Below are 56,666 nucleotides of genomic sequence, written 5' to 3'. Positions count from 1 at the left end.
TCCAGCAGGGAATGAAAATCCACGCCGGACGGACAAGTGGTTTCGCAGTTGCGGCAGCTTAGGCAGCGGTCCAGGTGCGACTGCGTCTTCTCGGTTGCGTGCTCTCCCTCCAGAAAACTTTTGATCAGGTAGATCCGGCCGCGCGGACCGTCGAGCTCGTCGCCCAGGATTTGATAGGTGGGACAGGTGGCATTGCAAAAGCCGCAATGTACGCAAGAGCGCAGGATGGCTTCGGCCTCTTTGCCGCGCGCCAGTGCCTTGACCGTGTCCGTAAGATTGGTTTGCATTACTTTCCCTTAAAGATCGGCATACATGCGCCCAGGATTGAATATCCCGCACGGATCCATCTTGGCTTTCAATTGCTGATGAAAGCGCAGCAAGGCCGGGCCAAGCGGGTGCAACGACTCCACTCCCGGTACGGGCGTGAAACAGCTGGCATGACCGCCTGCCTTCTCGGCCATTTCCCGCAGCGCCGACGCCGGTTCGTCGCTCTTGACCCATCGCTGGGCGCCGCCCCAGTCGAACAGGGTGTCTTGCGGCCAGCCTTGGACCGTGGCCAGGGCGGGCACTGACAGCCGCCACAACGGCCGCTCGCCGCCGAAGAAGTCAAGGCGCTGCTCTCTAAGTTCTTCCCAAATGGACGGGTCGGCCTCTTCGCCGCCCGCCAGGGCCAGCGCCTCGCGCACCGAACCCTCTCCGCCTTCGAAGCGTATATATAGCCTTCCCTGAGTATGGAAGGCGCCTGTCACGGGCACCGCCGCACGGCGCCATGCCGAAAGCTTAAGCAGCGCCTCGGCGGCCGAGAGTTCCAGGCTGACGCTATGGCTGGCGCGCGGCCTGGGCAGGACCTTGAGCGAAACTTCGGTCAGTATGCCCAGGCAGCCGAAGCTGCCCGCCATAAGCCGCGACACATCATAGCCGGCAACGTTCTTCATGACCTCGCCGCCAAAGCGCAAAGATTTGGCCTGCCCGGTGATAAGCCGGCAGCCCAGGACGAAGTCGCGCACGGAGCCCGCCCAAGGCCGCCGCGGGCCCGCCAATCCGCTTGCGACCATGCCGCCGACCGTAGCCGCGCCGTTGAAGACGGGGGGCTCGCAAGGCAGCATCTGGTTCTGGGCCGCCAGCAGCGCGTTGAGGTCGGTGACCGGCGTACCGGACCGGACCGTGATGGCCAACTCGGTTGGGTCATAGCTGACCACGCCCCGGTGCGACCGCAGGTCGATCTCTTCACCAGTGATGCGCCTGCCCAGAAAGGCCTTGCTGTCGCCGCCGCGGATTCGCAGAGGGACTCGATTCCGCAGCGCCGCCGCAACTTGTTCGATCAGGCTGCCGCTATCGTCCATGGACGCGATCGTAGTATTCATCAGAACCGCTCCAGCTCTGGAAAAGGAAGTTGCCCTGCATGAATATGCATAGCCCCGAACTCAGCGCAGCGCTGCAGGGTCGGAATGTTCTTGCCCGGATTCAGCAGCCGCTTGGGGTCGAACGCCGCCTTGATTGCGTGGAAAAACTCCAGCTCGTCGCTATTGAATTGCGTGCACATCTGGTTGATTTTCTCGCGCCCAACGCCATGTTCGCCTGTAATTGTGCCGCCCACCTCGACGCACAACTCCAGGATCTTTGCGCCGATAGCTTCGGCCTTTTCGAGCTCGCCCGGTGTATTGGCATCGAACAGGATCAAGGGATGCATATTGCCGTCGCCGGCATGGAACACGTTGGCCACCCGCAGCCCAAAAGACGCGGACAATTCGGCAATGCGCTTCAGCACTCGCGGCAATTCGCGGCGCGGTATCGTGCCGTCCATGCAGTAGTAGTCGGGCGAGATGCGCCCCACGGCCGGAAAGGCATTCTTGCGCCCCAGCCAGAAACGCTGGCGCTCGGCTTCGTCCTTGGCCACCCGGACCTGCGTGGCCCCCGCCGCCAATAGAATCGCTTCGACGCGCTGGGAATCTTCGGCAACATCAAGCTGGGCGCCATCCAGCTCGCACAGCAGGATGGCCGCGGCCTCCACCGGATAGCCAGCGTGAATGAAGTCTTCCGCCGCACGAATGGCCAGGTTGTCCATCATCTCCAGGCCAGCCGGAATTATTCCCGCGCCCAGAATTTGCGCCACGGCCCCACCGGCCTTTTCGACATCGTCGAAACTGGCCAACATGACTTTTGCGCTATGGGGACTTGCCAGCAATCGCACGGTAATCTCGACGACAATGCCCAGCATCCCTTCGGACCCGGTAAACAGCGCCAGCAGATCGAAGCCCTGACAGTCCAGGGCTTCAGAGCCCAAGGTCAGGAGTTCGCCGTCGATAGTCAGGACCTTGATCTGAAGTATGTTGTGCAGAGTCAGGCCGTACTTCAGGCAATGTACGCCGCCGGCGTTCTCGGCAACATTGCCGCCAATGGAACAAGCGATCTGCGAGGATGGGTCGGGAGCGTAGTACAGCCCATGGGGCGCGGCCGCCTGCGAAATCGCCAAGTTGCGCACACCGGGCTGCACCGTCGCAGTGCCGGCATCCGCGTCCAAGGCCAAAATCCGATTGAAGCGCGCCATCACCAGCAAAATTCCCTTCTCCAGTGGAAGCGCGCCCCCCGATAATCCTGTTCCCGCCCCGCGGGCCACTATCGGAATACCTTGGTCCCAGGCAAACTTCAATAGCGTCCGGACCTGCTCGACGGTGTCGGGAAGAACAACCAGCATCGGCGTTGTTCGATACATGGACAGACCGTCGCACTCATAGGGCCGCAACTCTTCGGCCTCGTGCAGAATTCGCACGCCGGGCAGCAATTCGCGCAATTGCGACAGTGCGCCAGCACGATCGACTGCCGGCAATACGCCGTCAACGCGTTCATCATAAAGAATGCTCATGGGTGTTCCCTGTTGCGCCGCCAATTCCGCCACGGCGGCATGTATGCATGGCCTGCAGCAACGCGATATTCCATCATCGGGCCGGGCTTGTCCATACGCCGATAAACTGGTCAGGCCAGTTTATTGCCAAGGCAGTGAAACACCGCGTAGAATTCGAAGGCTTTATATAGCCATACATCGCCTACCTTTGCTCGCATGAATATCATTGAAACTACTGGTCATACCAGTAATATGACGGCATGAAAAACAACACCGAAGCGCAAAAGCGGCAAGTGGCCGACGTCGTGGCTGAACGCATAGAGCGCCTGATTATCGACAATGTCCTGAAGGCGGGCCAATCGCTTCCGTCCGAACGGCGCCTGACCGAAAAATTCGGCGTGTCGCGGTCCGCCGTGCGCGAAGGGCTCAAGCTTTTGCGGGCACGCGGCCTGATCGAAACATCGCAAGGCAAAGGATCGATCGTCGCCAACCTGATGGCCAGGCCCATGCAGGCGCCCATGATGCACTTGTTAAGCTCGCAGCCCCGCGCCTTGTACGACCTGCTGGAAGTACGCGAACTGCTGGAAGGCGAGTCCGCCAGGCTGGCCGCTCAGCGGGGCACCAAGGCGGACTTCATCCTGATTACCCGCCGCTATGAAGAGCTGGTGGCCGCGCATGGCCAAGAAACCAGCGCCCTGGCGCTTGCCCGGCTGGATCATGCGTTTCATCTGGCCATATGCGAAGCGTCGCACAACCCGGTGCTGGTGCACACATTGAACTCGCTCAACGACCTGCTGCTAAGCTCCGTCTTCGCCTCGGTCAACAATCTCTATCACCGCAAGGCGCAAAAGCAGCAGATCGACCGCCAGCATGCGCGGCTGTTCAATGCGGTCATAGGCCAGCTTCCCGACCAGGCCCACAAAGCGGCCGTCAACCATATTCGCAGCGTACGCGCCAACCTCAAAGAGATCGAGCAGGAAGAACAACGGCTAGTCCGCGCCACGCTGCGGCTTGACGGCTGGGATTGAGCCGGTGCTTTCCGTGGACGCAAGCGACATCGTTAAAGCGCCATCACGCGGAACGAGAGTTCCAAAGCATAAACCTATCTGCCACGCGGCACTTCGCCACAATCCATACTATATAGGTATGAATTTGCCTCCATATAGCATTAGACGCCACAAAACTTCGCCACCATAATTTCAACACAAGAAAAAACCACTGCTTAAAGTATAGATAGCGTCTTAGGAGACAAATATGAGCTACCTGAAAAATGCCTGGTACGTTGCCGCCCTGGCGAACGAGGTCGATGCTACGGAATTCTTCCATAGAAAAATTCTAGACACCTCAATCCTCATTTACAGAAAGGAAGATGGGCAAGCCGTAGCGTTACATGACCGCTGCCCTCACCGATTCGCACCTTTGCACCTAGGCAAGCGCCTGGGCGATGACGTGGTCTGTCTGTACCACGCTTTGCGTTTCGATTGCAGTGGAAAGTGCACCCACAACCCACATGGACAAGGCCATATTCCAAAAGCCGCCCAGGTCAAAAGCTTTCCACTAGTAGAACGATTCGGGTTCCTGTGGATATGGATGGGTGACGAAGCAGCCGACCTCGACATGCTGCCCGATTTCGGCGAACTCGAAACAGGTCACCCCAATAGCGTTGGCTATACCTATATGCACATGAACGCCAACTACGAGCTCATCATCGATAATGTCATGGACTTGAGTCATATCGACCATGTTCATGGAGAAATCATCACTACCCGCGGCCAACTATCGCCACAAGTTCCGCAGATCAAAGAAAAAGAAAAAGCAATCTCTGCCCGCTGGGAGTGGAAGCAGACCCCGGCCATGATGATATTCGCCAATTTCTTGCCCGAGCCAAAAGAAGAGGCTCGCCACTATTTCGACATTACGTGGACGCCTCCAGCCAACATCCAGTTATCGGTGGGCGCGGTTCAGGGCGATAAGAGCCTCGACGAATGTATCGGGCAATACGACCTGCACACCACAACTCCGGAAACAGAGAACAGCACGCATTATTTCTTTGCGACAAGACGCAACCATAACGTCGAAGACGCCGAATACAACGCCATGAAGATCAAGGCGATGCATGAAGCCTTCATCACAGAAGACGGACCCATTATTCAAGCAGTTCAGGATGAAATGGGCACGAACGACTTCTTCGGCCTGAACCCTGTGCTTATGTCGAATGACGTAGCCCCCGTCAAAGTGCGCAGGCTCTTGAAGAAATTAATAGACGAAGAAGCAACAAGGAAAGATGACACCCGAGCCCCAAGGGTAGTCAACGGCTAATACATTACCGAGAAAATTTTCCCATAACCTATGAGTGAGAACGCGCGCCAACGGCGCGCGTTCTCATTTGGAATACATCATACGGGTAGAACATAGGGGCCGGAATTACCTACTAAACGCTCTGCTTGCGCTGAAAACAGCATTGCTCCATAAGCATAAACTCTCGCACAATATGCATTTCTTTGCATATTCACTTAAAAGCATATATCATTCAGCCTCTGAAGACGATGCGCGCGCTATAGGTTGCCGGCATCGACGTTACGACGCAAAGGATTCACCATGCCCCAAAAGCCCAAGAAGGCCAAAACGGCGCCCGTTGGCGACAAGCCGCGACGAAAAGGTGCCAGTAGCGCGCCGATCGAGATCAACGCCATCCAGGTGGAAACACTGAAAGACCTGCGCAAAGCAACCCGGCACACGCAGGAAGACCTGGCTATTGCGCTGGGCGTGGGCCAGGGCACTATTTCACGGATCGAAAAGCGGAACGACATGCTGGTTTCAACTTTGCAGCACTACATCGAAAGCGTCGGCGGCACCCTGCACATCCTTGCCACGTTTCCAAACCGCTCGCCGCTTATCGTCGAGCACTTGGGTGAAAAAGCTGTTTCGCAGCCCAAGAACCACTTTGCAAAATCCATCGGCTCCAGCCGTCAGCCAGTTTCCTGATTCACGATGCACACCATACCGACACCCTATTACCTCATCAACAAGTCCGCGCTGCTGCGTAATCTTGAAACCATCAGCTATATCCGCCGGCACTCCGGCGCCAAAGTCCTGCTGGCGCTGAAGTGCTTCGCCGCCTGGTCGGTGTTCGACCTGATGCGCGAGCATATGGACGGCACTACCTCTTCTTCGCTGTACGAAGTCAAGCTGGGCTGCCAAAAGTTCGGCGGCGAAACCCACGCCTACAGCGTCGCCTATGCCGACCACGAAATCGAAGAAGTCGTGGCGCACTGCGACAAAATCATTTTCAATTCGGTCAGCCAGCTCGAACGATTCGCATCGTTTGCCCAGGGCAAACCCGTGGGCTTACGCCTAAACCCCGGCGTCAGTTGCGCCGGCTTCGACCTGGCCGATCCTGCCCGAGCCTACAGCAGGCTGGGCGAAGGCGACCCCGAGCGCATTCTGTCGGTAATCGACCGGCTGGATGGCGTCATGATCCACAACAACTGCGAAAACAACGAATTCGAGCGCTTCGACGACCTGCTCGAACAAGTAGAACAGCGCTACGGCCATATCCTGAAGCAGCTGAAGTGGGTCAGCCTGGGCGGCGGCATCAGCTTTACCAAGCAGGGCTATCCCGTAGACGCCTTGTGCGAGCGCCTGCGCCGATTTGCACAAGACTACGGCGTGCAGGTCTACCTTGAGCCGGGCGAGGCCGCCGTGCGCCACAGCACCACGCTGGAAGTCAGCGTCCTGGACGTTGGATTCAACGGCAAGCACCTGGCCGTGGTGGACAGCTCGACCGAAGCCCATATGCTGGACCTGCTTATTTACCGCGAAACGGCACCTATCGGCAGCAATACCGGCGAGCATCAATATATGATTTGCGGCAAGACCTGCCTGGCGGGCGACATCTTCGGCGAAGCCCGCTTTGCCAAGCCCCTGGAAGTCGGCGACCGCATTTCAATCGGCGATGCCGCCGGCTACACCATGGTCAAGAAGAATTGGTTCAACGGCGTCCATATGCCGTCCATAGCCGTCAAAGAAACCGATGGCTCCGTGCGCGTCGTGCGCGAATTTTCCTTTGACGATTACGTCAACAGTCTGTCCTGACAGCACTGCTCCTGTTCTAGAATCTTGGGGGGTTATCCAATGAAACGCAATGTTCTGATTATCGGCGCCGGCGGCGTAGCTCATGTCGCGGCGCATAAATGCGCCCAGAACAACATCCTGCTTGGCGACATCCATATTGCATCGCGCACGCTATCAAAATGCCAGGCCATTATTGCCTCCATCAAGCAAAAAGGCAGTCAATGCGGCCCCGGCCGTCTACAGGCCCATGCACTGGACGCCATGGACGTCGAAGCCACCAAGGCCCTCATCCGCGCAACCAAAAGCCAGATCGTCATCAATGTGGGCTCTCCCTTTCTGAACATGTCGGTCCTGGCGGCATGCATCGAAACCGGCGCGGCGTATCTGGATACTGCCATCCATGAAGATCCCGACAAGGTGTGCGAGGCTCCGCCCTGGTATGAAAACCACGAATGGAAGCGCCGCGAGGCCTGCCGCCAAGCCGGCGTAACGGCCATCCTGGGCGTGGGCTTCGACCCAGGAGTCGTCAACGCCTACGGACGCTACGCGCTGGACACGTACTTCGACAGCGTGGACTCGATCGATATCATCGACATCAACGCCGGCGGCCATGGCCGCTACTTCGCCACCAACTTCGACCCCGAAATCAATTTTCGCGAGTTCACCTCAACGGTATGGTCATGGGAGAAAAGCCAGTGGAAAGCCAATGCCATGTTCGAGCGAAGCCAGGACTGGGACATGCCCGTCGTGGGCACCAACACCACTTACCTGACGGGGCATGATGAACTGCACTCCATGTCGAAGAATCTGGGCGTGCCTAACATCCGCTTCTGGATGGGCTTTGGCGACCACTACATCAATGTCTTCACCGTGCTGAAGAACCTGGGCCTGCTGTCCGAAAAGCCCGTTCGCACCGCTGAAGGCCTGGAAGTCGTACCGCTCAAGGTCGTCAAGGCCGTCCTGCCCGATCCCGCCTCGCTCGCCCCCAACTACACCGGTAAAACCTGCATTGGCGACCTGGTCAAGGGCAAGAAAAACGGCAAACCGCATGAAGTCCTTATCTACAATATTTGCGACCACGAACAAAGCTACGCAGAAGTCGGCAGCCAGGCCATTTCGTACACCGCCGGCGTACCCGTTGTTGCTGCGGCCATGCTGATAGCCGATGGCGCCTGGGATATACGCCGCATGGCAAACGTGGAAGAGTTGGATCCGAAGCCCTTCATTGAGCTTATGAATCGCATCGGGCTCGTAACCCGCATTCGCGACTCGCGCGGCGACCGTGTCCTGCAACCGCACGACGAGTCCGCAACAGTCTCCAAAACGCGCAGCATGCCGATCAGCTCAATAGCGCCCACGCCAACCGACCACGAACTACCGCAACAGGTTGACGCCAGCCTCAAAACCCGCCTGGACGCGGACCTGCCGCTTAGACACGCTTGAACAACGGACTGCGCGTCTGGCTGGCATCGGCCGCCGAAAGGAATTTTTCTGTATAGATGTCATTTTCAAACAGGCGGCCCTGCATCAGGGTACTGATGCAGGCCTCGATCATGGCGGGCGGGCCGCACAGATACGCTTTGTTTCCTGCAAAACAGCCGTCGAAATGCGCTTTGGCCGCTTCGTGGGCATAGCCGCGCGCGCCAGCCCAACCATCCTCCGCCTCTGAGTCCGAAATGACCGGGATATAAGTGAAATGCGGGTGTTTTTCCGCCAGTTCGCGAAACTCCTGATCGTAGTACAACTCAGCCTTGCTGCGCTGACCGTAGATCAGGGTAATGGGGTCGCGGCACTCTGAGGCCAGCAACTCAAGAATCATGGAGCGCGGGCTGGACAAGCCCGACCCGCCGGCAATGAACACCATGGGTTTAGCCGCGGAACGGCGCACAAAGAATCGGCCATAAGGCCCGGCTATGGTGATCTCCACACCCACGCTCAACTGCTCGTGCAACCATGTGGTTGCGGCGCCCCCCGGCACCAAACGGACATTAAGCTCGATCTCGCTGGCATCGCCTTGAAGCCCCGGTGGATTGGCAATCGAAAATGCACGGCTTTCGCCCAACCCCGGAATATGCACCTGCACGTACTGACCAGCCTGATAATGTATCGGTGCATCGAGCTTGAAATGCAGCGCTTTGATAGTGGGCGTAAGCTGTTCAATACGCGTGCAAATACCTTTGAAATCACGCACTGGGATAACTTCTGCGTCGGGCTCGTCGTCAATATCCGCCTCGATGGAAACATCCGACATCAAGGTGGCGCAACAAGCCAGCGTCATGCCGTCTTCGCGCTCCATATCCATTAGCGCAAAGGTATTCGCCTGCCCATTATCGACTTCGCCTTCCAGTACCTGAACCTTGCAAGTACCGCATAAGCCGTGGCCACAGGCATGGGGAATATAAATACCCTGTCGCAGCGCCGCGTCAAGCACGGTCTGGCCTTCTTCCACGTCAATTGTCGCGCCCAATGGTTCAAGTGTCAGTTGGTAAGTCATGATGTTTACTCTTAGGGTTCAACCACCCCACCGTTCGCAGCGGACTTCTTTGCCGCGCACGGTGGATGAAACGTAGATCTTGATGTCAGTTCAGCTGCACGAGCCACCGATGCCTGTCAGGCCCGAGGTGCGAAAACGAATCACCGCCTTGTGCCCCAAACCGTTGGCTTCCAGCGATTTAGCCGGATCGGGCATCCACTGTTGCCCCGACTTGAACCATTGAACATGGTCCCAGTCGATTTTGGAGAAATCGGGATGCATTCCATAAACACCCGGCAGGACCTTCTCGACCAAGTCGCCGAACAGCATGTCGGACGGCATAGGCATGGCCACAGGCGAACAAAACAGCAAATGATCTTCCCAGCCCAGGAAAAGCAACGGATGGGGGAAGTTGGCTCGCGCATCGCGAGCCGGAAACTCATAGGGCTTGAGGGCTTTCACACTCATAGGGATTCTCCTTCAGGGGCTGCCGAGCCGGGCAATGGGTCGCCGCGCCAGGTGGCGAAATTCTTCTGGTCCTCCGACCCTTCGAACTCCATATTGTCACGTCCCTTTTCAAGCCGATACCAGTCAAGCACTGCGCCCAGCGGGTCGAAATCGGGCGCAGTCGGATCGACGTCCGGGCTGAAGCAATGGCCCTGGTAGATCTGATGTACAGGCAGCCAGGACTGCATGTATTTTTCAGGCTCGTGATCGAAAATATGCTTGCAGCCATCACTGCAAAAATGATATTTGTCGCCTTTGTAGTCGGACTCGCGATAACAAATCTTGGTTGGGTCTCCAGGCTCGGTAAAGGCCATAGGAATCTGGCAAACGGTGCAAAGCATGGGCAAGGCATTGTTATAGAAGCGCCGGCCTGCCTGCTGCTCTTGACGCAAATACTCCAGGCGCGGGCGGTAGTGCTTGTCGAAACTATCCGGGTACTTTTCTGAAAGCCATTGCATTTCGCTTTCTTCGGGAACCCACGTATGGAAAGCCGCAGCTTGGGTGTAGTTATAGAAAATATTCCAGGCTTGATGGCTGATATGGTCCTTGGCCTCGCAAGCTTGTTTCCAACCTTGCGGCTCACGAATGCCGTAACGGGCCAGATCCCGAAACAGCGCCCCGCCATTCTCTTCCGCATACATTTCCCAAGCTTCCCGCCAGCTCATCACGCGCTTGGGCAGCATGTAATCCTGCATCATGGCCACCAGAGTCAGCACGCGGAACCCCCGCCAGAACCATTTATCTATCCAGCCCTGAACGATAGGCACGTTGGCTGGGTCCTGCTCCAGCATGAACTTGATGCATTCGATACCCAATGTCATGTGGCGCGACTCGTCGCTTTGAGCCGAAAAGCCAAAAGTTACGGTGGACATATCGCCGTTGTGCGCCGCGCCCGACATGAAGGGCACGAAAAGCAGGTTGGTCAGCACGTACTCAAACGAAAAGCTCACTGCGGCAAGGAACTCGAAGGGTCCCGCAGTCAGGCCATCCTCGAAGAACGACTTGGGCACCGACAAATACCAAAGACGATCGAACCAATGGCTGGAGCTATGCAGGCCATTGAAGTACTTGTTGTAGTTGGACAAAGCATGAGTTTCGGTCTGGAAATGCCGCAACTCGTCGATGGCTTGCAACTGCGCCGCAACCCGCGCTCCGGCGCCTGTAAAATGGCGCCCTGCATGGGCGAAACCGCGATGCGCGTAGTACTCCAGCGGCACCACCCCTTGGATGAACAGCTTGAGCGCGTTGATGTAGCGTGCATCGCTTACGCCTAGCTGGCCGTTGTTCTGGGCAAAAGCTTCGATCACGGCGTAAAGCTTCTTTTCCTTTTCTCCTTGATACTTCCAGTAAGCATCCATGGTCAAGCGAAACGGGTCTTCCCATTTGTCCCAATCGTGAATCTTGATACCTTCGTAAGTATCGTAGGGAAACACCTTGTCCATTGGCTGGTAGGTGGTGTCCCAAGCCAAATCACGCGTCATGACGCGGTAGCGATCTTTCAGACCGAGTTTTTTCTTGCGAACGGTAGCGTCCATGCTGTCTCCTTTATGCTTCTATGAATCAAAATCCAGGCAAAAATCTTGGGCAAACCCTAGGCGTGCCAAGTCAATGAAAACTCATCATCGCTTTCATCAACGTTGCCTGATAGCGTTACGAGGTTGATCTGAATTTGCTGCAAGTCGTAGGGCCGTCCAGTTAGCTCTTCAATGCTTGCTCGACGGATCACAAGGCGATGAGGGGAGTCGATCTTTACAAGCCCTGGCGAATAAACAGCCTCGGCTTGCAGGTTATCGGCCAAAATTGCATCCACGACAGCACGCGACTCTTCGTTGTCCTGGAAGGCTATAAAGACCTTGGATACAGGGGTGTTCATCAGCTTGTCTCCTAATATGGCTTTTCGTCGTGAGCGACGGAGTTTTTTTGTGAATCAAAGGGGCAGGCCCAGCTTTTGAGCACGGACATCAAGGTTCTCGCGCAGCTCGGCCAGTATGGACTCGCCTTGCTCGCCCAACGCATACGCGGCCACTGGCGCCAAGGCTTCCCATACCGACGTCAAGTGCGACACATACCAAGCGCCCAGCTGCTCCCGATTGCTTTCGCTTTCGGCTGCGCATACCTTCAGGACGGCATCAATCCAACTTGCCGATTCGGCATGCCACTCTGGCATGAAGGTAGTAAGCATGGCCACTGCCGTGCCTCCTTGCACCGTCAGCCAGTCATCCACAAAGTGCGTGAAGATCAGTGGATAAAGCAGGCCATCCAATACCAAGCCTTGCGCAATGAATAGCTCCATAGGGTCTTGCTTGACCAGCAAACCCTCAACGTAACTGCGCAGCGGTTGCCACTGCGCTTTCTCCATCCAATCGCTCTTGCCGGCCTCAAGCACATCGGGCTCTCCAAGAATCAATCCCAGGCGCGTCAAGAATTGCGCCGCCGCCAGATGATCCAGCGCATGCATAAGCGCCGGAGCCGTCAACGGCGTGCCGTAACCACGCGAGGTGATCTGACAGTTGTTCATGTTTCCTGCCCAGGCCACATGGCGCAAAGGCATCAGCACGTCGCAAGCTTTGGCACGCAACGTATCCGGCATCCTGTCGATCAGCCCGCGCGACTCGACAAACTGGTAATTGGCTTCCATCGCCTCTTGCTGGCGCGCACGGGTCATGGTCCAGGTCGCGTAATAAAACTGACGTGGGTCGCGCAACAGGTTCCAATCGGTCATCGCGATGACCGTTCGGCCTGTGTCGAACAGTTCAAACTCGGGTTCCCAGGTCGGACGGTAGTGAAAATGGTGAGTGGACTGAACGCCCAGCGTCGCTTCCTGATAACGCGAAGCGGGCTTGCTGTCGCCCGTATATGCGGCAACGCGCGTGAAGGTTTGGCGTTGCGGCTGAATTTGGCGTGCCTGTAAATCAATATTCATGGACCTGTCTCCTGATCATGGGCTTATCTATTTATTGCGGACGGCGCTGCGCTGCGAGCGCTGCCGACTAGTACTCGGAAGGTTGAATCGACTGCGCTTTACAAAAATCCAGGAAGTCCTCTTCAGTCATCATGAGCTCCACCGCCAGCTCCGGCCAGCCAATCGAAAATTCAAATTCAATAAAGCCGTTATCGCGCTTGGACAACACTCGCACCTGGCGCCGCGCCATGACTGCCGCAGATGCCGGCTGAGGCTCAAAAATTGGTTTCAGAGGGGACATGAGGCGAACTCCTATTCTTGGCTTTAGTGTCTTCCTACCCACATATATGCAAACACCATGCCAGCTTTTGCATACAGCTTAAAAATAGCGACAAACCTAGGGTTTACCTGAGATTAAATTTGGACTTTCACATCTAGACTACGGGTTAATACCCAACAAAAGTCATCACGGCACTCCGTCATCTTTTGTGTTTTTTTAAGGGCCTTGCTGAAATGATCAAGCCGCTTTTAACCTATTGCTCATATAAGCAACTGTCCCGCTTTATCTAGTGCCAAAATCTGGTTTTTATTCTTGTAAAACCCTCGATAATATTGAAATGCCTGCAACCGTTCCCCCCATACCGTCAGACGCTGATTTGCGTCGACTACTGCATTTTTCCACCGACGACGGCCTGATCTGGCTGGGCGAGCAACGCATGCTGCTGCTGCATCTGGCCTCGCTGCAAGCCATACGTCGCGAGCTGATCTCGTCGGTAGGTGTGGAACACTCACGCAGGTTGCTGATGCGCGCTGGATACGCCGCCGGCATGCGCGACGGCCCCCTCGCGCGCCAAGTGCGTCCCGACGCCTCCTTGTTCGACGCCTTCGCGGTAGGCCCGCAACTTCATATGCTGGAAGGAGCGGTACGGGTTACGCCGCTTACCTTCGAAGTCGATGAAGCCGCCGGCACCCTGAATACACGCATTCGCTGGGACGACAGTTGGGAAGCTCAAGCACATGCACGAGAAAATTCCGGAACAACCGGCGAACCCGTATGCTGGATGTTGCTGGGCTACGCTTCGGGTTACACCAGTGCTTTCTTCCAAAGGCCTACGCTCTACCGCGAAGTCCAATGCGTAGCATGCGGCGCACCACACTGTGAAATCGAAGGCCGCTTTCGCGAACAATGGCCCGACGGCGATGCCATGGCGCATGACTACAGCGAAGACCCCATGCTGGTACGTCTGGAACAGCTGCACTCACAAGTGCAGGCTCTGCGCAGTGAAAGCCAACCCGAAGACGATGAAGGGCCGTTGATAGGTCACAGTAAATCCTTCAAGGAAACCATCAGCCTTCTGCAAAAGGCCGCCCCCACCCAGGTAAGCGTTCTTCTAACCGGCGAAACAGGTGTGGGCAAAGAGCGGTTTGCCCGCGCCCTCCACTCCATGAGCCCGCGCGCCGGCAAGCCCTTCGTCGCCGTCAATTGCGCAGCCCTGCCCTCCGAACTGATCGAAAGCGAACTTTTCGGCGCTGAAAAAGGTGCCTACACCGGCGCCACCGCTACACGTATTGGACGCTTCGAGCGCGCCCACGGCGGCACCTTGATGCTTGACGAACTCGGAGAGCTGCCAATGCCCGCGCAGGCCAAGCTCTTGCGGGTTCTGCAAACAGGAGAAATCGAACGTCTGGGCGGCCACGAAGCCAGGAAGGTGGACGTACGCATCATTGCGGCCACCAACGTAAACCTGGAGCAGGCCATAGAGCAAGGACGCTTTCGAGCCGATCTTCTATATCGGCTCAATGTGTACCCTATCCGCATTCCCGCATTGCGCGAGCGCGTCGACGATATCGAGCCGCTGGCACATCACCTGCTGCAACGCTTCATCGGCTTGCACGGCAAGCAAGTAGCCGGACTAAGCGACCGGGCAATAGCGGCGCTACGCAGCCATCACTGGCCCGGCAATGTCCGGGAACTCGAAAACCTTATCGAACGAGGATTGATACTTACTCCGCACGGCCAGCAGATCGATGCGTCGGTCTTGTTTCCACATCTTGAGACAGAACCGGGCCAATCAACCCAAGTGAACGCAAACGGCCAGTTGCAAACCAAGAGGCATACCGACCCTACCTTGGCAGCCTCCGTACTGGAAAGCATGCAACGCAACGGCTTGTCGTTCGACGATCTGGAAATTGCACTCTTGCGTCAAGCCGTCGAACAAGCCGATGGCAGCCTAGCCGCGGCGGCGCGCAATATAGGGCTGACACGTGCGCAATTAAGCTACCGGCTTACCCAACGGCACCACAAACATGACGAGTAATCAGTCTGTCTCGATGCTCTCCGCTAGTCGCCGAGCCTGCGCTGGACAGGAAGTATTTCGAAGCCCAGCTTGCGGTGCAAATAGCCCCACACACCCTGCCGAAAGAACAGGGTCATGACAATGGCGATAATTCCAAGGCCCATAAGATACCAAGTGCCATAATCGCTGAAGAACTTGTTCAGGGCCCAGAACACCAAAGATCCAATAATAGGCCCTTCGATCCGGCCTATACCGCCGATCATGACAATAAAAATAGCAAAAGCCGTCCAGTTCACATCGAAAGCCGCGTCGGGGCTTATGCGCAGATTACTCACAAAGTAAAGTGCACCCGCCAACCCACAGCCAAAGGCGGCCACCAAATACACCGCCAACTTCATGCGGCCTACAGCTATTCCCTGGCTTTCGGCCGCTGCTTCATTATCCCGAATAGCCAACAATGCCAAACCCTCCTTGCTGCGCAGGAACAAGTAGATAATTGCGATGGAAGCCACTACACATGCTAAAGCCACCCAATACGTCGTGCTTTCACGCACCCATCGGTCCATTCCGCGCATAGCGGTCAGGCTGGTTCCAGAGCCTCCGCCCACGGCAGGAACATTCGCAATGGTCAAACGAATAACTTCGGAAATAACCCAGGTTCCTATCGCGAAATAACCGCCATGCAGGCGAAATGCCAACTGCGAAACCGGCAAGGCAATCAATGCCGTTGCAATAGCGGCCAACGGAATGGTCACGAAGGGATTAATGCCCAGAAAGGTGCTCATGCTTAACATGGCATAACCACCCAGCCCAAAAAACGCCTGCTGTCCTACCGAAACCATACCGCCATAGCCCGCCAACAAGTTCCACATCATTGCGAAGATGAAATAACAAGCGATCTCAACGAATTCGCGCATCCAGGAGGACTCACCCCAAAATGGCAGGCTGGCGGCAATCAAGCACAAGAGTGCGCCAACACCAAGGCTGGCCTGGCTGCCCTTGGTACCGCGGATCACATGAATACTCATTGCTTCAGCCTTTAGTCTTCGGAAAAAGGCCATTTGGCCGTACAAACAGAACGACGAGAAACACCAAATGCCCTAGCCATATCCCCCAAGCCGGATCCACCTTGAAGCCGATTTGCTGCGTCAGGCCAAGCACCATAGCGCCAACGAATGTGCCCCAGAACGAGCCCATTCCGCCAATGATGACGGACTCAAAGGCAAACAACAGCAACTGCGGGCCGTCGGCAGGCGATACCGTAGTACGCAAGCTTTGAAAGAACCCGGCCAAAGCAATCAGGGAAAATGCCAGGCCTGTGGCAATTGCGAAAATTGTCCTTGCATTCAACCCCATAAGCTCTGCGACCTCTTTATCGTCGGAAACAGCACGAAATGCCCGGCCCAGAGATGTTTTATCAAACAGCATCTGCATTCCGAAGGTACAAAGCGCCGCGGCGGCGAAGATTATCAGCGGCAGCGTACCTACCGCAAACTGCTCTCCAAAATGAATGCTTTGAATATTCAACCCGCCCGAAGCCAAAGAACGCGGATCGGCAGAAAACGCCTCTAGAAGCCCATTCTGAATGACAATCGCCAGGCCGAATGTCACAACCAGAGAAGGCAGCGGATCTTTGTCCAACGCCCGGCTTAAAATCCCCCTCTGCACCAGATAACCAACAACAAACGCCAGCGGAATCAATACCGCGCCGGTTGCCAAAATGCTCATGCCCAACATCGGCGCCACCACAATCGCCGTAAAGCCGCCTAGAACAATCAGGTCTCCCTGGGCAATATTGGTCAGGCGCATCACGCCAAACATCAGCGACAAGCCTAGGGCGAAAAGGCAGTACAGCCCTCCCAGCAACAGTCCTTGAACTAGAGTTTCAATCATGAACAGACCCCAAAATACGCATGGCTGATCTGCTCCCGGGTCAGATCCCCACTAGCGCCTTCCAGAGAAACCCGCCCTTCCTGAAAGCAATAAATACGCCGGGAAACTGTTTGCGCCATAACCACATCCTGCTCAACAATGACTACGCTCATCCCCTCGGTAACGACAAGCGGCAATGAGTCGTAGATTTCCTTGATGACGACAGGTGCAAGACCAAGCGATAGCTCGTCGCACAACAAGACTTCTGGATTGCTCATCAGGGCGCGCCCTATTGCCACCAGCTGTTGCTGACCGCCAGAAAGCGAGGTTGACGGATGTTTGGCTTTTTCTGCCAGAATGGGAAATAGCTTGTACAGCCTTTGTAAATTCCAAGGCCCCGATCGGCGCGCAAATGCTCCCATCAAAAGGTTTTCTTCGACAGTCAGGCTGGGAAAGAGCCGGCGTCCTTCAGGAACCAGCGCCAGCCCTTTACGAACGATTTCGCCAGGGGGCAGTCCGCCTATCGGCTTGCCATGCAAGCACACCGAATTGGCCGGAACCTTGACCAGCCCGGTCAGCGCCTTCATGAACGTGCTTTTGCCAGCGCCATTAGCGCCAATAATCGCAACCAGCTCGCCTTTGGCCAACTGGAAATCAATGCCGAACAAAGCTTGCGAATCGCCATAGCTGGCTTGTAGCCCCGAGGTTTCCATGATGTTGCCGCTCATGCGTCTATCCCCATATACACGCGCCGCACTTCGGGATTACTCATGACCTCGGCTGGCACCCCTTCGGCAAGCTTGGCCCCAAAATTAATCACCAGCAAGCGATCGGCTATCGACATCAAGGCATGCACCACATGCTCGATCCAGATCATGGTCGTACCTTCAGCCTTGATGCGCCTTAGCTCGTCGACCAGTTCCATGGCTTCGTGCTCGGTCAACCCGCCGGCAATCTCGTCCAGCAACAACAGCTTTGGCTGAGTGGCCAACGCTCTGGCAAGTTCCAGGCGCTTGCGATTAAGCAAGGTCAGGCCTCCTGCCGGCTTATTGGCATAAACGCGCAAGCCTGTGTCGTCCAGCACCTGGGCAGCCAGATCCCAAGCTTTGCGCTCTGGCAGTCGGGCTCCGAAACATGCGGCAGTGACCAGGTTTTCGAAGACGGTCATATTGCTGAAGGGTTGCGGTATTTGATAACTGCGGCCTATCCCCGCCCGGCATCGTTGATGCGGACGCAAGTGCGCAATCGGCCCACCGTCAAAAAGGATAGTTCCGGAATCCAGCCTGGCATCGCCGGAGATCAAATTGAAAAGCGTCGTTTTGCCGGCCCCGTTCGGCCCCAATATCCCCAGAATTTCGCCTTCTTTCACAGAAAACGAAACCTCTTGCGTTACCCGAAGCGCGCCGTAGCTCTTGCTGACGTTATCCAGCGCAAGCAATATTGGGGTATCGTCCAGCCGTGCTTGCGAGACGTCCTGTTTATCCATTATGGTTTTTTGCTGCATACACCCACCAGGGCGGGCCACAGTCACTGCCGCATGCCCTTACCGCCCATTGACGTTTCCAGAAATTTCGCCAACCTGGTGCCCCGTTTGGTACACCAGGTCATGCTTGGGACACTAAGCGTACTTAATTGCTTCCAGTTCGGCCTGGCGTGCAATATTAGGTGCCAGACTATTCTCGACGATAACGAGATCCAGCCCTTTGCTGCCCTTTTTCCACTGGCCGGAAACCAACGGCGTTTTGCTGATATTGGGAACAGGGCCAGTCTTGAAATCGATAGGACCAACAATAGTGTCCAGATGGGTCGCTACGATAGCGTCGCGAATTGCCTTGGGGTCCTTGCCCCCGGCCCGTTTAAGGGTGTCGATAGCGACCTCGAAGAGAGAATGCTTGAACCCCACAGGCATGGTCCATGGCTTGCCCGTGGCGGCGGTATAGGCGTCCGCAAGCTGGCGTGAAGTCTGCCCGGTAAGACTGGAGTTGAATGGGTGGGCAGGACTCCACCAAACCTCGACTGTCAGGCCGTCGGCGCGGTCGCCAAATGCGGCGACCGCCGCTGGAAACTCGGTGGCCTTGGCCACGGTAACGATTTTGGGACGGAAATCCTTTTGACCGGCCTGATTCCAGAAGTTGGCAAAGTCCGGCGGGGGCAGCACGCCTGTGACGATATCGACGTTGCCATTGCGAAACAGGGAGATGAACGAAGAGAAGTCGTTGATCGGCGTCTGGAAGCGCCCCCTGTCAATGGTTTTGAAACCTTTGGCCGCCAACACCGGGGGGAATCCCATTTTTTCATTACCCCAAGCATTGCCGTCTTCGTCATTGGGCCACAAGGCCCCCACCGCTTTGCTCGTGGGAATCTGCGACCACAGGCTGCTGTACGAACCGATGACGTCTTCCAGGCCCCAGAAAAAATGGTAAGTCCAATCGAAGCCCTTTTTGGGGTCGCCCTTTCTGCCGAAAAAATGCGGCTGCCATGGAGTATCGTTGGTAATGCACGGCACGCCGTTAAGCTCGCACTGATCCGCCACCGGATTGGTTGTAGCTGGCGTGTTTGCAGCCACCACCAGGTCGACCTTGTCGCGCAATATCAGTTCGGCCGCTGCCGAACTGGCACGGTTGGGATTGGACTGCGAATCCTTGTACACGATCTCGACAGCGTATTTTTTTCCGCCTGATACGATCCCACCCGCAACCGCCTTTTTTACTTGCTCGAGGGTGAATTTGTCGGGCTCGGCGAACACGGCCAAGGGCCCCGTTACCGGGCTGACGAAACCGATTTTAAAAGTATCCTTGCCCGCGGCGCGAACCCAAGGGGCTCCAAGAGTGGCAGCCGAGGCGGCCGTGGCAAGCACACCCGTCTTTAGCAACGTGCGTCGCTTTTGATCGACAGTCATTGTTTGTCTCCAGTGTTTTATGTTTTGTATTCGATGCTCTTTGAGTCGCATGTTCCGCCACACTGATGCAAGCGTCCAATATCTTTTTTATCTGCAACGATACCCTGGAGGTATGCATGAAATTACGCATTGCATTGAAGACTCCACCACAGGGCCGGGTTACTGCCAACGCCGCATAGGCGCCTACAACGACCCGCTCGGGCGGATTAGCCCACAATAAACGCCAAATTTTTCAAACTAGGGTAAACCATAGGTTGCTTATTTGACAAATTCTAAGCAATTGATTTTGCTGAATAAAAATCACACCATACCTTTGTGGTACAGGTTGATACGCATTTAGTATTGGAAAGGATATAGGTCCGGCCCTAATCTCTTCTACAGGCCGCACTGCTACCCAATCCTGCCCAGAGCTCGGTTGTTATCCGCGCGGCATCATCCGCCAGTATTACCTAATTAATGGCAAGTCATATCTCAGCGACTGCCGTCATTCATTTTTCCCGAAGGAGACACCATGAGCGTCAAAATATTCGATTCCTCGGAAGTTCAAGACTTCCTGCGTCTGGCCTCGGGCCTGGACGGCAAAGCCGGTAGCGCACGCGCCAAAGAAATTATTCACCGCATTGTGTCCGATCTGTACAAGGCCATTGAAGATCTTAATATTACGTCTGACGAATACTGGGCTGGAGTTGCCTATCTGAATACCCTCGGCGCGCGCGGCGAAGCAGGTTTGCTCTCGCCAGGCCTAGGCTTTGACCGTTACTTCGACATGCGCATGGACGCCGAAGACGAGAGCCAGGGTGCTAAAACAGGTACACCCCGTACTATTGAAGGCCCACTGTATGTTTCCGGCGCCCCGGTAGAACAGGGCTTTGCGCGCCTGGACGATGGCAGCGACCCCAATGGTCATACCTTGATCATGCACGGCACTGTGCGTGGTGCCGATGGCGCGCCCATGCCTGGAGCCAAGGTCGAAGTCTGGCACTGTAATACCAAAGGCTTTTACTCGCATTTCGACCCCACCGGCGAGCAAACGCCTTTCAATATGCGCCGCACCATCATTGCCGATGCCAAAGGCCAGTACCGCTTCCAAAGCATTGTTCCCCACGGATATGGCTGCCCGCCCGATGGTCCGACTCAGCAATTACTGAATCTGCTGGGCCGCCACGGCAATCGTCCTGCACACATTCACTTCTTTGTCACGGCTGACGGGCATCGCAAGCTGACCACCCAGATAAATATCGATGGCGACCCGCTGCTCAACGACGACTTCGCCTACGCAACACGGGAAGGCCTTGTGCCACCACTGTTCGAACGCACAGACGAAGCCAGCATCAAGGCTAACGGACTAAGCGGCCCATTTGCTGAAATCGAATTTGACCTGACCCTCAGCGCGCTGATCGATGGCGAAGACACCCAAATCGTTGACCGCCCCCGCCTGGCTGTAGCCTGAGCGCATCCAGAGGCCTGAATTGTCCAAACAAGACATCCAGACAAGGGCAGAACGTGACATTCTGCCCGCCTTGCCAAACAGCACCCACGACCTTGCACGCCTTCGAGTGCTGAACTCAGGCCAGGACACGCCCGTAGTGACCGTCATTGGAAAATTCAACCATGGCAAAAGCCGGTTGCTTAATGAGCTGATCGGCAACGATACCTTTGCAGTCGCCGACAAACGGGAAACTACAGCACTTGCAGAACATCTGCATGATGATGTGCGTTGGCTGGATGCCCCGGGCCTGGACGCGGATGTCGGCAGCGAGGATGACCGGCTAGCCGTGCAAGCCGCCTGGCTGCAATCGGACATCCGCCTTGTTGTCCATGCGGCAAAAGAAGGTGAGCTGGACACAGCCGAACGCTGTCTGCTGCATGAACTCCATGCTGACGGCAAAAACACACAACGCCAGACCCTGCTGATACTTTCGCAGGCCGACCAGCTTGCGGATGACACCCAGCTGAAAAAAGTCAGCGAAGCTATTCTGACGCAAGCACCCGGCATGACCTTGAACATCGTGTCATCCACTCGTCATCGCAAAGGCGTACAAGAAGGCAAGGCCCTGCTGGTAAATAAAAGCGGAATTCCTGCCCTGAAGACGGCGCTGGGCGCAGCGCTTAAACGTGTGCCGCAAGCCCGGGCCCACGAAAAGCAAATGCTGCTGGACACGATCCGGCTCGAACTACGGCACCTTAGCGATGCTTATGCCGGCACACTGGCCGACCTGCACAGCAAGCAACGGCAGCAACGGCAGCGCTTTGACCAAGACATCATCGACGCACTTGGCAAAGTCGAACAGGACATGCAAAAAACGCTGGAGGTATCGGGTACCGATCACTCCCTCATTCCCGACGCCGCCGAAGATCGTTTCAAACTCACCGCAGGGAAGCTCGAACGCGCGCGACTTCAGATCGCTTATTCACAAGCATGCATCTATCTGAATGGCACCCTGACCCGTCATGGCGTGTTTGAACTGCCATCAGAACAGCAAACTGCCGCCGCAAGCCTGAACTCGGTCATGGTGGCCGTCCTGGGCGTGTCGGTCAAGTATCGCAAAGACCTTAACAACATCTTCTGCACCGCATCCGGGCAGGCAACATTGCACCGCCAGTTCGCCCGCTACTTCGAAATCTCAACCGACCGAAAGACCTTGCTTGCTCAAATCACCAACGCAGAACATAACGTTGCAACCACTGATAAAGCCTGGGCTGCATTGCATGAACTGGAAACAATCACGCAAACATGACTGCAAACCACGAGCAACGCTTTATTGCAGCGATCGAAGGACTTGAACTCTCGCACCGCGACATCAGTGAAATCCTGAGCGGCCTGGAAAACTGGCTTGCGCACCTAACCGACGACCTGGCTACGCATTCATTATCCTGCGCAATATGGCAACAACACAGCCCACTGGCTAAACATGTGCTCGCCATCAACGCCGGTTTGCAGACAAGCATGCAGGACTGGACCCGGCAATGGGAAGCTTTGGAGCCCGCACACGAACTGGCCGATACATTCAACGATAAAGTCATGTTGCTGGTATTCGGCAAGTTCAACGCGGGCAAAAGCTCGTTTTGCAACTTTCTGGCTGAACGCATGGCGGTGCATGGTAAGGCACTGCGCTACTTCCGCATAAGTAATGGTTGCATCACCGAAGTTGCCGACGCCTTCAAAGAGGGAGCAACCGAAACCACGGCACAGGCGCAAGGCATCATTCTGGGCGAGACACTTGTCTTGCTTGATACGCCGGGGCTGCATTCGATAACCCTTGAAAATTCCGCAATTACTCAGCGCATTACGGACAGCGCCGATGGCGTCCTGTGGCTAAGCAGTTCCACCTCGCCTGGACAGGTTCAGGAACTGGACGAACTGGCCCGTGAACTGCACCGGAACAAACCGCTGCTGCCTCTCGTGACGCGAAGCGACGTTATCGACGAAGACGAAGTCGACGGGAAAATCCAGAAAATATTGCGTAACAAAACCACGGAAAATCGCAGCTTGCAGGAAAATGACGTAAGCGTGCGGGCACTGGAAAAGCTTGTCTCCATGGGGCTGGACCCGTCCTTGCTAAAGCAGCCGATTTCCATTTCGACCCATGTCGCACGCACCCAGGGGCAAACCGCCCAAGCCATGGAAGAAGCCGGATTTGAGCGGCTTTATGCCGCCTTGAAAGACACCCTTGAACCTGCACTGCTGTACAAGCAAAGAAAGCCTGCCGAAACACTGCTTCACCATCTTGAAGAAAATGTACTGCATACCCTTAATTCTAAGATACTGCCCTGCCTGAGAAGGCTGGATAATGCCCTGGAATCAGAACAGGCGTCGCTTGAATATAAAAAGAAACGCATCATTACGACTGCGTGGCGTACGGTTATCCCGGCATTGCCCGAGTTGCTGGAAAGGCATGCCTCAGCCCGCGACACAGAAGCCGTATGCAGGACAGTAACGCAATTGCTGCAAGATGCCGTCAAGCACACAATAAAGCATGAGCTGTCCGACTACGATTTGAACCTGGATTTTTCAACGATAAAAATCCCGCTCGACCACGATGTCAGCTATGAAGAGATAACCGTTGACATCGGCACGCCAACCGACCACAACCCCACTGACGAATCCACGACAGAGTTAGCGACTCAAACTCATGGCATTGGCATCAGCCACGATCGCCTGTATGCAGCGCTGCATACGACTGTGCAAACCATCCTGGAAAACCTAGCGGACAATGTCATGGAAAAATGCCGCTCCCATATCGTACAGATCGCGTCAGAGAGCAAGCGCCTGCAAGACTTGCTTACGGCGCAGACGCTGCATCTTGAGGCGATCAAACAAGCATTGCGAACCTGACGATTAGCGATCGTCTTCACGAATTGATGATGGGTGGCGGCAAAGCGCCTCGACTTTCATTTCCATGTAGGGGTATAAGGGAAGGGCCAGCAACAAGTTATGCAGCTCTTCATTACTCTCGACATCAAAAATGCTTACGTTGGCATACTGACCAGCCACGCGCCAGATATGCCGCCATTTTCCGGACTTTTGCAAATTCTGCGAGTATTCCTTTTCCTGCTTTTTTATGGCGTCCATGACCGCTGGGTCGGCATCCAGCGGAATATTCACAACCATTTCTACTTTGAACAGCATAGTTGTTCCTTCTTGATATCTAAAACTTGCGCGTATAAAAAGCCAACTTCTCTTCGTCCAGCTCTATTCCTAATCCAGGCCCTGTCGGCAGCTTCAGCGAAAAGTCGCTGTAATCAAGAGGCGTCTTGAGAATTTCGTCCTTCAACAATAGAGGGCCGAACATTTCACTGCCCCACTCAAGATTGCCGATAGTTGAAAATAGGTGCGCAGCGGCAATAGTGGAAACCGAGCCTTCCAGCATAGTGCCGCCGTACAACGATATATCCGCTGCCTCGGCTATCGAGATCAGGTCGCGGGCCGCCTGCAAACCTCCGGCCTGTTCAATCTTGATGGCAAAGACATTGGCGCAGTGGTCGGCAGCCAACCGGAAGCCGTCCTGCGGTCCGCGCAAAGCCTCATCGGCCATAATGGGCACGCGCCCAAGCGCGGTAAGCCGGGCCATGCCAGCAAGATTTTTATAGTGAATAGGCTGCTCTACAAGCTCGATCCCAACATCAGCCAAAGCCTGCAAGTAACGCACCGCCTGTGTTTCGGTCCAACCCTGATTGATATCGACGCGAATGCCGATATCGTCGCCCAAGGCATTTTTTATGCTGGCGATATGCTTCAGGTCCTCTTTGGGCGAACGCAAGCCTATCTTCAGCTTGAAAATATTATGGCGCCGCAAATCAAGCATTTTTTGTGCCTCGGCAATATCGAACTGCGTATCGCCGCTGGCCAAGGTCCACGCCACAGGGATCGAATCGTGAACCCGGCCGCCAAACAGGTCGCTGACCGACACGCCCAGGCGCTTGGCCTGCGCGTCGTACAAAGCGGTTTCAATTGCCGACTTGGCGAAATGATTGTCTTTGATGTTTTTACAGACCAGCTGGCGCAGTTCGGCAAGCCGATTGGCCGGCTTGCCCAGCAACAAAGGCCGGAAGTAGGCGTCGATATTGGTCTTGATGCTTTCGGGGCTTTCGCCGCCGTAGTTCAAGCCGCCGATTGTCGTCGCTTCTCCGATGCCTTCCACGCCATCTGAAGCCTGTATCCGCACAAGCACCATCGATTGGGCACCCATAGTGGCTACAGACAATTTATGCGGACGGATAGTTGGAATATCAACGATCAAACAGTTGATATCATTGATAATTGGCCCCATGGACTTCCCGACATATAGTTAGTGATTGATATCAGAAAGTATAGGAATCGGACCCAGCAGCGTCCAATATCATTTGTAGCCGATTCAATACCTTTTTAGTATTAATTAAGCAACAGCCGCAGACGGATGCGTGGTGCGCAGAAGCAATGCAGCCTGCCATTCATTTACGTCTGGTAATAAGCAATAACCGTTCTTTTAGCCATATCGATAACATTGCGAAGAAACGGCGAATTGTTCCCTTTGGCCCAACTGATCATGATGGGAGAAGTGAAATTGGGTGCGCTAAAGGCAATAAAATCGATATCGTCTCTTTGCATGCATTGCACCGAACCCGGCACGAGAGTAATGCCCAGCCCCGCAGCCACCAAGCCTATCGCTGTTTGCATCTCATTTGCCTCGAACGCAACGGTAAGGCTATGGCCAAACCGTTCGAACAAGCCCGTGACATGATCAGCGTAGCTAGGCCTGGGTTTCGCCGGATACAAGACAAACGGCTCACGAACGATGTCGTCCACGCCTACTGACGAACGTCCGGACAAGACATGGTTCTTGGGCACGACAAGAACCATCGGCTCCTCTACCAGCACCAGCCTCTCGATGTCGGGGTCGTCCAGCAATATCCGCCCAAAGCCGATATCGATATGGCCGCTTTTCAGGGCCTTGAATTGCTGCAGCGTTGTCATTTCGCTGAGGCCTATTTCGACCTGTTCGCTCAACGCATTCACATTGCGTATCAGTGTGGGCCCAAAACCGTACAACATAGAGGGAACAAAACCGATGCCAAACCATTGCTTTCGCTTTTCAGCGATACGCCGCGTGGCGATGGCGATGTCTTCCAGACGAGTCGAGAACTGAACTGTTTTATCGAAAAAAAACTTGCCCGCGTCGGTCAATCGGATCGACCTGCCCAAACGCTCGAACAGATCGGCGCCCAACTCTTCCTCGAGTTGCCGGATTTGGCGGCTTAAGGGCGGCTGCGCAATATGAAGCCGCAAGGCCGCTTTCGTAAAGCTCAGCTCTTCAGCCACACATTGGAAATACCGGATTTGCCGCAACTCCATTTGCCCGCCCTCTTTAGAAAACCCGCTATACGGGAAGCTTATCGTAATACCCGCACAACGCCGCTTATATGGCCTTGCCCAGCCCATTCACCCTATCGCGATTAGGCCATAAAACCAATAACCCCGCCATAAAAAGAAGACTAAAGTAAAAGTTTGTCCCACGGGTTGAAGGGAGTCCAACATGACCTTTATTGACCGTAAAACCGTTATTGGCGGCTTGCTTGCGCTACTTTTACCATTTGCCGCAACGCATGCGCAGTCTGGCGATCTGCTCAAAAGCACGGACTCCCACACTCTGCCCGGCGGCAGTGCACTGGGAGGCATTGGCAACCCCATGCCCGGCAAGGCGCCCAGCACAACCAATATCAATAATATCGCCGGTGTGCTGGAATATTGCGTTCAGAACAAATACCTCAGCGGCGATGAGGCCGAGTCCATTGAAGGCTCCCTGAAAGGCAAACTTTCCGGCATGCCGCCTTCCTCTAACACTCCCTATTCTGAAAGCGCTTATATCGATGGCGCTTATGCCGATGGCGTGAAGGGGATTTTGCACGGAAAAGACGGAAAACCCGTCAATTTGGCCGGAAAAGGATTGAAGGCGGCCGCCACCAAGCAGATTTGCGACACGGTGCTGTCGACGGCAAAATCCATGCTGTAAATTGGAGCAGTCCAGAGCCGGCCAAAAAACTTCGTCTCGGGAAAGACGGAGAATACTTTAGCCCGCCCGGCCCGCCAGCCAGCGCAACACGCCCCGCCCAGCCACCCGCCCGCTGGCGAAGCTGGCCGTCAGCAGATAACCGCCCGTAGGCGCTTCCCAGTCCAGCATTTCACCGGCGCAAAACACGCCGGGCAAAGGCCGCAGCATCAAGTCCTGGTTCAATGCGTCGAACCGTACGCCGCCAGCCGTGCTGATGGCTTCGGCCAGTGGCCGCAGGCCATCAAGACGCACCGGCAGGCGCTTGATGCCCGCCGCCAATGCCTGCGGATCGTCGAATGCGGCCTTGGGCAGGCATTCGTGCAGCAATGCGGTCTTGACGCCGCGCAAGCCCAGGCGGCTGCTTAGATGGCTGGACCAGGAGCGGGCGCCGCGCGGGCGGGCCGCCTCGGCCTGCACTTGCGCCAAGTTGCGGTCTGGCAGCAAATCTATATATAGCGTCGCGGAGCCCTCGGCCAGAAAGGTATCGCGCAAGCGGGCCGACCAGGCGTAAATCAGCCCGCCTTCAAGGCCGCCCGCCGTTACCATGCATTCGCCCCGGCGCATGTCGAAGCCGTCCTGCGGCGCCATGGCGATGGCTTTGAGCGGCTGGCCCGCGAACCGCTCTGAAAAATAGCTGGACCACCCGGCCAGAAAGCCGCAATTGGCGGGACGCAAGGGTGCAATACCAACTCCGTGCGCTTCGAGCAGGCCTTGCCATGCGCCATCCGAGCCCAGGCGCGGCCAACTGGCGCCGCCCAGGGCCAGGACCACGGCATCGGGGCGGGCATTAACCCTCCCCTGCGGGGTATCAAACAACAAAGCGCCGTCGTCGGCCCAGCCGCGCCATACATGGCGCGTATGAAACTGCACTCCCGCCGCACGCAAGCGGCGCAGCCATGCGCGCAGCAAGGGCGCGGCCTTCATCTCTTTGGGAAACACCCGGCCAGATGAGCCGACAAAGGTTTCGACGCCCAGGTCCTGGGCCCACTGGCGCAACCCTGCCGCGTCGAGCTGATCCAGCCAGGATGAGACCTGCGACCGGCGGTCGCCAAAGCGCGACCGGAACGCTTCGGGCGGCTCGCTGTGAGTCAAGTTCAGTCCGCCGCGTCCGGCCAGGAGGAATTTACGGCCCACCGATGGCATGGCGTCGTAAACAGCAACGCGCACGCCGGCCTTGGCCAGCTCTTCGGCCGCCATCAAACCGGCCGGGCCCGCCCCGATGACGGCTACGATATTAGAGGGCATGAGATGAAATCATTGAACAGGCTGCTCCGGAAAAGTGCCACGGTAGCACAGGCGGAACTTAAAGTTTCATAACGCCCACCGTACACCCGCAGGCGAAGTCGGGAATAGGCTCGTAGCACCAGATTTCCCCTTTGGCCCCGCCAGCCGCGCCGGCGGCGGCAATGTAGGTGCGGATTTCATAGCCGCCCTGGCCGCCGTCCCGATAAGTGGCTTCATCCGTATAGTCGATAAGCTCGTCGCGATTGTTGTCGGCCCAGCGGCGCAGGAATTCGCGATCCCATTCTTCATTGATCAGGCCGGTGTCCGGCGTGCACGGCCAATGGGAAATGCCGCCTGTACCGATTACCGCGACGCGCTCGGGCATTTTTTCGGCGGCGCTGCGTATGGCCTGGCCCAGCGCATAAACGCGGTGCAGGGGCGCAAGCGGCGGGTTCTGGCAATTGATGTTGATAGGGATGACAGGCAAGTCGTAGTCCGGCGTCAGGTGGTGCAACGGCACCATGATGCCGTGGTCGAACTTCCATTCTTCGCAATAGCTTAAATCCACCTCTTGCATCATGCCCTTGAACAGGCGCAAAGAGACATCGCGATTGCCGGGCACCCGAGTATGCGGAATACGCAGCCATTCAGGATCTTCGATAGGGCCTTCGTAATGGTCGGCCATGCCTACCGCAAAAGCCGGCATATTGTTCATGAAGAAGTTCGCGAAATGCTCGGCCGCGATGACCACAAGAACATCGGGCTTTGCATCGCGCAAGGCCTGGCGCATCCGTGCATAGCTTTGCAATAGGCGTTCGCGCTTGTGCGGCTCGGCGCGTTCCGTACGCGCGGTAATGCCGGGGCCATGGCTGCAAACCCCACAAAAAACAATACTCATAGACCTTCCTCTTTGATTGCGTAAATGCCTTCGCGCACTGCGCCGTAGTTGGCCAGGCCTTCGCGCATGGCGTCCAGATAGGCATTCCATTCGTACCCCCAGGCAGCGGCAAAATGCATCAGCAACTGTCCATTGACGCCCAGCACGTACAACAGGCCTATATCTGGCTTGCTCAGGGCGCCGCGCTCTTCCTGGTTTAACTCGTAGGCATCCATGAAGGCGTCGGGCTTTGCCTTGAAAGCCTCCATGCCGTCGCGGCTGCGATTGACTTCGTAAATGAGCTTTTGCACCGCGTACAGAGTCATGCCGTCACCTTGTCCAGCAGAATATGATCCGGCAAGTCGTAGGCACGTACTGTGCGCTCACGGCCTACGACCTTCTGCACTGCGGGACGCGCGGCTATGCGCTCGGCCAGAGCCCGGTAACGCGGCCGCTCGGGCAATTCACAATGTATGCGTTCGTCGTAGCTCCAAAGATAAAAGACGAACAGGTAGGCATCCACCACTGTAAATGTTTCCCCCGTGGCATAGGTGTTGGCCGGGTCCAGGCGAGACTCGATCAGGGACAAGTATTTGGCCAAATTCTTGCCGCCCTGCTGCTGCACCTGCGCCATGGCGGCCTGGTCTTCCCCGCCATAAGTCTGGGGACGGAAGATAGAACGGTAGGAGACGTGCAGGCTGCTGGATATGAGGTTCATCCATTCGTGGGCACGCGCCCGGGCAAGGGTGCCGGGCCGCGGCATCAACTGGCGTTCTGGAACCAGGTCCGCAATATAGGTGAGTATGGCCTGGGATTCGGTCAGCGGCTGGCCGTCGATTGCCAGCGTGGGCACGGTGCCGCCCGAATTGAGCCGCAGGTATTCGGCATTGCGATTTTCTTGATTCCGGATATTGACCGACACCGCCTCGTAAGCGATGCCTGACTCTTCCAGCGCAATGTGCGAGGCCAGCGAACAGGCTTTAGGGCTGAAATACAGTGCCAGCTTGGGCGGAAATGTCGGGGACAAAGACCGGTCGGACATGGTGGTTCCTTGATGGTTGATGGGTAATTCGCGGCATGGCTTGCGCCTATAAGCCGAAGCTTTGCGCGAGTCATCGCGGGGCTGCAATTTGCATTAAAATCATCAAGCAACACAGCAACTTAGCCTGCAACCGCGTCAAAGCATCATAAACTGCGGCGCAGCATAATGTATGTCCTCTTAACTAAGGACAAAACACCGATACGCCTGGCGTCCCGTTTGGACAGCAGCGAATCCGGCAGAACACTACTACAAGATGGAGCCCCGACATGCGGATATGGAAGACCAGTCCACAGTCGCAGAAATTTCCGATATCGCAATCCGGCCTGTTCCAGTTGCTGGCGGCCATTACCAACGACGACCCCAAGATGCTGCCGCAGGCCATTCTTGACCTTGTGCGCTCCGAGGTCGACATGCTTAATTGCGCGTTGTTCCTGCTGCCCGCCACAGGCCAGCCCTTGCTGCTGGGGCATGCCGAGTCCCGTCTATTTGGTGCTCCCAAGGCTTCCGGCGCCTATGTTGAACAGTATTACCAAAGGGACATCGCCCTGCAGGAAGTTGTGCGCCACAACAACTCAGCATCGATGTCCAGGTCCACCATCCTGCTGCACCAAAGCGCTCACGACATCGTTGACCCCGCCTACCGCACTGCCTGCTACGACGCTGCCGGCACCACGCAACGCTTCGGCATATTTCGCCAGCTTAAAGACAACAACAATCTATTTATCGGCATTTACCGCTCGGCCAGCGTACAGGCGCTTTCCCCGGCCGACCTGCACTATCTTGAGTTGCTGGCCGACTGCCTGGGCGAGGCCGCCGTGCAACGCTATAGCGTCATGCCGCAAGCCTATTCGCTTAGTGCCAATAAGCTCGACCTGATCCAGAGCGAACTGAAAGCCAAGCTCAGCAAGCGCGAATACGACCTGATCCTGCATATCGCCCGAGGCCTGACCATTCCGGCCGCCTCCAGGGCCATGGGCATAAAAGCCGCCTCCGCCATCACCTATCGCAACCGGGGCTTTGCCAAACTGAACATCCGAACCCAGCAGGAACTGTTTGCCAAGCTCATAGAACGTGTCGAAGCAGCGCCTGACTTCAACATGAAGACAGCATCCATGTAGCTGCTGGTTTCATCCGGTAGCCACCGCTAAAAGCGCCAAAACTCCACAGGTTGCTACAATTGCGCAAATAGACATTTTTGCCGCAGGGCCGCCCCAAGGCAAAAGGCGTCCCCTCGGGGGATGAGACCGGACATAGGGCAGTCCCTGCGGACTGCCCTATGCCTGTCGAATCGGAGCGGCTTGCAAGCCGCGACGTGGGCAGCGAACCGCGCAGCGGTGAAGCGTGGGGGCATTTAATTTTTTTTTGGAATAACGAGACGATGGGATTTGAACAACTTGCCGAACTCAAGCGCGAGCTTACCGCAAGGGCCGAGCAAGAACGCAAGCAGACGCGGGAAAAACAAAAAGGCAAAGCGTCTGCACGCCCGGACGCCCGCAAGAACGCCCATAAAGATGCCCGCAAGGACACACGCAAAGATGCTGCGCCGGTCGATCCTGTCGTCATTACGATTTCTCGCCTGCAAAAACAGTTTCCAAAAGCGTTTCCCAAAAAGCCCGAGCCCAAAGTGCCGCTCAAGCTGGGTATACACAAAGAACTGCACACACAGGCCGAGGCGCTTAAGCTGACTCCCGAAGAAATTACGCTGGCGGTAAAAACCTGGTGCCAGGGCAGCCGCTACTGGGCCTGCATGGTGGAAGATGCGCCACGTGTGGACCTGGCCGGCGAACCCGCCGGCACGGTAACCGCTGCCGAGGCCCAGTTTGCAAAAAAATTGGCTGCACGCCGGCGCACCAACGCGGCAAGATCGCGTAAAAACACCGCGCCCCAGGCAGCGGATGCTACGACCCCAGCAGTTGCGCAAGCCGCGGACTCCACCACGGGCGCCGTCGAGCTTAACGAACGGCAAGACGATCTGCCGGCATCGAACGCCGTTGCCACGGCTGCAGTTGCAGGCAGTCCCGACCAGCAAGAAAAGCATGAGCCGGCTGGCGTCACCACGCCCGCTACGCAAGATCCCTCTGCACCGACGACGCACGAAGCCTGAAGGGCTGGTGCACCGTAGCCGAACCAGCAGTTCCCTACGTTCTAGCCAGCCTGCTGCGATACCGCGGCGGGCTGCTCGAACCGGCGCTCGTATTTTTGCGCCATGACGGCGCACACCATCAATTGAATTTGATGGAACACCATCAGCGGTAACAGGGCCGGCCCCACGGCAGCACTGGCAAACAGCACTTGCGCCATCGGCACCCCTGTGGCCAGGCTTTTCTTCGAGCCGCAAAACACAATAGTGATCTCGTCTTCTTTGTTGAAGCCAAGGCGGCACGCCAGATGCATCGTGGCATAAAGCGCCAGGGCCAGCAGTACACAACACACCAGCACCAATACCGCCAGTTCGCGCAGCGACACAGTCTTCCATAGCCCGCCTATGACCGACGCGCTAAAGGCGGTATACACCACCAGCAAGATCGAGCTTTGGTCGACGGTCTTGAGCCAATTCCGATTGCGGTCCATCCACTTGCCTATCCAGGGACGCATCAGATGGCCGGCGACGAAGGGCAGCAATAGCTGAACGCTGATATGCAAAATAGCGTCCAGCGTAGAGATAGAGGCGCCGGTGGCTCCCAGCAGCCAGCCCACCAGCAAGGGCGTGACCACAATGCCGATAAGGCTGGAGGCCGACGCGCTGCATACCGCGGCCGGAATGTTGCCGCGCGCGATAGAGGTAAATGCAATGGCCGACTGCACCGTGCCGGGCAGCGCACATAAATATAGAACGCCCACATACAAGGACGCGCCCAGCAACGGCTGCAATACCGGCTTCAGCGCCCAGCCCACTATCGGGAACATAATGAAAGTGCAGGAAAAAACCAGCAGGTGCAGGCGCCAGTGCATGGCCCCTGCGATGATGGCCTCGCGCGACAATTTGGCGCCGTGCATGAAGAACAGCAGGGCAATGGCCAGGATGGTTATCCAGTCGAATATTACCGCTCCCACCCCGTGGGCGGGCACCAGCGTGGCGGCCAGAACGACCGCAATAAGAGTCAAAGTGAACTTATCGAATAAATAGCGTAATTCAGACATGATTCCAGGGGATTGCATAGAACGGAAGCCTACGTTAACGTGTCGGCGTACTTCCGTCTAACGATATACAGCCACGAACTATCTTCGACCGGACAAAACATCCGCGTTGCGCCGAGATCTGGCCGAGCTTAAAGCCTTGCCTCGTCCCGTCTACGGCCACGCCGAAGGCTTGCCCAACAAGCCTTTGAGCTATCGGCACAGCCATCCCTGGGTGCAACTGTCGTACGCGGCACGCGGGGTCGTGCATGTCCATACCTCCAACGGTTTGTTCGTTGCGCCTCCGCAACGCGCCATCTGGATTCCCGCCGGCATCCAGCACCAGGTGTATTGTTCAGCCGACACGCAGATCAACAGCCTGTACATTGCCTCGGAAGCCGCCAGCCGGCACAACGCCACATGCAAGGTACTGGGCGTGACCCCTTTGCTGCGCGAACTGATCCGCAGCTTCGGCAGCCTGCCGGTGGAGTATGACGAGAGCGGCCCGGACGGACGGCTGGTGCGGGTGCTGCTGGATCAACTGAGTTGCGCGCCGGTTACCGGGCTGATGCTGCCCTTGCCCAATGACCCACGCTTGCGCAAGCTATGCGACGCCTTGCAGGCCCGCCCGGATTCGCAAGAAAGCCTGAATCGCTGGGCGGTGCGCCTGGATGTTTCCGAACGCACGCTAAGCCGCCTGTTTACCCTGCAAACCGGGCTGACCTTTCGGCTATGGCGCCAGCGCTTGCGGCTGCTTAGCGCCCTGCCGCTGCTGGAACGCGGAGAGCGCGTCACCGACGCCGCCCTGGCCTGTGGCTACGACAGCCTTTCGGCATTCATTGCGGCATTCGGCGAACAGTTCGGTACGACGCCGGGCGAGTTCTTCAGTCGGTCTTCGCCTGGCCCTGGGCCCACTTCTTGACGGCAGCCAAGGTGTTCTTGACATGGTCGTCAGGTTCCATGCTGGTGTACTCGTAGTAGATTTTATGGTCTGGAGTAATGACGTAGGAAATACGATCGGCCATATTCGGCTTGAACGCCATTTGGGCGTCGTAAGCCTTGATGACCGCAGTATTGGGGTCGGCCGCGACAGCGAATTTGCTGCGGCACTCGCTTACCGAGAACTCTTTGAGTTTTTCGATATTGTCGGCGGAAACGCCCAATACCGTTGCGCCGTATTGCTTGTATTCGTCGACCGCATCGGCAAAGTTATGGGCTTCGATGGTGCAGCCTTTGGTAAAGGCGGCCGGATAAAAATACAAGACGACCGGCCCCTTTTTGAGGGCTTCGTCCAGGAAGAAGTCGGACACATTGCCGCCCAGCGAAGCCTGGATGGAAAAGCTGGGCGCCGTGCTGCCGACTTCCAGTGCGGCATGCGCCGAGTATGGCACAACCAGGAACAGTACTAAGGCACACAACCTGCGCAACACGGACATCAATGGCAACTTCATGATTTCACCTCGAACGTCGAGTGCTTTTGGCCGCAGGGGCGAAGCTTGCGGCCGAAAGCACAACCGGTTTAGTGCTTCAGATTCGCACTGAAACTGGCCTGCAGGCTGGACAATTCCGCTGGCAGGCGATTTTTAAGCTTGTCGAACCATTCGGCCCGCGAACCCAGTTCTTTGCTCCATGCGGTCGAGTCGATGGCCGTGATCTGCGCAAATTTGTCGGCGCCGAAATCCAGCCCATCCCAGGTTATATCCTGGTAGCGGGGCGTGATGCCGAACAGGTTTTCCTGGCCTTGCGCCGTACCGCCAATGCGCTCGAGCATCCACTTCAGGATGCGCATGTTCTCGCCGAAGCCGGGCCAGACGAACTTGCCCTGTTCGTCGGTCTGGAACCAGTTGACGCAAAAAATACGCGGCAAGGTCGCGCCCTGGGCTTGCAACTGCTGCCCCAGCGTAAGCCAGTGCTTGAAGTAAGAGCTCATGTTGTAGCCGCAGAACGGCAACATGGCGAATGGGTCGCGGCGCACCACGCCTTGCGCGCCGACGGCCGCCGCCGTGGTTTCGGAGCCCAGCGTGGCTGCCATATAGACGCCTTCCACCCAGTTCCTGGCTTCTGTTACCAGCGGCACGGTATCGGAACGCCGCCCGCCGAAAATGAAGGCGTCGATGGCCACGCCGGCGGGGTTGTCCCATTCTGGGTCGACCACGGGGTTTTGTTCGGCGGCCACCGTAAAGCGGGCATTGGGGTGGGCGGCCTTGCGGCCTGAGTCGGGCGTCCAGTCGTTGCCCTGCCAGTCAATGCAGTGCGCGGGCGCCGGACCCATGCCTTCCCACCAGACATCGCCATCGTCGGTCAGCGCAACATTGGTGAAGATGACATTTTCTTTCAGCGAGGCCATGCAGTTGTAGTTGGTTTTTTCGCTGGTGCCGGGGGCCACGCCGAAGTAGCCGGCCTCGGGGTTGATGGCGTACAAGCGGCCGTCCTTGCCGGGCTTGATCCAGGCGATGTCGTCGCCAATGGTCGTGACCTTCCAGCCCGGCAAGGATGCGGGCGGAATCAACATGGCGAAATTGGTCTTGCCGCAAGCCGATGGAAACGCCGCCGCCACATGCATTTTTTTACCTTGGGGCGAGGTAACGCCCAGAATAAGCATGTGTTCGGCCATCCAGCCTTCTTCGTGCCCCATGTTGGAGGCAATGCGCAACGCAAAGCATTTTTTGCCCAGCAGGGCGTTGCCGCCATAGCCCGAACCGAAAGACCAGATTTCGCGGGTTTCCGGGTAATGGACAATATATTTGGTGTCGTTGCATGGCCAGGCCACATCGGCCTCGCCGGGCTGCAAGGGTTTGCCGACCGAATGCACGCAGGGCACGAACTTGCCGTCTGCGCCCAGCACGTCATAGACCTTGCGGCCCATGCGCGTCATGATGCGCATATTGGCCACGACATAAGGCGAGTCGGAAATTTCGACGCCTATATGCGCAATGGGCGAACCCAGCGGGCCCATCGAAAACGGAATCACGTACATAGTGCGCCCGCGCATGCAGCCGTCGAACAAGCCATTCAGGGTTTCCCGCATTTGAGCCGGATCCATCCAATTGTTGGTAGGCCCGGCGTCTTCTTCTTTTTCGCAGCAAATAAAGGTGCGGCCTTCTACCCGCGCCACGTCGCTGGGCGCCGAGCAGGCCAGGTACGAATTGGGCCGCTTGGCCGGGTTGAGCCGGCGCATGGTGCCCGCCTGGACCATTTGTTCGCACAACCTGTCGTATTCTTCCTGCGAACCGTCGCACCATTCGATACGGTCGGGCTGCGTCAACGCCGCCACCTCGGCCACCCAGGACTTCAGCCCTTCGTGCTTGACCCATTCGGGAGCGTTCAATTCGGGAATGGACTTTTGACTGGTTGTTGCGTTCATTGGTTTCAATCTCCTTAATGGCTCTGGGGACGCACGCGCGCATGCCGGGCCTGATGCTTTTTCTTGGAAAAAAGTGGTCTTCAGGCCATTTTATCGACTTTCTCGTTCTGTGGACTGAATTTGAAAAGTAACAGTCAGTGCGTCAATATTTTCGACAGAAACAACTTGGCCCTGTCCGACAACTCTTCCGGACGCTCGAAAAATTCGTCTTTCGAACAATCCTCGACGATAGCTCCTTCGTCCATGAAGATCACACGATCCGCCACCTTGCGGGCAAAGCCCATTTCGTGGGTGACGACCATCATGGTCATTCCTTCTTTGGCCAGGTCCACCATGACGTCCAGCACTTCATTCACCATTTCAGGGTCCAAAGCAGAGGTTGGCTCGTCGAACAGCATGGCAATGGGGTCCATCGCCAGCGCTCGCGCAATGGCAACGCGCTGCTGCTGGCCGCCGGAGAGCTGCCCGGGGAATTTGTCCATGTGGGCGCTGAGGCCCACGCGCTCGAGCAGGCTGCGCCCCCGCTGGTTCGCCTCGTCCGCTGTACGGCCCAGCACTTTGACCTGAGCCAGCTCCAGATTGCGCATCACCGACAAATGCGGAAACAGCTCGAAATGCTGGAACACCATGCCGATGCGTGCGCGCAGCTGCGGCAAGTTGGTCTTGCGCGCGCCGACCGAAACGCCGTCGATCAGGATTTCGCCTTTCTGGAATGGTTCGAGGGCATTGGCGGTTTTGATAAGGGTGGACTTGCCCGACCCCGAAGGGCCGCAGACCACGACGACCTGACCGGCGTTGATCGAGATCGAGCAATCGTTCAATACCTGGAATGAGCCGTACCACTTGCTGACATTCTTGAATTCAATCACAAATAAACCTTTTGCCTAGTCACGCGCCAGCCGCATTGCTGCGCCGCTCCAGCATCTTGACCGAGCGGGATGCCGCATAGGAAATAAGAAAATAAACCACGGCGGCGAAAACAAACATTTCCACCAGCCGCCCGTCGCGCTGGGCGACATTATTGGCCGCGCCCAGGAAATCGGTGAGCGAAAGCACATAGACCAGCGATGTGTCCTGAAATATGACGATGACCTGCGTCAACAGCAGCGGCGTCATCTTGCGAAAGGCCTGGGGCAAGACCACATAACTCATTACCTGGCGAAAGCTCAGGCCGACGGCATAGCCGGCGTCCAGCTGCCCGCGTGGAACCGACTGGATGCCGGCCCGGACAATTTCGCAAAAATAAGCCGCTTCGAACAAGGTAAACGTAATCAGGGCCGACGTAAACCCGCCGACCGCAATAGGCCGTCCGGCCTGGGTCAGCCATCCCACAATATAAGGAACCAGGAAATAGAACCAAAAGATAATAAGGATAAGGGGCAGCGCCCGCATCAAATTGACGTAGCCGCCCGCAACCGCCGAAACAGCGCGGTTCGACGACAAGCGCATGATGGCCAGCAAGGTACCCAGAATGATCGCGCCTATCGTGGACAACACCGTAAGCTTGAGCGTAAACATCAGCCCAACCGTGAAAAGATACGGCGCTGTGCGGATGATTATTTCGAAATCGAAACCGTGCATGGCGCCCCCCTACCTTGGCTGGCCAATGAAACCCGGCACGCTCAGCCGTTTTTCAAGATAGCGCATCAGCAGCACCACCACGATGTTGATGGCCACATACAAAACAGTGGCGGCCGCAAACGACTCGAAGATCTGGAAAGTGAACTCTTGCATGGAACGCGCCGCGCCGGTGATTTCAAGCAAGCCTATGGTGAACGCCACCGACGAATTCTTGATGAGATTCAAGGCCTCGGAGGCCATCGGCGGCAAGATCATGCGCACGGTCAAAGGCAGCAGCACATAACGATAGACTTGCCGCCGGGTCAGGCCCAGCGCCGTGGCGGCCATCGGCTGCCCCGCCGGCAAAGCCCGTATGCCCGCCTGGATCTGTACGGCAATACGGGACGACGTAAATAAGCCCAGGCACACTGCGGCTGTCCAGAATGTGCTCCAGGCGGGGTCCGCCGTCTTGATGAATTCGCCCAAACGAGCCGGCACGACTTCGGGAAACACGAAATACCACAAGAACATTTGGACCAGCAGTGGCACATTGCGAAAAAGCTCGACATAGCCTGCGCAGAATCTTTCCACCCAGGCGTTGCCGGTGGTCCCGAGTACACCGACGATTCCCCCGACAAGCAATGCGATGCACCAAGCCACAATTGAAACGCCCACCGTCCAGTACAGGCCTTGTATCAAGGTCCCCATATAGGTGTGGACTCCGTCTGGCGCCATTTCCCAGAACACCATCCAATTCCAGTTGTAGTTCATGTGCAAGACCTCGATGCTACGGAACAAACGTCACCAGGGCCGCCTGGCCGCCCTGATCTGAACGAATCCCTACTTGTACGCGGCGGGATCGGGCGAGTCCGTCGGGTTGGCGAAAACCCGCTTCAATTCTTCGGACATCGGCAGGTTCAGATTGATATTCTTGGGCGGAATGGCCTGCATGAACCATTTGTTGTAGAGCTTTTCGACAGTGCCATCCTTCATCATGGCTTTTACCGCGTTGTCGACGGCCTCTTTGAATTGGGGATCGTTCTTGGGTTCGATGATTCCATAGGGCTCCAGCGTATAAGCGTTTGCGCTGATCATCCATTCGTCTGGATTGCGCGAGCTGGCCGCCAGTCCGGCCAGAAGCACATCATCCATGAAGAATGCGACCGCCCGCCCACTGCCAACCATCAAGAAAGCTTCGGCATGATCTTTGGCCGGAATAATCCGCATGCCCAGGTTTTTCTCGGCATTGACCTGGGTAAGCCAGCGTATATTCGAAGTGCCCGCGGTCGAAACCACGGTTTTACCCTTGAAATCGTCCAGGTCCTTCACGTTGGATTTCTTCAAGGCGGCAAAACGCGTTGCCGTCACGAACATCGTTGGCGCGAAAGACACCTGCTTCTGGCGAGCTTCGTTATTGGTTGCCGAGCCGCAGGCAAGATCGACAGTGCCGTTGGCCACCAAAGGAATCCGTGTCGAGGACGTCACGGGAACGAGCTTGGTTTTAAGCTGAGGCAAGCCCAACTGCTTTTTCAGCGCGTCCACGACGCCACGGCAGATATCCATGGAATAGCCGATAGGCTGCTGCTTGTCATCCAGGTAGGAAAAAGGGATCGATGAGTCGCGAAAGCCCAGGGCGACCTCGCCCGTGGTTTTGATTCGATCAAGCCGCCCCTCGGCCCGTACCGTGCCGGCAACGGCCACCGCCATGACGATCGACGCCAAAAAAGAAAACAGTAACTTCTGGATCATGCTTATCTCCTTATGAATTTTCGAGCCCTGGCCGGTCAGCCGCCCATGGCCACGCCTTCTCGCCTGGGGTCCGCACCGGCGCTCAAGCCGGAGCGGTCGATCACAATAGCCTGCACGCCGCTGGGAAATTCCTGTATGACGACATCATGGCCCATTGCTTCCAGCGGCTTGGCCAAAACAGCCAGTGCCGTGCTTTTTTCAAGTTCCGTGCGCTTGTTGCGGCTGCCGAAATTCGGCAGGGAAATCGCATCTTGGACGCTCATGTTCCAGTCAAGAACCGCCACCAGGGTTTTGGCAACGTAATTGATGATGACATTCCCCCCCGGGGAACCCAGCGCCATATAAGGCTCATTGTCCCGAAAAACAATGATCGGCGCCATGGTGCTGCGCGGGCGCTTGCCGGGCTGCACCCGATTGGCAACCGGTCGGCCCTCGGCGTCGACCGGATCGCGCGAAAAGTCGGTAAGCTGATTATTCAGCAGAAAGCCCCGAACAAAAATCTTACTGCCAAATGCGGCTTCGATGCTTGTTGTCATCGACACCACGTCGCCCGCGGCATCGACTGCAACAAGATGGCTGGTTGACGGAATCTCAAGCGCGTTATCGCGGCCAAGCGAACGCAGCATGCCCATGGGGTCGCCGGGCGCAGCCGTGCCCATGCTGCGATCGGGCCGAATCAACGCAAAGCGCGACGCCAAGTAGGCGGGGCTGATCAAGGCCTGGACCGGCACATCGACAAAGTCGGGGTCGGCTACATAGTAGTCACGGTCGGCGTATGCCAGGCGGCCCGCTTCGGAAAAATAGTGCACGGCCCGCAAACCGGCCGGCTTGAAGGTTTCCATCGGGACATGCTGCAAGACGCCCAGAAGCTCCAGGACGCCCAAGGTGCCCGAACTGGGTGGCGGCATGCCGCAAATACGATAAAGGCGGTAATTGCCGCAAAGCGGCTCGCGCTGCAGGGCCCGGTAATTGGCCAGATCCGCAAGAGTCATGTCCCCGGGAGTGGGGTGGCCGCGCACCGCCGCGACGATATCGCCGGCGATGTCTCCGCGGTAGAACGCATCAGCGCCCTGTTGAGCCACCTGGCGCAATACCTTGGCCAGATCGGGATTCTTCAACAAATGGCCCACGGGCCAAGGCTGGCCGGCCGGGTCGAAGAAATAGGCTGCGGCGGCCTGCTGCAGCGCCAACTCAGGACTATTGCGCAGCATAGCGTGCATGCGCGGCGAAACCCGGAAACCTTCTTCCGCCAGCCGTATTGCAGGCTGGAACAAGGCGGCCCAGGGCAGCTTGCCATGCTGCTTGTGCGCCATCTCCAGCGCACGCAGCACACCAGGCACTCCCACCGCCAAACCGCTGTTGACCGCCGCTCTATACGGCAAAGGCTTGCCATCGGCCATGAAGCGTCCCGGCATGGCGGCGGCAGGTGCCGTCTCGCGTCCGTCGTAGGCTGTCAGTGTTTTATGCGCCTTGTCGTAATACACGGCGAACGCGCCGCCGCCGATGCCCGAAGACTGCGGTTCAACCAAAGTCAGCACCATCTGCGCAGCAATGATCGCGTCCAGCGCGCTTCCGCCTTGACGCAGCATTTCGTAGCCGGCGCGCGTTGCATGCGGATTGGCGGTCGCCACCATGAAATGCTTGGCATGGACCTCGCTTTTCTGCGTATAGCCGCTGCCGCTTTCGGGGTTCCGGTCTTCGTCGGGCAGCCCGGCCTGCTTGCCGTAAGCCGCGGCGCCGATGCTCAAAAGCCCTGCCATCGCGAGCGCATACAACCATTTCGCGTTCGTTCGTATCAGCAAAAAGTCCCTCCATATTAGATGCGACCTTACCGCATTATGCCGCCCACCCCAAATTCTACCATCCAACCTAGCATTTTCCCCGACGGCAAAGTCTTGTCACAAAATCGCTAACAGTGCACACTGTCTCATCCTCTTTACTTTCTGCCTTATTATTCTATAATTACTGCATGTTGGTAATTACGTAATAAAATAAACGCAAATTTACTGTACTGAGGAATTCGTTCACTATCACAGTAACTCCATGGAGAGACAATGAAACACCTTATCAAAACAGTTCTCGCGTCGGCCTGCCTGGCCACCGCCGCAGCCAGCCTGGTAGCTGCGCCGGCCGCGGCCGCCGAACCATTCAAAATCGGGCTTATCGTTCCCATGACAGGGCCTTTTGCCTCTACCGGCAAGCAAATCGACACGGCCGTCAAACTGTATATGCAGCAACATGGCGACATGGTCGATGGCCGTAAAATCGAAGTCATCCTGCGCGACGATGGCGGCTTGGCTCCCGAAACCACCAAGCGCATTGCGCAAGAAATGGTGGTCCAGGACAAAGTAAACGTGCTGGCCGGATTCGGCTTGACCCCGCTGGCCTTCGCCGCGGCGCCTGTTGCCACCCAGGCCAAAGTACCTATGGTTGTAATGGCTGCCGCCACGTCATCCATTGTGAAAAAATCGCCGTACATCGTCCGTACATCGCAGACTTTGCCCCAAGTCACAGCGCCGCTTGGCGACTGGGCCGCCAAAAACCCCAAGATCAAGACAGCCATTACGCTGATCACCGATTACGGTCCTGGCCACGATGCTGAAAAAGTCTTTATCAAGCACTTCACGGATGGCGGCGGCAAAATCCTTGAAAGCATTCGCGTTCCGCTGCAGAACCCCGACTTCGGCCCCTTCCTGCAACGCGTTCGCGACGCCAAGCCCAACGCCGTATTCGTCTTCGTACCTTCGGGTCCAGGCAGCGCGCTTATGAAGCAATTCGCTGAAAAGCATCTGACCGATGCCGGCATCCAACTTATCGGCACCGGCGACGTGCTTGACGACGACTTGCTGCCCAGCATGGGCAACGAAGCACTAGGCGTGGTTACTTCGCAGCACTACTCGGCCGCGCACAAGTCGCCCGAAAACAAAGCCTATGTAGCAGCGTTCGAAAAGCTGACCAACAACAAGATGCGCCCGAACTTCATGTCGGTCGGCGGCTATGACGGCATGCACCTTATTTACGCAGCCCTGAAAAAAGCAGGTCCCGACGCCACCGGCGACCAGCTGCTGGCAGCCATGAAGGGCATGAGCTGGACCAGCCCGCGCGGACCGGTCAGCATCGACCCCGAAACTCGCGACATTGTCCAGAACATCTATATCCGCAAAGCGGAAAAGGTCGACGGCCAGATCTATAACGTCGAGTTCGAAACCGTCCCCAACGTCAAGGATCCCGGAGTCTGATCCCGGCTTGACCGGACTCGCGGCGGCGCACCGCTTTCAAGCATGCGCCGCCACGAATCCACGCATTTCCTGGAGAGCAGTATGAGCAAGCTATCGGCACAGCTGGACCATCTTGGCGTCGACAGCCCCAATCCTGAAAAGCTGGCATCCTTTTACGCAAGCGCAATGCAAATGCGCACGACGCCCTTCGACGGCGGCGGCATTATGTGCGAAGGACGCGAGCGTCGCATGGCATTCACGCCGGGCCAGGCAAAAAACCTGCGCTATGCTGCCCTTCAACTGCCCTCCGCCGCCGCGCTGCAAGCGTTGCGGCAGCACATACAAAAAAGCGGAACGGCCATCGATCCCTCGCCTTCCCCCTTTTTCGACGACAAGGCCTTTTCGGTGCTCGACCCCGACGGTAATCGCATCGTCCTGGGACACGACCCGCAAGACCGCAAGCGCCACCCGGGCCTGCCCGCCCGCTTGCAGCACCTGGCCTTCGGCACCACCGGCATCGACGCCATGCTGGCCTTTTACCAGGACGTTCTGGGCCTGCGTATCAGCGATAACGTTTACGCCGACGACAACAGCCTGCGCTCGTCTTTTTTACGAGCCGGCAACGAACATCACATCGTCGCCATTTTTGTGGCGCCGCAGAATTCCTTCGATCACCATTGCTACGAAGCCGGCGACTGGGGCCTTATACGCGACTGGGCCGACGAGCTTTCCACACACGATATCCCGCTCGATTGGGGCCCAGGCCGCCACGGCCCCGGCAACAACCTGTTCTTCATGATTCGCGACCCGGACAACAATTGGCTGGAAATTTCCGCCGAACTTGAAATCGTCCAGGAAGACCGCGTCACCGGCAGTTGGATACACCAGGAAAAAACCCTTAATAGCTGGGGCAAGGCTTACTTGCGCAGCTGAATTCCGCCACACCAGGAACATACTCATGCGTCTTTTATCTTTTGTCGGCCGCAACGGCCAATCGGGCTATGGCGCCCAGCTGAACGATCAGCGTATTGCCAACCTTAGCGCCATTCTTGGCCACCGCTACCCCGACTTGAAGTCGCTGCTGGCCAGCGGGCTGGACGACGCCAAGGCCGCCGTGGCCATCGCGCCCGTTCTATCGCGGCACGAAGTCCACTTGCTTGCGGTCATTCCCAATCCCGAAAAAATCATCTGCGTCGGCCTCAACTACGTAACCCACCGCACAGAAACCGGCCGCCCCGTCGAAGAGCATCCTTCCATCTTCACGCGCTTTGCCGCCTCGCAGATCGCCGACGGCGATCCCATCATTCGGCCCCACGTTTCCACCACACTGGACTACGAAGGCGAGCTGGCCATCGTCATCGGCCGCCCCGGACGCTACATTCCGGCCGAACGCGCACACGAACACGTGGCCGGCTATGCCTGCTACAACGACGCCACCTTGCGCGACTGGCAGCGCCATTCGCACCAGTTCACCCCCGGCAAGAACTTTGTCGGCACAGGCGCCTTCGGCCCAGCGCTGGTTACCTCGGACGAAGTCCCGAATATCGAAGCGCAAACGCTGACTACCCGGCTTAACGGCGAAGTCATGCAGCAGGCCAAGATTTCCGACATGATCTTCTCTATTGGCGAGATCATTGCCTACGTTTCGTCGTTCACTCCGCTGGAACCGGGCGACGTCATCGCCACCGGCACCCCGGGCGGCGTGGGCGCCAAGCGCCAGCCGCCTGTCTGGATGAAGCCGGGCGACCTGGTCGAAGTCGAGATCACGCAAGTCGGCATTTTGCGCAACCCCATCGCCGACGAAATAGCCTGAGCTTTGCCGGCGCGGGCAAATCACAATGACCACAGAACGCAGCAGTTCAATCGAGCGCATGCTGGCCATCCCCCGGCTGTTCACCGAAGAGCGGCCGGTATGGAGCGTGGAAGAAGTTGCCAACGAACTGCGGCTTTCGATCAGTACCGCCTATCGCTACTTCCAAAGCCTTATCAAGTTCGAGTATCTCGATGAAATTCCCAACCGGGGTTATTGCCTGGGGCCGGCTTTCATCGAATTCGACCGCATTATCCGGGTCACCGACCCACTCTCGCATGCGGCCGGCCCCATTATTTCCAGCCTGGCTCCCGCCATGCCTTTGGGAACATCGCTCATTCTGTGCCAGGTCTATCAAAAAAAGGTCATGTGCATCCATCACGAAACGGTGGGGCCTGCCGGCGAAGGCATCAGCTATCAACGCGGCAAGCCTATGCCCTTCTACCGCGGCGCGACCTCGAAAGTAATACTTGCGCATATGCCGTGGCGCCAGCAAAAACGCGAATATGAAAGCCATACCCAGGAACTGCAGCAGGCCGGGCTGGGCAACGACTGGAAGTCGTTCAGCGTGGGCTTGCGCAATATCCGCAAGCGCGGCTACTGCGTTTCGCGCGGGGAAGTCGACCTTGGACGCATGGGCATTGCGGCGCCGATCTTCAGCGGCAACGGCCATGTCAGCCATAGCCTGAGCGCCGTCGCATGGCAGGACCAGATAGACCAGGCCAGCGAAGACCGCTTGGTCACCAGCATCGTCATGGCCGCGGCACGAATCTCGGAAGCCATGGCACGCGCGAACGGCAGCCCTGAAGCCGCTGCCCCAAAGCAAAAACCCTAGCTCCATGCCCAGATCAAGCCCGAACGCGAAGGCAAAACGCAGGCCTCATTCTTTTGCGCCGGCTGCGTATGCTCCAGGCACGCTCGATATGGAATGGAAGCACCCCGGCAACACCGTTGGAGAAAACAACAAATGTCCCAAACAGGCATTACGCCCGTAACAATAGTCGGCGCCGGCCCCGTGGGCCTGATGCTGGCCAACCTGCTGTGCGTCTATGACATTCCGGTCGTCCTGATCGAACGGAACCTGGATACCGTCAAGGCGCCGCGCGCCGTGTCGATAGACGATGAGTCCCTGCGTTCGCTGCAAGTGGCGGGGCTGGCCGACCGCACGCGCGGCATATGCGCCATGGACTATGGTTCGGTCTATCTGGGCCCCGACCGCCGGCCGTTTGCCTCGGTCTCGCCCAGCACCGCAGAATACGGCCATCCGCGGCGCAGCGCCTTTGCCCAGCCGGAACTGGAAGCGCTGCTTGCCGATTCGCTGCGGCGCTATCCGCATTTGACAGCCCGCTTCGGCCACGAGGTCCTGGCGCTGGAACAGGACGACAACGGCGTCGTACTGGATGTTGCCGGCCCCGATGGCAAGCGTTACCAGCACCGCAGCCGCTACGTCGCGGCCTGCGACGGCGGCCGCAGCCCCATCAGGCACATGCTGGACATCAGCATGAAGGGCTATACCTACGAAGAAAAATGGCTGATCATCGACCTGAAAGGCACGCGCGACAACTTTCGCCAGACGCGCGTCTATTGCGACCCGCGCCGCCCCGGCATCAACCTGCCCGGCCCCAACGGCACGCGCCGCTTCGAATTCATGCTGCTGCAGGGCGAAACCGACGAAGAAGTCACCGCAGCTGAATTCGTCGGCAAGCTATTGCGCGACCATGGGCCCGACGACGGCATCGAGATCGTGCGCAAACAGGTGTATACCTTCCACGCCCGCATGGTCACCGAATGGAAGAAAGGCTCGGTATTCCTGCTGGGCGATGCCGCGCACCTGACGCCGCCCTTTGCCGGCCAGGGGCTTAACAGCGGCCTGCGCGACGCCTCCAACCTTGCCTGGAAGCTTGCCGCCGTCGTGCGCGGCCAGATCACGCCTTCGGTCCTGGACAGCTACGGCCAGGAGCGCGCCGAGCATGCCTGGCAATTGATAGAAATGGCCATCAAGCTCGGACGCATCATGATGCCCGACACGATGACCAAAGCCCGCTTGATCCAGGCCGGCTTCCGGGCACTGCGGCTGGCGCCGCCGGTCAATGACTACATTACCCAGATGCGCTACAAGCCCAAGCCGCGCTTCTCGCAGGGCTTTATCGTGCCTGACGGCGGCAAGCTGCGCACCACTCAGGTCGGGCGCATGCTGGCGCAACCCAATATCGAAACGGAAAACCGCAGCACCCGCCGCCTGGACACGATACTTGGCACCGGCTTCGCGCTGATCGCTTTCAGCCAGGACCCCGCTACCGCGTTCGAGGGCTTGCCCGAATTGCCTTTCGAAGATCGCCTGGACCTGCAACGCGTCTGCATTACGCCGCGCTATTACAACGTTTTCCCTGCCGCGCCCAATGCCGCCACTGTACGCGACATGAACGGCGACTTCGAGCGCAACTGCCCCGGGGCGCGCGACCGCTGGCTACTGGTTCGCCCCGACCGCTACGTCATGGCCAGCATACCGCGGCACAGTCCCCAGGATACGGTGCAGGCGCTAAGCCGGCTATTGCAAGCTTAGTTCCGCGCAACGGGAAGGACGAACGGCCGCTGTCCTTCCGCAAATTAGTAAGCCTCATTGACAATATAGTCAGGCAGCTTTACCATCTTCGGCAAGACAGAACGAGGGTGCCGCCGCGCGGCGGCGGTTCCCGCGACTCTTTCTTTCATACCACTCCGGAGACAAAGAATGAAAATCATCCATAAACTTAGCATTGGCGCGACTCTGTTCGCCCTGGGCCTGGGCAGCGCGGCGCATGCCGCCGAAACCTTGAAGATAGGCATGGTGCTGCCTATGTCGGGGCCTTTTTCTGCCTACGGCCAGCAAATCCTGAACGGCGCACGCCTATATCTTGGCCAGAACGGCAACAAGCTGGGCGACCGCCCTGTCGAACTCCTGGTCAAAGACGACACGGGCGTTGCGCCCGAAATCAGCAAGCGCGCCGCGCAGGAATTCCTGGTCCAGGACAAGGTGGCCATTCTGGCCGGCTTCGGTTTGACGCCTTCCGCCTTTGCGGTCGCTCCGCTTTCGGCGACCGCCAAGGTGCCCATGGTGGTCATGAATGCCGCCACCTCTTCGATCACGACCAAGTCGCCGTACATCGTGCGCACGTCCATGACTCTGCCGCAGACCACGGCGCCGATCGCCACCTGGGCCGCCAGCAACGGAATCAAGAAAGTCTATACCGTCGTCGCCGACTTCGGCCCTGGCCACGATGCCGAAAAGCAGTTCGTCAAGACGTTTACGGCGGCCGGCGGCGAGATCATCGGCCAAGTGCGCACTCCGGTGGCCAACCCCGACTTTGCTCCCTTTCTTCAAAAAATCAAGGACTCCAAGCCCGATGCCGTGTTCCTGTTCGTGCCCGCTGGCGAACAAGGCGTCGCCTTTCTTAAGGGATACAAGGAACGCGGCCTGGATACTGCAGGCATCCGGCTGATCTCCACCGGCGACCTGACCGACGAGGACGTCATCGATGCCATGGGCCAAGCCGCCGTGGGCGTCGTCACCTCCATGCACTATGCCGAGGCTCACGACTCCGCGCTCAACAAGGCGTATACCGACTCGTACTACAAGGCTTATCCCAAAAAACGCCCCAACTTCATGTCGATGGCCGGCTACGACGGCATGCACCTGATAGACGCCGTATTGAAGAAAACAGGCGGCGATGCCAGCGGCGACAAGTTCATCGAAGCGGCCAAAGGCCTGAAGCTGGACAGCCCGCGCGGCGCCATTTCCATCGACCCGGCAACGCGCGATATTGTGCAGACCATATATATACGCAAGGTGGAACGCGTTGGCGGCAAACTGCAGAACGTTGAATTCGACCACATCCCCGACTTCAAGGATCCGGGCAAGCAGCAATAGAAATTCGTAGCTGGATTGAACGCAAAAGGGGCCGGATTCCTTGGGGACTGGCCCCTGTCTCTTGGCAATGATAAAGTTCGCAAAGACCGGCTTTACTCGTCATACGGCCAAAATACTGAATAAGCGAACGCATGGAAAACACCCCCGCCAAGAAAAGTGCCCGGCCAGTCCGGCGCCGGGCGCGCACGGCGCTGCCGGCCGGCGAACACAGCGACAGCCAATCATGGCGCAAGCACAACATAGGCCGCCTGCTTAACAACGCCATCACCCGGTTTGAAAGCCGCATCCTGCAACAGATGGACGAAGCCGGCTACAGCGGGTTCTCGCTTAGCCACATCACGATCACGCGCAATCTGGATATCGAAGGCACGCGGGCGACCGACCTTGCCAGGCGTGCCGGCATCACCAAGCAATCCGTGGGCGAACTTATCGCCCAGCTGGAAGCGGGCGGTGTCGTCGAACGCAAACCGGACCCCAACGACAAGCGCTCCCGCATCGTGTTCTTCACGCCCTTGGGCATTGAATGGCTGAATGCCTTTCGCACCGCACTGCAACAGGCCGAAGCGGAAATGGAAGAAGAGCTTGGCTTGCAGCGCCTGAAGCAGCTCAGGCAGGCGCTGGCCGACTACGGCGAAACATAAATTCCATTGACAATTTAGTCAGGCAAACTTACCATTAACGCATTCCCATCATCAGCCTTCCCGGAGTGCACCATGTTACCCAGCCAAACTTCCGTCCTTATTGCGGGCGGCGGCCCTTGCGGCTTGATGCTGGCCAACGAGCTTGGCCGGCGCGGCATACAAGCCATTCTCGTCGACGAAAAGTCCAGTACCGCCTTCAATCCCCAGGCCAACGCCACGCAGGCGCGCACCATGGAACACTTTCGCCGCCTGGGTTTTGCCGACGCAATACGCCATCTTGGCCTGCCCGGCAACTTCCCCACCGACATCGCCTATTCCACCCGCTATGCCGCACATGAACTGGCTCGCTTCAAGCTGCCATCGGCCCAAGAGGCCGTGGAAAAAATCCATTCATTGTCGGGTTCATGGAGCGCGGCCGAACTGCCTCACCGCGTTTCGCAGAAATTCGTCGAAGCTGAACTGCGCCGGCAGGCCGAAAAGCTGCCCGGGATTTCCATCAACTACGGCTGGAGAATGACCGGCTTTCGCGATCTGGGCAACGCGGTCTCGGTGGATGTGGAATGCGTTGCCGACGGCACCCGCCAGACTATCGAAGCCGCCTATCTGGTCGGCGCCGACGGCCCCCGCAGCCTGGTGCGCGAACGGCTGGGCCTGCGCTATGGCGGCGAAACAGGCATTGCCCGCGACTTCATGGGCGGGCGCATGTACGCCATCTATGCCCGTGTACCCGACTTCTACCGCACTGTGCCGCATCCGCCCGCCTGGATGAATGTATGCTTCAACCCCGAGCGGCGCGCCTTCATGGCCACCGTCGACGGCAAGAGCGAGTTTGCCTTCCACACCCAGTTGAAACCGCATGAGCGCGAAGAGGACATTACCGACCAGCAAGCCCGGGAAATGTTCCAGGCCGCGGTAGGCGTGCCGGTCGAGGTCGAGATACTGTCCCGTGGATCATGGACGGCCGGCCATTCGCTGGTTGCCGAACACTTCCAGAAGGGCCGGGTATTCCTGGGCGGCGACGCCGTGCACCTGTTCACACCCACGGGCGGCCTGGGCTACAACACCGCGGTGGAAGACGCCGTCAACCTGGGCTGGAAACTGGCGGCGGTCATAAAAGGAATCGCTGCGCCCCAACTGCTGGATACCTATGAAGCGGAACGCCGGCCGCTGGGCCTGCGCAACACAGCCTATGCGCGCCAGTTCGCCGACTCGCTGGGCCTGTTCAAGCCCGCAGGCAATATCGAAGAGGACAGCCCCGAGGGCGCCGCCGAACGTGAAAAAGCCGGCGCCTACCTGGCCGCCCATGGCAGGGCCGAGTTCAACATTCCCGGCGTAACCTTTGGCGGCCGCTACGATGGCTCGCCGGCCATTGTTCCGGACGGCACCACGCCGCCGCCCGACGCCGCCAACGAGTACATCCCCACCGCCACTCCAGGGGGACGCCCGCCCCACATGTGGCTGGGCGACGGCCGCTCTTTATACGATATGTTCGGCTTTGAATGGACCTTGCTTTGTACCGGGCCGGATGCCGGCCCGGGCAGCCAGGCGTTTATCGACGAGGCCGGCCGCAGGGGGATCGAGCTTAAGGTCGTCCATGTGCCCCAGGCGCACCAACTTTATGAAGCCGATTACGCACTGATACGCCCCGACCAGATCGTTGCATGGCGCGGCGACTCCTGCTCGCCGGCGCAGCAAGTTTTCAGCCAAATACTGGGTATGGCCAATACGGATTCCCAAGCGGCGCCCGCACAAGGCACAATAGCCTGACCCGCCCTTTTATTCCACCCATGTTCATGGAGGTTTTATGCTGGATTTAAATAAAGACAACATCACCCAGGTTGTCCTTGAACGATTTGCCAATACGCCAGATCCCAGGCTCAAAGAAATAATGAGCAGCCTGATCCAGCACCTGCATGGTTTTGCCCGCGACGTAAAACTGACCGAACAAGAGTGGGCCCAAGCCATCGACTTCCTGACGCGGGTAGGCCACATTACCGACGACAAACGCCAGGAATTCATCTTGCTGTCGGACACGCTGGGCCTGTCCATGCTGACGGTAGCCATAAACAACGACAAGCCCGAAGGCTGTACGGAATCCACTGTGTTCGGGCCCTTTTATGTGTCCAACGCGCCCGAATACGCCTTGGGCGACGATGTCGCCAACGGAGCCAACGGCACACCGTGCTTCGTGAAAGGAAGCGTCAAGGGCCTGGACGGGGAACCGGTTGCCGGCGCCTCTATAGAAGTGTGGCAGTCCGACGACGACGGATCGTACGACGTTCAAAAGCCCCATCTGGACAGCATGCAAGGCCGCGGCGTCCTGCACACGGACTCCGAAGGCAACTATTACTTTCGCTCTATCGTGGCCGTGCCCTATCCCATACCGGACGACGGCCCCGTCGGCCAAATGCTGAATCTCACCAACAACCACCCGTGGCGGCCCGCCCACCTGCATTTCATGATCAAGGCCGACGGCTACGAAACACTGGTAACGCACGTTTTTCGCCGCGATAGCCGCTACCTGGATTCGGACGTGGTGTTCGGGGTGCGCAAGTCGCTGGTGGTGGACTGGGTAGAACAAGCCGACGGCACTTACCTGCTGGAATATGATTTTGTACTGAACCCCAGCAACAGCTAAACTGATTTGCATCACTGAAGGATGACGCCATGAACCACGACTTTATATACGAAGCGCTTCCAACCCGGGTCATTTTCGGCCAGGGAAAACTGCAAAGCCTTCCACACGAGGTCGAGCGGCTTGGCGCACGCCGGGTTCTGGTGCTGTCCACGCCGCAACAAGAACCGTGGGCCCAGAACGTCTCTGAATTATTGGGTTCCGTCTCGGCCGGCATCTACAGCAACGCCACCATGCACACGCCCGTCGAGATATCAGAACAGGCGGTTGCGCAGGTCCAGCGCCTGGAAGCCGACTGCGTCGTGGCGCTGGGCGGCGGCTCGACCACGGGCCTGGGCAAGGCCATTGCCCTGCGCACGGGCTTGCCTCAAATTGCCGTACCCACCACCTATGCCGGTTCCGAAATGACCCCCATCCTGGGCGAAACTGAAAACGGCGTGAAGACCACCAAGCGGCTACCCGTCATCTTGCCCAAAACCGTCATTTACGACGTCGACTTGTCGCTGACCCTGCCGGCCGCCCTTTCCGCCACCAGCGGCCTGAACGCCATGGCGCACGCCGTGGAAGCCCTGTATGCGCAAGACCGCAACCCGGTTACGTCCATCATGGCCGAAGAAGGCCTTGCCGCCTTCGCCCGCGCCCTGCCCACCATCACGCAGTCGCCCAAAGATCTTGAAGCGCGCTCCGACGCCCTGTACGGCGCATGGCTTTGCGGCATTTGCCTGGCTTCGGCCGGCATGGCCCTGCACCACAAGCTATGCCACGTGCTGGGCGGCGCGTTCGACCTGCCCCATGCCCAAACCCATGCCGTCATGCTGCCGCACACGGCGGCCTACAACAGCAAGGCGGCCGCCGACGCCATGCAACGCATAGCGCGCGCGCTGAATGCGCCCGATGCCGCGCAAGGCCTTTGGGACCTTGCCGGCAAACTGGGCGCACCGCGCTCCCTCAAAGAACTGGGCATGCCCGAAACCGGCATTGAGCTGGCCACCGAACTGGCCCTGAAAAACCCCTACTGGAATCCCAGGCCGCTGGAAGCCGATGGCATCCGCAAGCTGCTGGCCCGGGCCTGGGCCGGCGAAGCGCCAAGCCTTTAAGCACATCCCGTCAAGCCTAAAAAATCGGCCGCACAAAATTGTGCGGCCGAGCGTTAAACAGAGGGCAATGCCGGCCCTTGCGCGCCGGCAAGGTGGCGGCAAAGGCTGCGTTGCGCCGCCCTTATTTCATCTTGCATTCCTGATGATAGACGTCCTTGTGCATCGCCAGCGGCGTGCCGATTTGCTGCATGGCCACGCCATTGCCGTCCTTCACCGCTTTGAAAGCATAGAAGTTTTCGATCGGCATATTATTGTTATTGAACTGGAACGGCCCCCGCACCGACTTGAATTCGCTGCCCGCCGCCTTGACCGCGGCGGCAAATGCCGCGTTGTCGCTTAGTTTGTCGCCCACCTTGGCAATGGCAACGTTCAGGATGCTGGCGGCGTCATAGCCGGTGGCCGCGTAAAGGCTGGGCGTGCGCTTGTACTTGGCCTGGAAGGCCTGCACGAATTCCTTGCTTTCGGGAATGTCCAGCGAAGCGTCCCACATGGCTCCGGCAACCACGCCCGCCGCCAGGCCTTTCAGGGCCGGCAGCGTCGTGCCGTCCACCGTAAAGACGGACAATACGGGCAGCTTGTCCAGCATGCCGGCCTGGTTCATTTGCTTTACAAAATTGATGCCCAGACCGCCAGGGTAGAACACAAAAACCGCGTCGGCGCCCGAGGCCTGCAACTGCGAAATCTCGGTTGAATAGTCGGTTTGACTAAGAGGCGTGTATATCTCGTTTACCACCGTGCCTTTATAGAAGCGCTTGAACCCGGCCAGCATTTCTTTGCCCGCCTGGTAATTCGGCGCCATCAAAAACACCTTGCCGTATTTTTGTTGTTCGGCATAGACGCCCATGGATTCCGCGGGCCCGTCGCTTTCCCAGGCGGCTGAAAAGAAATTGGGCTTGCAGCCCGCGCCCGCCAAAGCCTCCGGCCCGGAATTGGTAGCAATGGCAACCTTGCCCGACTTGGATATTTGTGGCCATACGGCCATCAGGACATTGGTGAACCCCAACCCCACGATGGCGTCGACATGATCTCTGTCCAGCAGTTTCCTGACGGCTTGCAAGCCGACCTCGGGCTTGACCTGGTCGTCCTCTTTGATGACGGTGGTGGCTTGCCCGCCCAGCTTGCCCTGGTACTTTTCGACGGCCAGCATAAAGCCGTCGTACTGGTCCTGGCCCAGGCTGGCCGCGGGGCCGGACATCGGGCCGGTAAAGCCGATTTTCACGTCGGCCATTGCGGGCGCCGCAAGTATGGCCAAGGCCACGGCGCTTGCCACACTCAGCGTCAATTTCTTGATTTTCATTTTTGTCTCCAGTCGTGATTCGAGTCGATTAAGAGTAATCAGCCCGCAAAAGGAACTGCATCGATCAAAACAAACCCGACCATGCAGGGCTTGTCGCTTCTGTTGCTCCACGCATGGTTCGTGCCTCGCTGGACAAGAACATCTCCTGCAACCATACGGGTTTCATCCTCGTCCAGAACCGCCCAAATTTCGCCCTCGAGCACAAACGCATAATCGACGGAATGCGTGCAATGCATTGCTTCATGCCGCGCCCCGCTTTCATGGATGGCGTCGGCACCCGATTCCCCCAAGGACGAAAAGGCATTGTTGCGCTCCCACTTTCCTACATAATCTTTATCGGGGGGAAACTGCACGACCCGAAAAACCGAACCGGATTTAGGCGGCGCCAGTTCAATCTTTCCCGAACAAGCGTCGTCGGTTCCCTGGTTGCTGGCGGGCGCTTCGTATGTTTTCCAGATATCGGTTACGCCGAAATCGGAAACCCCCGCCAAGGACATCGAGTGCGGAGAAGCCGCATCCGAAACAATAATGGACTTGCCGTTTGAGTCATGGCCTGTCACGATCCGGCGAACCGGCCTGATGGTTTTATCGCTGCCCACGTTGGCTCCTGAAAAATTGCGTTCCAAGTCGAAATTTGTCGACGCCATGTCTGTCGACAACACTGTCGAACGCTTATACGTTGATATCTGCTGAAATTAAAGTCGGTTCCGCCTGCGCACTGCTATGACAAGGGCACGGCGTACGCAAAAAACTTGACTGACCATATGAAAGGTAAGTTGGGTGTAAAAGCCAAGCCGGTGTGCCGGCTTGGCTTTCACCTTCCGGCGAACTACAGGGGACGCAGTCCCATGATTTCGCGGGCTTCGGCGGGCGTTGCCGGCTCGAAACCCAGCTCGCGGATAACGCGAACGAAGCGTTCGACCAGCATGACGTTGGTAGCCAGCACGCCTTGTTCGTAATACAGGTTGTCTTCAAGGCCCACCCGTGCGTGGCCGCCCAGCAATACCGCGTGTACGGCTGCCGGCAACTGCGCGGGCCCGATGGCGCTGACGTTGAACACGGTATCCTGCGGCAGATGTTCGACCATCATTTGCAGAATCTTCGGGGTGTAGGGAAGCGCGCCCTGGAAGGCTCCGACGCCCAACACGATATTGATGAAGTAAGGAGCCTTGTCCAGCCCTGCCTTGATGGCGCCGCCGACGTCCTTGATGATGTCTTCCAGGCTGAACACTTCCCATTCGGGCTTGATGCCCCGGGCCATCATCCCTTCGGCCAGCGTACGGATGCGCGTAGGCGTCGTCGGCACAAGGATTTCCTTGTCGCCGAAAGTCGCGCAAATGGTCTGGGCGTCGAGCGTGCACATTTCGGCGCCTGGCGCTTCCATGCCTTTCAGGCGTTCGTCGAAATTGATTTCCCACAGCCCATTATTAAGCTGGTGGACCATGTCGCCGTTGATGCCGCCGCCTGTCGAGTTATTGAGCACGATGTCGCACTTGGCGCGAATGAGCTCGTTCATTTGCGTGTACACCTTCGGGTCGCAGGTGGCCTCGTCGTCGCTGGCGCGGCGCGCATGCAGCGCCACGACGCTTGCTCCGGCGTTGTAGCAACGGTAGACGTCGTCGGCGATTTCAGCCGGCTGCGTCGGCAGATTGGGGTTTTGCTTTTTGCTGGCCATCCCGCCTGTGGGGGCCACGGTAACGATTACTTTGCGTTTGCTCATTGTCTGTCTCCTG

General features: G+C 57.6%; 55 protein-coding genes (1 of these 55 only partly in view). 23 read left to right on the top strand and 32 right to left on the bottom strand.

Features of this window, described 5'->3' with window-relative positions; genetic code table 11:
- The 3 genes in view from glcF to glcD are tightly spaced (at most 9 nt apart) and all read right to left on the bottom strand, a layout consistent with a single transcriptional unit that may run on beyond the window.
- Nucleotides 1–287: the start of a glycolate oxidase subunit GlcF gene (gene glcF / locus DFR37_RS18785; protein ID WP_113934716.1), read on the bottom strand. The gene continues 931 nt to the left of window position 1, outside the view; the window shows 287 of its 1,218 coding nt (coding positions 1–287); its start codon is at nt 285–287; the stop codon falls past the left edge of the window.
- Nucleotides 288–296: 9 nt separating this feature from the next.
- Nucleotides 297–1,364 (bottom strand): glycolate oxidase subunit GlcE, encoded by a 1,068-nt coding sequence (gene glcE, locus DFR37_RS18780; protein WP_113934715.1) that lies wholly within the window; start codon nt 1,362–1,364, stop codon nt 297–299.
- Nucleotides 1,364–2,863, bottom strand: coding sequence for a glycolate oxidase subunit GlcD (glcD, locus tag DFR37_RS18775; RefSeq protein ID WP_113934714.1), 1,500 nt, complete (start codon nt 2,861–2,863; stop codon nt 1,364–1,366). Before glcD ends, glcE begins: the two co-directional genes overlap by 1 nt.
- A gap of 239 nt (nt 2,864–3,102) precedes the next feature.
- Between glcD and glcC the strand changes: the two genes are divergently transcribed.
- The 5 genes from glcC (at nt 3,103) to DFR37_RS18750 (ending at nt 8,359) form a co-directional block, all read left to right on the top strand.
- Complete coding sequence (glcC, locus tag DFR37_RS18770) at nt 3,103–3,870, top strand: transcriptional regulator GlcC (protein ID WP_113934713.1); 768 nt, start codon at nt 3,103–3,105, stop codon at nt 3,868–3,870.
- Between the two features lie 226 nt (nt 3,871–4,096).
- The gene (locus tag DFR37_RS18765) at nt 4,097–5,161 is read left to right on the top strand and encodes an aromatic ring-hydroxylating oxygenase subunit alpha (protein WP_113934712.1); all 1,065 of its coding nucleotides are present in this window, start codon (nt 4,097–4,099) and stop codon (nt 5,159–5,161) included.
- A 279-nt stretch (nt 5,162–5,440) separates the two neighbouring features.
- Nucleotides 5,441–5,827: a helix-turn-helix domain-containing protein gene (locus DFR37_RS18760; RefSeq protein ID WP_113934711.1), complete on the top strand. Its 387-nt coding sequence runs from the start codon at nt 5,441–5,443 to the stop codon at nt 5,825–5,827.
- A 6-nt stretch (nt 5,828–5,833) separates the two neighbouring features.
- Nucleotides 5,834–6,937, top strand: coding sequence for a carboxynorspermidine decarboxylase (locus DFR37_RS18755; RefSeq protein WP_113934710.1), 1,104 nt, complete (start codon nt 5,834–5,836; stop codon nt 6,935–6,937).
- A 39-nt stretch (nt 6,938–6,976) separates the two neighbouring features.
- Entirely contained in the window at nt 6,977–8,359 is a 1,383-nt protein-coding gene (locus tag DFR37_RS18750; RefSeq protein WP_113934709.1) for a saccharopine dehydrogenase family protein, read from the top strand.
- On the opposite strand, the gene DFR37_RS18745 is transcribed toward DFR37_RS18750, so the two are convergent.
- The 6 genes from DFR37_RS18745 to DFR37_RS18720 form a co-directional block, all read right to left on the bottom strand.
- Nucleotides 8,346–9,410, bottom strand: coding sequence for an NADH:ubiquinone reductase (Na(+)-transporting) subunit F (locus DFR37_RS18745; RefSeq protein ID WP_113934708.1), 1,065 nt, complete (start codon nt 9,408–9,410; stop codon nt 8,346–8,348). The genes DFR37_RS18750 and DFR37_RS18745 overlap by 14 nt on opposite strands.
- A 90-nt stretch (nt 9,411–9,500) precedes the next feature.
- Nucleotides 9,501–9,857, bottom strand: coding sequence for a phenol hydroxylase subunit P4 (locus DFR37_RS18740; protein ID WP_113934707.1), 357 nt, complete (start codon nt 9,855–9,857; stop codon nt 9,501–9,503).
- Nucleotides 9,854–11,431, bottom strand: a complete 1,578-nt coding sequence (locus DFR37_RS18735) for an aromatic/alkene/methane monooxygenase hydroxylase/oxygenase subunit alpha (protein WP_113934706.1) — start codon at nt 11,429–11,431, stop codon at nt 9,854–9,856. The genes DFR37_RS18740 and DFR37_RS18735 overlap by 4 nt, the downstream gene beginning before the upstream one ends.
- 56 nt (nt 11,432–11,487) lie before the next feature.
- A complete protein-coding gene (locus DFR37_RS18730; RefSeq protein ID WP_113934705.1) occupies nt 11,488–11,769 on the bottom strand; it encodes an MmoB/DmpM family protein in 282 nt (93 codons plus the stop codon).
- Between the two features lie 54 nt (nt 11,770–11,823).
- Nucleotides 11,824–12,819: a ferritin family protein gene (locus DFR37_RS18725; RefSeq protein ID WP_113934704.1), complete on the bottom strand. Its 996-nt coding sequence runs from the start codon at nt 12,817–12,819 to the stop codon at nt 11,824–11,826.
- A gap of 67 nt (nt 12,820–12,886) precedes the next feature.
- Nucleotides 12,887–13,099, bottom strand: a complete 213-nt coding sequence (locus DFR37_RS18720; RefSeq protein WP_113934703.1) for a phenol hydroxylase subunit — start codon at nt 13,097–13,099, stop codon at nt 12,887–12,889.
- Between the two features lie 316 nt (nt 13,100–13,415).
- On the opposite strand from DFR37_RS18720, the gene DFR37_RS18715 reads away from it, so the two are divergent.
- Nucleotides 13,416–15,116, top strand: coding sequence for a sigma-54-dependent Fis family transcriptional regulator (locus DFR37_RS18715; protein ID WP_113934702.1), 1,701 nt, complete (start codon nt 13,416–13,418; stop codon nt 15,114–15,116).
- A 23-nt stretch (nt 15,117–15,139) separates the two neighbouring features.
- Here DFR37_RS18715 and DFR37_RS18710 read toward each other — a convergent pair whose 3' ends face one another.
- From DFR37_RS18710 to DFR37_RS18690, 5 genes are all read right to left on the bottom strand, one after another.
- Complete coding sequence (locus tag DFR37_RS18710; RefSeq protein ID WP_113934701.1) at nt 15,140–16,123, bottom strand: branched-chain amino acid ABC transporter permease; 984 nt, start codon at nt 16,121–16,123, stop codon at nt 15,140–15,142.
- A 4-nt stretch (nt 16,124–16,127) separates the two neighbouring features.
- Nucleotides 16,128–16,916: a branched-chain amino acid ABC transporter permease gene (locus DFR37_RS18705; protein ID WP_242341899.1), complete on the bottom strand. Its 789-nt coding sequence runs from the start codon at nt 16,914–16,916 to the stop codon at nt 16,128–16,130.
- A 68-nt stretch (nt 16,917–16,984) separates the two neighbouring features.
- The gene (locus DFR37_RS18700; protein ID WP_113934699.1) at nt 16,985–17,695 is read right to left on the bottom strand and encodes an ABC transporter ATP-binding protein; all 711 of its coding nucleotides are present in this window, start codon (nt 17,693–17,695) and stop codon (nt 16,985–16,987) included.
- A complete protein-coding gene (locus DFR37_RS18695) occupies nt 17,692–18,453 on the bottom strand; it encodes an ABC transporter ATP-binding protein (RefSeq protein ID WP_113934736.1) in 762 nt (253 codons plus the stop codon). Before DFR37_RS18695 ends, DFR37_RS18700 begins: the two co-directional genes overlap by 4 nt.
- Nucleotides 18,454–18,585: 132 nt before the next feature.
- The gene (locus DFR37_RS18690) at nt 18,586–19,866 is read right to left on the bottom strand and encodes an ABC transporter substrate-binding protein (RefSeq protein WP_113934698.1); all 1,281 of its coding nucleotides are present in this window, start codon (nt 19,864–19,866) and stop codon (nt 18,586–18,588) included.
- 511 nt (nt 19,867–20,377) lie between these two features.
- Between DFR37_RS18690 and catA the strand changes: the two genes are divergently transcribed.
- The 3 genes from catA to DFR37_RS18675 are packed head-to-tail and all read left to right on the top strand — an operon-like array spanning nt 20,378 to nt 24,202.
- Nucleotides 20,378–21,316 (top strand): catechol 1,2-dioxygenase, encoded by a 939-nt coding sequence (gene catA, locus DFR37_RS18685; protein WP_113934697.1) that lies wholly within the window; start codon nt 20,378–20,380, stop codon nt 21,314–21,316.
- Between the two features lie 19 nt (nt 21,317–21,335).
- Nucleotides 21,336–22,604, top strand: coding sequence for a GTPase (locus DFR37_RS18680; protein ID WP_113934696.1), 1,269 nt, complete (start codon nt 21,336–21,338; stop codon nt 22,602–22,604).
- Nucleotides 22,601–24,202, top strand: a complete 1,602-nt coding sequence (locus DFR37_RS18675; protein WP_113934695.1) for a GTPase — start codon at nt 22,601–22,603, stop codon at nt 24,200–24,202. Before DFR37_RS18680 ends, DFR37_RS18675 begins: the two co-directional genes overlap by 4 nt.
- A 3-nt stretch (nt 24,203–24,205) precedes the next feature.
- On the opposite strand, the gene catC is transcribed toward DFR37_RS18675, so the two are convergent.
- From catC to DFR37_RS18660, 3 genes are all read right to left on the bottom strand, one after another.
- Complete coding sequence (catC, locus tag DFR37_RS18670) at nt 24,206–24,496, bottom strand: muconolactone Delta-isomerase (RefSeq protein ID WP_113934694.1); 291 nt, start codon at nt 24,494–24,496, stop codon at nt 24,206–24,208.
- 19 nt (nt 24,497–24,515) lie between these two features.
- Entirely contained in the window at nt 24,516–25,637 is a 1,122-nt protein-coding gene (locus tag DFR37_RS18665) for a muconate/chloromuconate family cycloisomerase (RefSeq protein WP_113934693.1), read from the bottom strand.
- A gap of 164 nt (nt 25,638–25,801) precedes the next feature.
- Nucleotides 25,802–26,698 (bottom strand): LysR family transcriptional regulator, encoded by an 897-nt coding sequence (locus tag DFR37_RS18660; RefSeq protein ID WP_113934692.1) that lies wholly within the window; start codon nt 26,696–26,698, stop codon nt 25,802–25,804.
- Nucleotides 26,699–27,032: 334 nt separating this feature from the next.
- On the opposite strand from DFR37_RS18660, the gene DFR37_RS18655 reads away from it, so the two are divergent.
- The gene (locus tag DFR37_RS18655; protein ID WP_242341898.1) at nt 27,033–27,356 is read left to right on the top strand and encodes a DUF2501 domain-containing protein; all 324 of its coding nucleotides are present in this window, start codon (nt 27,033–27,035) and stop codon (nt 27,354–27,356) included.
- A 57-nt stretch (nt 27,357–27,413) separates the two neighbouring features.
- On the opposite strand, the gene DFR37_RS18650 is transcribed toward DFR37_RS18655, so the two are convergent.
- The 4 genes from DFR37_RS18650 to DFR37_RS18635 are packed head-to-tail and all read right to left on the bottom strand — an operon-like array spanning nt 27,414 to nt 30,538.
- Nucleotides 27,414–28,640, bottom strand: coding sequence for a TIGR03862 family flavoprotein (locus DFR37_RS18650; protein WP_113934690.1), 1,227 nt, complete (start codon nt 28,638–28,640; stop codon nt 27,414–27,416).
- A 58-nt stretch (nt 28,641–28,698) separates the two neighbouring features.
- Nucleotides 28,699–29,517, bottom strand: coding sequence for a DODA-type extradiol aromatic ring-opening family dioxygenase (locus DFR37_RS18645; RefSeq protein WP_113934689.1), 819 nt, complete (start codon nt 29,515–29,517; stop codon nt 28,699–28,701).
- Complete coding sequence (locus DFR37_RS18640; RefSeq protein ID WP_113934688.1) at nt 29,514–29,822, bottom strand: aromatic ring-opening dioxygenase subunit LigA; 309 nt, start codon at nt 29,820–29,822, stop codon at nt 29,514–29,516. Before DFR37_RS18640 ends, DFR37_RS18645 begins: the two co-directional genes overlap by 4 nt.
- Entirely contained in the window at nt 29,819–30,538 is a 720-nt protein-coding gene (locus DFR37_RS18635) for a glutathione S-transferase N-terminal domain-containing protein (RefSeq protein WP_113934687.1), read from the bottom strand. The genes DFR37_RS18640 and DFR37_RS18635 overlap by 4 nt, the downstream gene beginning before the upstream one ends.
- Before the next feature lie 266 nt (nt 30,539–30,804).
- Here DFR37_RS18635 and DFR37_RS18630 point away from each other — a divergent pair, with 266 nt between their 5' ends.
- Together DFR37_RS18630 and DFR37_RS18625 are read left to right on the top strand one after the other, a co-directional pair.
- The gene (locus DFR37_RS18630; protein ID WP_113934686.1) at nt 30,805–31,656 is read left to right on the top strand and encodes a helix-turn-helix transcriptional regulator; all 852 of its coding nucleotides are present in this window, start codon (nt 30,805–30,807) and stop codon (nt 31,654–31,656) included.
- 158 nt (nt 31,657–31,814) lie between these two features.
- A complete protein-coding gene (locus tag DFR37_RS18625) occupies nt 31,815–32,642 on the top strand; it encodes a ProQ/FinO family protein (protein ID WP_242341897.1) in 828 nt (275 codons plus the stop codon).
- A 41-nt stretch (nt 32,643–32,683) separates the two neighbouring features.
- Here the strand turns inward: DFR37_RS18625 and DFR37_RS18620 are convergent, their stop codons facing one another.
- Nucleotides 32,684–33,679 (bottom strand): bile acid:sodium symporter family protein, encoded by a 996-nt coding sequence (locus DFR37_RS18620; RefSeq protein WP_113934685.1) that lies wholly within the window; start codon nt 33,677–33,679, stop codon nt 32,684–32,686.
- Nucleotides 33,680–33,785: 106 nt separating this feature from the next.
- Here DFR37_RS18620 and DFR37_RS18615 point away from each other — a divergent pair, with 106 nt between their 5' ends.
- Nucleotides 33,786–34,577: an AraC family transcriptional regulator gene (locus DFR37_RS18615; protein WP_113934684.1), complete on the top strand. Its 792-nt coding sequence runs from the start codon at nt 33,786–33,788 to the stop codon at nt 34,575–34,577.
- Here the strand turns inward: DFR37_RS18615 and DFR37_RS18610 are convergent.
- The 7 genes from DFR37_RS18610 to ggt form a co-directional block, all read right to left on the bottom strand.
- Complete coding sequence (locus tag DFR37_RS18610) at nt 34,540–35,106, bottom strand: peroxiredoxin (RefSeq protein WP_113934683.1); 567 nt, start codon at nt 35,104–35,106, stop codon at nt 34,540–34,542. The genes DFR37_RS18615 and DFR37_RS18610 overlap by 38 nt on opposite strands.
- Nucleotides 35,107–35,174: 68 nt before the next feature.
- Nucleotides 35,175–37,019 carry a phosphoenolpyruvate carboxykinase (GTP) gene (locus DFR37_RS18605; protein ID WP_113934682.1) on the bottom strand — a complete coding sequence of 615 codons (1,845 nt, stop codon included), beginning with the start codon at nt 37,017–37,019 and terminating at the stop codon, nt 35,175–35,177.
- Nucleotides 37,020–37,153: 134 nt separating this feature from the next.
- Nucleotides 37,154–37,888 carry an amino acid ABC transporter ATP-binding protein gene (locus tag DFR37_RS18600; RefSeq protein WP_113934681.1) on the bottom strand — a complete coding sequence of 245 codons (735 nt, stop codon included), beginning with the start codon at nt 37,886–37,888 and terminating at the stop codon, nt 37,154–37,156.
- A 19-nt stretch (nt 37,889–37,907) separates the two neighbouring features.
- Complete coding sequence (locus DFR37_RS18595; protein WP_113934680.1) at nt 37,908–38,600, bottom strand: amino acid ABC transporter permease; 693 nt, start codon at nt 38,598–38,600, stop codon at nt 37,908–37,910.
- A 9-nt stretch (nt 38,601–38,609) separates the two neighbouring features.
- Nucleotides 38,610–39,350 (bottom strand): amino acid ABC transporter permease, encoded by a 741-nt coding sequence (locus DFR37_RS18590; protein WP_113934679.1) that lies wholly within the window; start codon nt 39,348–39,350, stop codon nt 38,610–38,612.
- 69 nt (nt 39,351–39,419) lie between these two features.
- Entirely contained in the window at nt 39,420–40,328 is a 909-nt protein-coding gene (locus tag DFR37_RS18585; protein ID WP_113934678.1) for an amino acid ABC transporter substrate-binding protein, read from the bottom strand.
- Nucleotides 40,329–40,363: 35 nt separating this feature from the next.
- Entirely contained in the window at nt 40,364–42,088 is a 1,725-nt protein-coding gene (gene ggt, locus DFR37_RS18580; RefSeq protein ID WP_113934734.1) for a gamma-glutamyltransferase, read from the bottom strand.
- Between the two features lie 294 nt (nt 42,089–42,382).
- Between ggt and DFR37_RS18575 the strand changes: the two genes are divergently transcribed.
- From DFR37_RS18575 to DFR37_RS18530, 10 genes are all read left to right on the top strand, one after another.
- The gene (locus DFR37_RS18575) at nt 42,383–43,567 is read left to right on the top strand and encodes an ABC transporter substrate-binding protein (RefSeq protein WP_113934677.1); all 1,185 of its coding nucleotides are present in this window, start codon (nt 42,383–42,385) and stop codon (nt 43,565–43,567) included.
- Between the two features lie 81 nt (nt 43,568–43,648).
- On the top strand, nt 43,649–44,479 hold the full coding sequence (locus DFR37_RS18570) for a VOC family protein (RefSeq protein WP_170139953.1): 831 nt from the start codon (nt 43,649–43,651) through the stop codon (nt 44,477–44,479).
- A 25-nt stretch (nt 44,480–44,504) separates the two neighbouring features.
- The gene (locus DFR37_RS18565; RefSeq protein ID WP_113934675.1) at nt 44,505–45,359 is read left to right on the top strand and encodes a fumarylacetoacetate hydrolase family protein; all 855 of its coding nucleotides are present in this window, start codon (nt 44,505–44,507) and stop codon (nt 45,357–45,359) included.
- Between the two features lie 25 nt (nt 45,360–45,384).
- Nucleotides 45,385–46,191, top strand: coding sequence for an IclR family transcriptional regulator (locus tag DFR37_RS18560; protein WP_113934674.1), 807 nt, complete (start codon nt 45,385–45,387; stop codon nt 46,189–46,191).
- Nucleotides 46,192–46,323: 132 nt separating this feature from the next.
- Nucleotides 46,324–47,919 carry a bifunctional 3-(3-hydroxy-phenyl)propionate/3-hydroxycinnamic acid hydroxylase gene (locus tag DFR37_RS18555; RefSeq protein ID WP_113934673.1) on the top strand — a complete coding sequence of 532 codons (1,596 nt, stop codon included), beginning with the start codon at nt 46,324–46,326 and terminating at the stop codon, nt 47,917–47,919.
- 168 nt (nt 47,920–48,087) lie between these two features.
- On the top strand, nt 48,088–49,263 hold the full coding sequence (locus DFR37_RS18550; RefSeq protein ID WP_113934672.1) for an ABC transporter substrate-binding protein: 1,176 nt from the start codon (nt 48,088–48,090) through the stop codon (nt 49,261–49,263).
- Between the two features lie 131 nt (nt 49,264–49,394).
- Nucleotides 49,395–49,904, top strand: coding sequence for a MarR family winged helix-turn-helix transcriptional regulator (locus tag DFR37_RS18545; protein WP_113934671.1), 510 nt, complete (start codon nt 49,395–49,397; stop codon nt 49,902–49,904).
- A gap of 72 nt (nt 49,905–49,976) precedes the next feature.
- Nucleotides 49,977–51,671, top strand: a complete 1,695-nt coding sequence (locus DFR37_RS18540) for an FAD-dependent oxidoreductase (protein WP_113934670.1) — start codon at nt 49,977–49,979, stop codon at nt 51,669–51,671.
- A gap of 37 nt (nt 51,672–51,708) precedes the next feature.
- Nucleotides 51,709–52,542, top strand: a complete 834-nt coding sequence (locus tag DFR37_RS18535) for an intradiol ring-cleavage dioxygenase (RefSeq protein ID WP_113934669.1) — start codon at nt 51,709–51,711, stop codon at nt 52,540–52,542.
- Nucleotides 52,543–52,571: 29 nt separating this feature from the next.
- A complete protein-coding gene (locus tag DFR37_RS18530) occupies nt 52,572–53,636 on the top strand; it encodes a maleylacetate reductase (RefSeq protein WP_113934668.1) in 1,065 nt (354 codons plus the stop codon).
- 121 nt (nt 53,637–53,757) lie between these two features.
- Here DFR37_RS18530 and DFR37_RS18525 read toward each other — a convergent pair whose 3' ends face one another.
- From DFR37_RS18525 to DFR37_RS18515, 3 genes are all read right to left on the bottom strand, one after another.
- The gene (locus tag DFR37_RS18525; RefSeq protein ID WP_113934667.1) at nt 53,758–54,933 is read right to left on the bottom strand and encodes an ABC transporter substrate-binding protein; all 1,176 of its coding nucleotides are present in this window, start codon (nt 54,931–54,933) and stop codon (nt 53,758–53,760) included.
- Between the two features lie 38 nt (nt 54,934–54,971).
- Complete coding sequence (locus DFR37_RS18520; protein WP_113934666.1) at nt 54,972–55,580, bottom strand: cupin domain-containing protein; 609 nt, start codon at nt 55,578–55,580, stop codon at nt 54,972–54,974.
- A gap of 182 nt (nt 55,581–55,762) precedes the next feature.
- Complete coding sequence (locus tag DFR37_RS18515; protein ID WP_113934665.1) at nt 55,763–56,653, bottom strand: beta-keto acid cleavage family enzyme; 891 nt, start codon at nt 56,651–56,653, stop codon at nt 55,763–55,765.
- Between the last annotated feature and the right edge of the window lie 13 nt (nt 56,654–56,666).

It is taken from the genome of Eoetvoesiella caeni, assembly GCF_003315175.1.
Taxonomy (GTDB): domain Bacteria; phylum Pseudomonadota; class Gammaproteobacteria; order Burkholderiales; family Burkholderiaceae_B; genus Eoetvoesia; species Eoetvoesia caeni.
The sequence above is the reverse complement of the archived record's forward strand: the minus strand, read 5'-3'. Positions and strand labels throughout refer to the sequence as shown.

Excerpts from the sequence above, each read along its gene's own strand:
- DFR37_RS18590 (WP_113934679.1), bottom strand. The coding sequence starts at position 39,350 with ATGAACTACAACTGGAATTGGATGGTGTTCTGGGAAATGGCGCCAGAC.
- ggt (WP_113934734.1), bottom strand. The coding sequence starts at position 42,088 with ATGGCAGGGCTTTTGAGCATCGGCGCCGCGGCTTACGGCAAGCAGGCC.
- glcC (WP_113934713.1), top strand. The coding sequence starts at position 3,103 with ATGAAAAACAACACCGAAGCGCAAAAGCGGCAAGTGGCCGACGTCGTG.
- DFR37_RS18640 (WP_113934688.1), bottom strand. The coding sequence starts at position 29,822 with ATGACTCTGTACGCGGTGCAAAAGCTCATTTACGAAGTCAATCGCAGC.
- DFR37_RS18705 (WP_242341899.1), bottom strand. The coding sequence starts at position 16,916 with ATGTTTGGCGTGATGCGCCTGACCAATATTGCCCAGGGAGACCTGATT.
- DFR37_RS18620 (WP_113934685.1), bottom strand. The coding sequence starts at position 33,679 with ATGTCTGAATTACGCTATTTATTCGATAAGTTCACTTTGACTCTTATT.
- DFR37_RS18550 (WP_113934672.1), top strand. The coding sequence starts at position 48,088 with ATGAAAATCATCCATAAACTTAGCATTGGCGCGACTCTGTTCGCCCTG.
- DFR37_RS18630 (WP_113934686.1), top strand. The coding sequence starts at position 30,805 with ATGCGGATATGGAAGACCAGTCCACAGTCGCAGAAATTTCCGATATCG.
- DFR37_RS18595 (WP_113934680.1), bottom strand. The coding sequence starts at position 38,600 with ATGCACGGTTTCGATTTCGAAATAATCATCCGCACAGCGCCGTATCTT.
- DFR37_RS18585 (WP_113934678.1), bottom strand. The coding sequence starts at position 40,328 with ATGATCCAGAAGTTACTGTTTTCTTTTTTGGCGTCGATCGTCATGGCG.
- DFR37_RS18735 (WP_113934706.1), bottom strand. The coding sequence starts at position 11,431 with ATGGACGCTACCGTTCGCAAGAAAAAACTCGGTCTGAAAGATCGCTAC.
- glcE (WP_113934715.1), bottom strand. The coding sequence starts at position 1,364 with ATGAATACTACGATCGCGTCCATGGACGATAGCGGCAGCCTGATCGAA.
- DFR37_RS18760 (WP_113934711.1), top strand. The coding sequence starts at position 5,441 with ATGCCCCAAAAGCCCAAGAAGGCCAAAACGGCGCCCGTTGGCGACAAG.
- DFR37_RS18525 (WP_113934667.1), bottom strand. The coding sequence starts at position 54,933 with ATGAAAATCAAGAAATTGACGCTGAGTGTGGCAAGCGCCGTGGCCTTG.
- DFR37_RS18730 (WP_113934705.1), bottom strand. The coding sequence starts at position 11,769 with ATGAACACCCCTGTATCCAAGGTCTTTATAGCCTTCCAGGACAACGAA.
- DFR37_RS18740 (WP_113934707.1), bottom strand. The coding sequence starts at position 9,857 with ATGAGTGTGAAAGCCCTCAAGCCCTATGAGTTTCCGGCTCGCGATGCG.
- DFR37_RS18665 (WP_113934693.1), bottom strand. The coding sequence starts at position 25,637 with ATGGGGCCAATTATCAATGATATCAACTGTTTGATCGTTGATATTCCA.
- DFR37_RS18635 (WP_113934687.1), bottom strand. The coding sequence starts at position 30,538 with ATGTCCGACCGGTCTTTGTCCCCGACATTTCCGCCCAAGCTGGCACTG.
- DFR37_RS18530 (WP_113934668.1), top strand. The coding sequence starts at position 52,572 with ATGAACCACGACTTTATATACGAAGCGCTTCCAACCCGGGTCATTTTC.
- DFR37_RS18520 (WP_113934666.1), bottom strand. The coding sequence starts at position 55,580 with ATGGCGTCGACAAATTTCGACTTGGAACGCAATTTTTCAGGAGCCAAC.
- DFR37_RS18565 (WP_113934675.1), top strand. The coding sequence starts at position 44,505 with ATGCGTCTTTTATCTTTTGTCGGCCGCAACGGCCAATCGGGCTATGGC.
- DFR37_RS18695 (WP_113934736.1), bottom strand. The coding sequence starts at position 18,453 with ATGGATAAACAGGACGTCTCGCAAGCACGGCTGGACGATACCCCAATA.
- DFR37_RS18535 (WP_113934669.1), top strand. The coding sequence starts at position 51,709 with ATGCTGGATTTAAATAAAGACAACATCACCCAGGTTGTCCTTGAACGA.
- DFR37_RS18745 (WP_113934708.1), bottom strand. The coding sequence starts at position 9,410 with ATGACTTACCAACTGACACTTGAACCATTGGGCGCGACAATTGACGTG.
- DFR37_RS18540 (WP_113934670.1), top strand. The coding sequence starts at position 49,977 with ATGTTACCCAGCCAAACTTCCGTCCTTATTGCGGGCGGCGGCCCTTGC.
- DFR37_RS18750 (WP_113934709.1), top strand. The coding sequence starts at position 6,977 with ATGAAACGCAATGTTCTGATTATCGGCGCCGGCGGCGTAGCTCATGTC.
- DFR37_RS18655 (WP_242341898.1), top strand. The coding sequence starts at position 27,033 with ATGCCCGGCAAGGCGCCCAGCACAACCAATATCAATAATATCGCCGGT.
- DFR37_RS18715 (WP_113934702.1), top strand. The coding sequence starts at position 13,416 with ATGCCTGCAACCGTTCCCCCCATACCGTCAGACGCTGATTTGCGTCGA.
- glcD (WP_113934714.1), bottom strand. The coding sequence starts at position 2,863 with ATGAGCATTCTTTATGATGAACGCGTTGACGGCGTATTGCCGGCAGTC.
- DFR37_RS18675 (WP_113934695.1), top strand. The coding sequence starts at position 22,601 with ATGACTGCAAACCACGAGCAACGCTTTATTGCAGCGATCGAAGGACTT.
- catC (WP_113934694.1), bottom strand. The coding sequence starts at position 24,496 with ATGCTGTTCAAAGTAGAAATGGTTGTGAATATTCCGCTGGATGCCGAC.
- DFR37_RS18765 (WP_113934712.1), top strand. The coding sequence starts at position 4,097 with ATGAGCTACCTGAAAAATGCCTGGTACGTTGCCGCCCTGGCGAACGAG.
- catA (WP_113934697.1), top strand. The coding sequence starts at position 20,378 with ATGAGCGTCAAAATATTCGATTCCTCGGAAGTTCAAGACTTCCTGCGT.
- DFR37_RS18660 (WP_113934692.1), bottom strand. The coding sequence starts at position 26,698 with ATGGAGTTGCGGCAAATCCGGTATTTCCAATGTGTGGCTGAAGAGCTG.
- DFR37_RS18515 (WP_113934665.1), bottom strand. The coding sequence starts at position 56,653 with ATGAGCAAACGCAAAGTAATCGTTACCGTGGCCCCCACAGGCGGGATG.
- DFR37_RS18650 (WP_113934690.1), bottom strand. The coding sequence starts at position 28,640 with ATGCCCTCTAATATCGTAGCCGTCATCGGGGCGGGCCCGGCCGGTTTG.
- DFR37_RS18690 (WP_113934698.1), bottom strand. The coding sequence starts at position 19,866 with ATGACTGTCGATCAAAAGCGACGCACGTTGCTAAAGACGGGTGTGCTT.
- DFR37_RS18605 (WP_113934682.1), bottom strand. The coding sequence starts at position 37,019 with ATGAACGCAACAACCAGTCAAAAGTCCATTCCCGAATTGAACGCTCCC.
- DFR37_RS18555 (WP_113934673.1), top strand. The coding sequence starts at position 46,324 with ATGTCCCAAACAGGCATTACGCCCGTAACAATAGTCGGCGCCGGCCCC.
- DFR37_RS18610 (WP_113934683.1), bottom strand. The coding sequence starts at position 35,106 with ATGAAGTTGCCATTGATGTCCGTGTTGCGCAGGTTGTGTGCCTTAGTA.
- DFR37_RS18625 (WP_242341897.1), top strand. The coding sequence starts at position 31,815 with ATGCCTGTCGAATCGGAGCGGCTTGCAAGCCGCGACGTGGGCAGCGAA.
- DFR37_RS18545 (WP_113934671.1), top strand. The coding sequence starts at position 49,395 with ATGGAAAACACCCCCGCCAAGAAAAGTGCCCGGCCAGTCCGGCGCCGG.
- DFR37_RS18755 (WP_113934710.1), top strand. The coding sequence starts at position 5,834 with ATGCACACCATACCGACACCCTATTACCTCATCAACAAGTCCGCGCTG.
- DFR37_RS18575 (WP_113934677.1), top strand. The coding sequence starts at position 42,383 with ATGAAACACCTTATCAAAACAGTTCTCGCGTCGGCCTGCCTGGCCACC.
- DFR37_RS18645 (WP_113934689.1), bottom strand. The coding sequence starts at position 29,517 with ATGAGTATTGTTTTTTGTGGGGTTTGCAGCCATGGCCCCGGCATTACC.
- DFR37_RS18725 (WP_113934704.1), bottom strand. The coding sequence starts at position 12,819 with ATGAATATTGATTTACAGGCACGCCAAATTCAGCCGCAACGCCAAACC.
- DFR37_RS18700 (WP_113934699.1), bottom strand. The coding sequence starts at position 17,695 with ATGAGCGGCAACATCATGGAAACCTCGGGGCTACAAGCCAGCTATGGC.
- DFR37_RS18710 (WP_113934701.1), bottom strand. The coding sequence starts at position 16,123 with ATGAGTATTCATGTGATCCGCGGTACCAAGGGCAGCCAGGCCAGCCTT.
- DFR37_RS18720 (WP_113934703.1), bottom strand. The coding sequence starts at position 13,099 with ATGTCCCCTCTGAAACCAATTTTTGAGCCTCAGCCGGCATCTGCGGCA.
- DFR37_RS18570 (WP_170139953.1), top strand. The coding sequence starts at position 43,649 with ATGAGCAAGCTATCGGCACAGCTGGACCATCTTGGCGTCGACAGCCCC.
- DFR37_RS18560 (WP_113934674.1), top strand. The coding sequence starts at position 45,385 with ATGACCACAGAACGCAGCAGTTCAATCGAGCGCATGCTGGCCATCCCC.